The organism is Pseudomonas ovata, assembly GCF_003131185.1.
Taxonomy (GTDB): Bacteria; Pseudomonadota; Gammaproteobacteria; order Pseudomonadales; family Pseudomonadaceae; genus Aquipseudomonas; species Aquipseudomonas ovata.
The window spans coordinates 226,375-282,310 of sequence record NZ_QFFU01000006.1 but is presented as its reverse complement, the minus strand read 5'-3'; the positions used below and the strand labels follow the sequence as shown (position 1 = coordinate 282,310).

Sequence of the window (55,936 nt, the reverse complement as noted above, 5' to 3'; positions counted from 1 at the left end):
CTTCACCGAAGGCGCAGAGGTAGACGTCGACCTGACGGGCGATGTCTTGCGGCACCTGCTCAAGGGTTTCGAGCAGCAGCACCAGGCGCTCGATGCCCATGGCAAAGCCGACACCGGTGGTGGGCTTGCCGCCCATCTGCTCGACCAGGCCATCGTAGCGCCCGCCGGCACAGACAGTGCCCTGGGCGCCGAGCTTGTCGGTGACCCACTCGAACACGGTCTTGCTGTAGTAATCCAGGCCGCGCACCAGCTTGGGGTTGATCACGTACGGAATGCCGGCCGCATCCAGACGCGCCTTGAGGCCATCGAAGTGCAGGCGCGACTCGTCGTCCAGGTAATCGGCCAGCTTCGGCGCGTCGACCAGCAGGGCCTGGGTAGCCTGGTCCTTGGTGTCGAGGATGCGCAGCGGGTTGCTCTTGAGGCGACGCTGGCTGTCTTCGTCCAGCTGTTCGTGACGCGCCGAGAGGTACTCGACCAGTGCATCGCGATAGCGGGCACGGGCCTCGCTGGTGCCCAGGCTGTTGAGCTCGAGCTTGACCGCATCGCGGATGCCCAGTTGGCCCCACAGGCGCCAGGTCAGCACGATCAGTTCGGCATCGATGTCCGGGCCGTCGAGGTTGAAGACTTCGACACCAATCTGGTGGAACTGGCGATAGCGGCCTTTCTGCGGGCGCTCGTGACGAAACATCGGGCCGATGTACCAGAGCTTCTGCACCTGGCCACCGCCGGTGATGCCGTGCTCGAGCACCGCACGCACGCACGCAGCCGTGCCTTCGGGGCGCAGGGTCAGGGAATCACCGTTGCGGTCGGCAAAGGTGTACATCTCTTTTTCGACGATGTCGGTGACTTCGCCGATCGAACGCTTGAACAGCTCGGTGAACTCGACGATCGGCATGCGGATCTGCCGGTAGCCGTAGTTGTCCAGCAAGCGCGAGACCGTGCCTTCGAAATAGCGCCACAGCGGGGTCTGCTCGGGCAGGATGTCATTCATGCCACGAATGGCTTGTAGAGACTTACTCACAAAAAATCCTTAGCAATCTTGGTTAGCCGCGCACGATGACCGAGGCGTCAGCTTGAACTTTTTCGGCCGCTTTCTCGCGAATCAGGCGCTCGAGTTCGCTGACCAGGTTCTCGTTGCCCAGCTTCTGTGCCGGCTTGCCGTCGATGTAGATCAGGTTCGGGGAGCCACCGGTCAGCCCGATGTGGGCTTCCTTGGCTTCACCCGGACCGTTGACCACACAACCGATGACCGCCACGTCCAGCGGCACGAGCAGATCTTCGAGGCGGTTTTCAAGCTCGTTCATGGTCTTGACCACATCGAAGTTCTGCCGCGAGCAGCTCGGGCAGGCGATGAAGTTGATGCCACGCGAACGCAGGTGCAGCGACTTGAGGATGTCGTAGCCGACCTTGACCTCTTCGACCGGATCGGCCGCCAGGGAAATGCGGATAGTATCGCCGATTCCTTCGGCGAGCAGCATACCCAGCCCCACGGCGGATTTCACCGTGCCCGAGCGCAGGCCACCGGCTTCGGTGATGCCCAGGTGCAAGGGCTGGACGATCTGGCGGGCCAGCTGGCGATAGGCTTCGACGGCCATGAACACGTCCGAGGCCTTTACGCTGACCTTGAAGTCCTGGAAGTCCAGGCGATCGAGGTGCTCGACATGGCGCAAGGCTGACTCGACCAGCGCTTCAGGGGTTGGCTCGCCGTATTTTTTCTGCAGGTCCTTTTCCAGGGAGCCGGCGTTGACGCCGATGCGGATCGGGATGCCCCGGTCACGCGCAGCGTCGACCACGGCCCTGACCCGGTCTTCACGACCGATATTGCCCGGGTTGATGCGCAGGCAATCGACGCCAAGCTCGGCCACGCGCAGGGCGATCTTGTAGTCGAAGTGAATGTCGGCAACCAGTGGCACCTTGACCAGTTGCTTGATGCGACCAAACGCTTCGGCGGCATCCATGTCGGGCACCGAGACCCGCACGATGTCGACGCCGGCGGCTTCAAGACGGTTGATCTGGGCGACGGTGGCGGCGACATCGTTGGTGTCGCTGTTGGTCATGCTCTGTACGGCAATCGGAGCATCGCCACCGACCGGCACAGACCCGACCCAGATCTTGCGCGATTCTCGACGTTTAATGGGGGAATGGCCGTGCATGACTTATTGCCCTAGTTTCAGGCGAGCAGTTTCGCCTGTGGTAAATGGAGCCACATCGACAGGCTGTCCGTTATAGCTGACCTCGGCCCCGCGGGCATAGCCCAGGCGCACCGAAAGCGGCGGCTTGCCGCTGACCTCGAGGGTTTCGCCCTTGAGCTTGAGGCCGCTGGCCAGCACCTTGCCGTTGGCATCGGTGACCTGTGCCCAGCAATTGGCGACAAACTTGACACTGACACGGCCAGAGCCCGGCAGGATCGGCGCAATAGGCTCTGAGGTTGCAGCGACCGGCGCCGATGGCGCAGCGATGGCGGGCGCACTGGAGGCCGGTGAGGTGACATTGGTCTGTGCTGCAGGCGCCGCGGGTGCTGGCGTGGCAGGCGCGCTTTCAGTGATGGGTGTCGAAGGCGTCAGCACCAGGGGCGAACTGCTGCCATTGGCGGCTTGCGGCGCAGGCGTTTCAGTCGGCGGCTCGTCCAGCTGGTGAATCTGGGTGGTGCCATCGGCGCTCTCGACCTCGACATGCTCAAGGTTCAGCCCGGCCACGTCCTTGCCACGCAGCGAACCCTGGTCCTGCCACCACAGGAAACCGCCCCCCACCAGCACCAGCAGCAGAATCAGGCTGACGATACGCAGAATGTTATGCGACAGGCGTACCGGCTCTTCGATACGGCCCAAGGCATGCACTTCACTGCCTTTGCCATCCGTGCCGGTGTACTGGTCGAACTGGGCGACCAGTGCTGCCTGGTCCAGCTCCAGCAGCTTGGCGTAGGCGCGGACATAACCGCGGGCGAAGGTGTGCCCGGGCAGCTTGTCGAACGCGCCATTTTCAAGGTGGGCCAGGGAATGGGTGGTGAGGTTGAGCCTTGTGGCCACATCAGGCAGCGACCAGTTCTGGCGCTCACGGGCCTGGCGCAGGGTTTCCCCTGGATTCATACCATTGCCTGTTACAACTTCGGGATGCGCCACTTTCATCATTGCTCCGACAGGTATTGCTGATATTCCGGCGTACCGGGATAGAGTCTTTTCAACTGCAGCCCGTAACTGGCTGCGGTATTGCGATCTTCATGGACCCTGGCCAGGCGTATGCCGAGCAACAGGCTCCGGGCGTTCTGCTCGCTGACCTGGCTGAAGCGCTCATAGTAATCACGCGAGGGCACATATTGCCTGTCTTCGTAGGACAACTCAGCCATTTCCAGCAACGCGCGTGGCTGGACACGGTTCAGACGCAGGGCACGGATGAAAAATTCACGCGCCCGCTCACGCTCGCCCAGCTTCTGCGCCGTCATGCCCAGGCTTTCGAAGACACGCGAGCGCTCAGGATACAGATTGTCGGCCGCCGCTTGTTCAAAACGTGCGTAGGCTTCCTTGTAGCGTTGCTGCTCGTACAGAAAGCTGCCGTAGTTGTTGACGATGCGCGCATCGTCCTTGCTGGCGGCAATTGCCTTGAGGAAGTACTGGTCAGCCAGTTCCGGCTCCATTTCGGTCTGGAACACCAGCGCCAGTGCGGCGTTGGCGTCCGGATCGTTGCGGTCCAGGTCGAGGGCTTTCTTCAGGGGCACCTTGGCGCGCTCGGTCTGGCCTTGCTGAAAATACCCAAGGCCCAGTTGCACATACGCCTTGCGCGCCTGGTCACGTCCCTTGCTGGTGGTCAGCGGGTCGACATCGCCCGATGTCACGCAACCTGTCAGCAAGAAGACGAAACTCAACAGCAACGAAGCGCGCACAGACATAGGGTCCCTCTCGGTCAGGTTCGCATTCGGGTTCAGGAGGCGGCGCTGTGTCCCTGCGCAGCCTCGGCATTGACCTCGCGAACCGCGATGTAGCGTTCGCTGCGTCGCGTGCGGTCCATGACCTGGCCAACCAGTTGCCCGCACGCCGCATCGATGTCTTCACCACGGGTGGTGCGCACGGTCACGTTGTAGCCGGCCTGGTGCAGCATGTCCTGGAAGCGCCGGATGGCGTTGTTGCTCGGCCGCTCGTAGCCGGAATGCGGGAACGGGTTGAACGGGATGAGGTTGATCTTGCAAGGGGTGTCCTTGAGCAACTCGATCATCTCGCTGGCATGCGCCGGCTGGTCGTTGATGTCCTTGAGCAGGGTGTACTCGACGGTCAGCACGCGCTTCTCGCCCAGCGTCGCCATGTAGCGGCGGCAGGACTCGAGCAGCATCTTCAGGGGGTACTTCTTGTTGATCGGCACCAGTTTGTTGCGCAACTCGTCGTTGGGCGCATGCAGCGAGAGGGCCAGGGACACGTCGATGTGCTGGGCCAGCACGTCGATCATCGGCACCACGCCCGAGGTGGACAGGGTCACCCGGCGCTTGGAGATGCCATAGCCCAGGTCGTCCATCATCAGGTGCATGGCGGCCACGACGTTGTCGAAATTCAGCAGCGGCTCACCCATGCCCATCATCACCACGTTGGTGATGGCACGGTCGACGGTTGCCGGGACGCTGCCAAAGGATTTGTTGGCAATCCACACCTGGCCGATGACTTCGGCGGCAGTGAGGTTGCTGTTGAAGCCTTGCTTGCCGGTGGAGCAGAAACTGCAATCCAGGGCACAGCCTGCCTGGGACGAAACGCACAAGGTGCCACGTTTGCCCTGGGGAATGTAGACGGTCTCGACACAGCTGCCGGACGCCACGCGGACCACCCATTTGCGGGTGCCGTCGGTGGAAATGTCTTCGCTGACCACTTCGGGGCCGCGAATCTCGGAGCAGGCCTTGAGCTTTTCGCGCAAGGCCTTGCCGACATTGGTCATGGCGTCGAAATCATCGACGCCAAAGTGGTGAATCCACTTCATGACCTGACCGGCACGGAAGCGTTTCTCCCCGATTGACTCGAAGAATTTTTCCATTTCCGGCTGAGTCAGACCCAGCAGGTTGGTTTTACCAGTCGTCACGATCATGAATTCACCCTTCGCTCGTCGGCCGTGGCTTAGCGAGCGGTTACTTCGGTAGCAGCGAAAAAGTAAGCGATTTCGCGAGCAGCAGCGGCTTCGGAGTCCGAACCGTGAACGGCGTTGGCGTCGATGGACTCGGCGAAATCAGCGCGGATGGTGCCGGCAGCAGCTTCTTTAGGGTTGGTAGCGCCCATCAGCTCACGGTTCAGAGCGATGGCGTTCTCGCCTTCCAGAACCTGAACGACAACAGGACCGGAGGTCATGAAGGCAACCAGGTCAGCGAAGAAACCGCGCTCGCTGTGCTCGGCGTAGAAGCCTTCGGCCTCGGCCTTGGACAGTTGCTTGATTTTCGAAGCGACGATGCGCAGGCCAGCGTCTTCGAAGCGAGTGGTGATCTTGCCGATCACGTTCTTGGCAACGGCGTCAGGCTTGATGATCGAGAAAGTGCGTTGAACAGCCATGGTGAAACTCCAGAAGCAGAAATTAAATCGAAAAATTAAACCCGCGAATTATACGCGGGTTCAAGAGTATTGCCTAACTTGGTTGCGTTACAGAGGCTGACAGGTGTCAGTCGGCCTCTTCGATCCATAACCCCTGGATCGCTTCGAGGACCTTTTCCCCGCCACGATCCGGAATATCGTCGAATTCCGGAAGCGCCATCACCAGATTGCGCAGCTTGACGAAATTCACCATCAGCGGATCGACATCCGGATGCGCTTCGGCCAGCTGGATGGCGATTTCCTGCACATCAACCCATTTCAGAGCCATGATTTTCTTCCCGGATCAGTGCGGCGCTTCGGCAGCGTGGTTGAGCGAGTATTTCGGAATCTCGATGGTCAGGTCTTCATCGCCGACATTGACCTGGCACGCCAGGCGCGACCGGGCTTCAAGACCCCAGGCCTTGTCGAGCATGTCTTCCTCGAGCTCGTCGGCTTCCTCCAGCGAGTCCAGGCCGTTGCGCACGATGCAATGGCACGTGGTGCAGGCTTTCACGCCACCGCAGGCGCTCTCGATCTCGATGTGATGCTCATGGGCAAGCTCCAGGATGTTCGTTCCGGGCGCCACCTCAAAGACTGCTCCTTCCGGACAGTACTTCTCGTGCGGCAGAAAAGTCACCAACGGCATCAGTTATTCCTCGATCTCATTCAGGTTGCGTCCTGCCAGTGCGGCTTTTACCGTCGAATCCAGGCGCCTTGCAGCAAATGCATCGGTCACCTGCGACAGACGCCTTGTCTGTTGCTCGATGGCCAGGCCATCGGTGCCTTGCATCAGCTCACGTAATTCATCCATCTGCAGCTGGATGGCCAGCCGCTCTTCTTCGTCAAGCAGGCGCTCACCGTCGGCCTCCAGCGCGCCCTGCACCGCTTCAAGCAGGCGCTGGGCATCAACCTGTTGCTCGCGCAATACGCGAGCGACCTTGTCCTGGCCGGCGTTCTGGAAGGAGTCCTTGAGCATGCTGGCGATCTCGCCATCGGTCAGGCCGTAGGACGGCTTGACCTGAATGCTGGACTCGACGCCCGAGCCCAGCTCGCGCGCCGCGACACTGAGCAGGCCATCGGCGTCGACCTGGAAGGTCACACGGATCTTGGCAGCACCGGCGACCATGGGCGGAATGCCACGCAACTCGAAGCGCGCCAGGGAGCGGCAATCGCTGATCAGCTCGCGCTCGCCCTGCAGCACATGAATCATCATGGCCGTCTGGCCGTCTTTATAAGTGGTGAATTCCTGGCCACGCGCCACCGGGATCGTGGTGTTGCGGGCGATGACCTTCTCCATCAACCCACCCATGGTCTCCAGCCCCAGCGACAGCGGAATCACGTCCAGCAGCAGCAGCTCGCCGCCGTCGCGCTTGTTGCCGGCCAGGGTATCGGCCTGGATCGCCGCACCAATGGCCACGACCTGGTCAGGGTCGATGTCGGTCAGCGGCTGGCGACCGAACAGCTCGGCCACCGCATCGCGCACACGCGGCACACGGGTCGAGCCACCGACCATGACCACGGCCTTGACGTCATCGATCTCGATATCGGCATCGCGCACGGCGCGGCGACAAGCCTTGAGGCTACGCGCCACCATCGGCTCGATCAGTTCGTTGAAGGCTTCGCGGGTCAGCACGGCACGCCAGTCGCCGTACGCGACCTCGGCGGACGGCGCATCGGTCAGCGCTTCCTTGGCGGCACAGGCGGTCTGCAGCAGATTGCGCTGGGCAGATGGCTCAAGGTCCGAGGACAGGCCGGCACCGCTGATGATCCACTGTGCGATGGCATGGTCGAAATCGTCGCCGCCCAGCGCGGTGTCGCCACCGGTGGCCAGCACTTCGAAGACACCGCCGGTCAGGCGCAGGATCGAGATATCGAATGTGCCGCCACCCAGGTCGTAGATGGCGACCACGCCTTCGGCGTTCTGGTCCAGGCCATAGGCCACGGCCGCCGCTGTCGGCTCATTGAGCAGGCGCAAGACGTTCAGGCCGGCCAGACGCGCAGCATCCTTGGTGGCCTGGCGCTGGGCATCGTCGAAATAGGCCGGTACGGTGATGACCGCGCCCACCAGTTCGCCGCCCAATGTGGCTTCGGCCCGCAGGCGCAGCACCTTGAGGATGTCGGCCGACACCTGCACCGGGCTCTTGGCACCCTGCACGGTGTCGATGAACGGCATGTGCGACTCGCCCTCGACGAACCGGTACGGCAGTTGCTCGCCCAGTTGCTTGACGTCGGCAATGCCGCGCCCCATCAGGCGCTTGACCGAAAGAACCGTGTTGAACGGATCAAGAGAAGCCGCCGCCTTCGCCGCGTGCCCGACTTCGACACGATCGGCGTGGTAGCGCACGGCCGACGGCAGGATGATCTGCCCGCTCTCGTCGGCCAACGGCTCGGAAAGGCCGCTGCGCAAGGCAGCAACCAGCGAATTGGTGGTGCCAAGGTCGATACCGACAGCCAGACGACGCTGATGCGGTTGAGGACTCTGGCCGGGTTCGGCGATCTGCAGTAAGGCCATGCTTTTAGGAATAATCACAGGCGCGCGACCAGGGCCGCACGGGGTTAATCGTCGAGGCGCTCTTCGAGCTGGCGCACTTCTTGGGAAAGCTTGTCGAGGAACTGCATGCGCCGCATCAGGCGTTCGGCCTGTTCACGTTGCGCCGCATCATCCCAACAGGCGGCAAAGCTGTCGTTGAGGGTCTCCTGGGCTGCCTTGAGGCGACGCTTGAACACCGCGACGCCAGCCAGGTCGGCCTCGTCGTGCAGGTCTTCGAGCTCTTCGCGCCATTGCATCTGTTGCAGGAGAAAGTCGGGGTCATGCACCGTGACTTCAAGCGGCACCTCGTCGCCACGCAGTGCCAACAGGTAACGCGCCCGGCGCGGGGCACTCCTGAGGGTCTGGTAGGCGTCGTTGAGGTTGGCCGAGCGCTCCAGCGCCTGGCGCTGCTCCTGCTCGGGCGCATCGGCGAACCGATCCGGGTGCACGCTGCGCGCCAGTTCCCGGTAGCGGCTCCCCAAAAGATCGAGGTCCACGACAAAACCGGGTTTCAGGTCGAACAGTGCGAAATGACAAGGAGTGCCCACGATCATCGGCCTCAGACGTTGAAGCTTTCGCCGCAGCCGCATTCACCGCGCGAATTGGGATTATTGAACTTGAAGCCTTCGTTCAAGCCCTCGCGGACGAAGTCCAGTTCGGTGCCGTCAAGATACACCAGGCTTTTCGGGTCGATGATGACCTTCACGCCATGCGCCTCGACTACCGTGTCGTCAGGGTCCGCCGCGTCGACGAACTCAAGCACATAGGCCAGGCCCGAGCAGCCTGTGGTGCGAACACCCAGGCGAATGCCATCACCCTTGCCGCGCCCTTCGAGGGAGCGACGCACGTGGTTGGCGGCGGCTTCGGTCATGCTGATAGACATCGGGAACTCCTTGGATTTCGCCAGCGTTGCTGAAAGAGCGGTGTGCTTACAACAAGCCTTTCTTTTGCTTGTAGTCGCGCACGGCGGCCTTGATGGCATCTTCGGCCAGTACCGAGCAGTGAATCTTGACGGGCGGCAAGGCCAGTTCTTCTGCCAGCTGGGTGTTCTTGATGGTTTCGGCTTCGTCCAGGGTCTTGCCCTTCATCCACTCGGTGGCGAGGGAGCTGGAGGCAATGGCCGAACCGCAACCGTAGGTCTTGAACTTGGCATCTTCGATGACGCCCTGCTCATTGACCTTGATCTGCAGGCGCATGACGTCGCCGCAGGCCGGAGCACCGACCATGCCGGTGCCGACATCAGGGTCTTCAGCGTCCATCTTGCCGACGTTGCGTGGGTTTTCGTAGTGGTCGATGACCTTTTCGCTGTAAGCCATGATTCTGTTCCTCTCACATCAGGGGAGCCGCTCTGCAGGTCGCGCTTGTTAAAGGCGACCTGTCCGGATGGCGACTTTGAATTAGTGCGCCGCCCACTCGATCTTGGAGATGTCGACACCGTCTTTGTACATGTCCCACAGCGGCGAGAGCGCTCGCAGCTTGGTGACCGCCTCGCGGACTTTCTGCGCGGCGTAATCGATTTCTTCTTCGGTGCTGAAACGGCCGAAGGTGAAGCGGATCGAACTGTGCGCCAACTCGTCGTTGCGGCCCAGGGCGCGCAGCACGTAGGAAGGCTCCAGGGACGCCGAAGTGCAGGCCGAACCGGACGAGACCGCCAGGTCCTTGAGCGCCATGATCAGCGACTCGCCTTCGACATAGTTGAAACTCAGGTTCAGGTTGTGCGGAACACGAGCGGTCTGGCTGCCGTTGACGTACAGCTCTTCGAGGTCTTCGACCTGCTTGAAGAAACGGTCGCTCAGGGCCTTGACGCGCTGGTTCTCGCTGACCATCTCTTCCTTGGCGATGCGGAAGGCTTCACCCATGCCGACGATCTGGTGGGTGGCCAGGGTGCCGGAACGCATGCCGCGCTCGTGACCGCCGCCGTGCATGGCCGCTTCCAGACGCACACGTGGCTTGCGGCTCACGTACAGCGCGCCGATGCCCTTGGGGCCATAGGTCTTGTGCGCCGAGAACGACATCAGGTCGACTTTCAGCTTGGCCAGGTCGATCTCGACCTTGCCGGTGGACTGGGCGCCGTCGACGTGGAACAGCACACCGCGCGAACGGGTCAGCTCGCCAATGGCGGCGATGTCGTTCACGGTGCCGATTTCGTTGTTCACATGCATGATCGACACCAGAATGGTGTCTTCGCGCAGGGCGGCTTCGATCATCTGCGGCGTCACCAGGCCGTCTTCGCCCGGCTCGATGTAGGTGACTTCGAAGCCTTCACGCTCCAGCTGGCGCGTGGTGTCCAGGACCGCCTTGTGCTCGATCTTGGAGGTGATGATGTGCTTGCCCTTGGTGTGGTAGAAATGCGCCACACCCTTGATGGCCAGGTTGTCGGACTCGGTGGCACCGGAGGTCCAGACGATTTCGCGCGGATCGGCGTTGACCAGATCAGCGACCTGACGACGGGCATTCTCGACCGCTTCTTCGGCTTTCCAGCCAAAGACGTGGGAGCGCGACGCAGGGTTGCCGAAATTGCCGTCCATCAGCAGGCAATCCATCATTTTCTGGGCGACACGCGGGTCGACCGGGGTCGTCGCGGAATAATCGAGGTAAATCGGCAACTTCATTGAATATCTCCTTTCAGGCAGGCGCACCGCTCATTCATCTGCGTTCATTCGACGGCGGACGTTTCAATCTTACCCAGGAGCGACACCTTGCTCGTGTTCGAGCAGCGACGCTGATCCTGGCGCTGTGCGACTTCTTGTACCTCACGGCGAGTGACAAGGTCCGCCAGACTGATACCGCTAAGAAACTCGTGAATCTGCTGGCTGAGGTCACACCACAAATGGTGGGTCAGGCAGGTATCCCCGGCATGGCAATCGCCCAGCCCCTGGCAACGGGTGGCGTCAACCGACTCATTGACCGCATCGACGACCTGGGCGACCTGGATGCCGTTCATGTCACGCGACAGCTGATAACCGCCACCGGGACCGCGCACGCTCGACACCAGGTTGCTGCGGCGCAGCTTGGCGAACAGTTGTTCGAGGTAAGACAGGGAAATGCCTTGGCGCTCGGAAATGTCGGCCAGTGACACAGGACCATGTTGCGCGTGCAGAGCCAGATCGAGCATGGCTGTGACAGCGTATCGGCCTTTTGTAGTCAGTCGCATGGCATGTACCGCAGTGATTCAGAATGGGTGCAAGTATGCTATTCCCGAGTATTTGAGTCAACTATAAAACCAACCAAAATAGTCGGGTTTAGCCTCAGGAGCGGGCCGAATCATAGCAAAAATGGCGGCGTATTGACACCGATCAAGCCTGCGCCTTTTCTGGCTGGTCCTTGACGCACTCGAAGACTTCGTCCGGCAACGACGGCAATTCGCAGCCCTTGTAATCACTGCCCAGCTTGTTCAGCGCCCCGCACATGTCTTCCAGGCGAACATCCACTGCCTGCAGGTGATCGAGCATCTTGCCGATGGCCCGCGCAATCGGATCAGGCATGTCCTGGCCGACGCCGTAGGCATCGAACCCGAGCTTTTCGGCCATGGCCTTGCGCCGCGCCTCGACCTCGTCGTCGGACTTGATGATGATCCGCGCCGGAATGCCGACAGCGGTCGCACCGGCCGGCACGGCCTTGGTAACCACGGCATTGGAACCGATCTTGGCCCCCGCCCCGACCGTAAACGGCCCCAGCACCTTGGCACCGCCGCCGACCACCACGCCGTCTTCCAGGGTCGGATGACGCTTGCCGGCATTCCAGCTGGTGCCGCCCAGGGTCACGCCCTGATAGAGCGTGACGTCATTGCCGATTTCGGCGGTTTCGCCGATCACGATGCCCATGCCGTGGTCGATGAAGAAGCGCCGGCCGATCTTCGCGCCCGGGTGGATCTCGACGCCGGTCATCCAGCGACTGAAGTTCGACACCATGCGCGCCGGCAGCTTCCAGTTGCCGCACCAGAGTCGATGCGCCAGGCGGTGCATCCAGATGGCATGCATGCCCGGGTAGCAGGTCAGCACTTCAAAGGCGTTGCGCGCCGCCGGGTCCCGGTGGAAAACGCTCTGGATATCTTCTCGCAACCGCTCGAACATCACTGATCCTTCCGTTTGTAGGGTTCGCCACGCGCCACTTTCTGAGTTTCGGTCAGGATGCCGCGCAAGATGCTCAGCTCCGGCCGCTCTACTTCACCGCGCCCGTACAGGCGGCGCAGCCGGGCCATCAGGTGGCGTGGTTTTTCCGGGTCGAGAAAACCGATGGCCACCAGCGTCTGCTCCAGATGAGCATAAAAGCCTTCCATTTCATCCATGGTCGCCAGTTCGTGCTCACGCGCCACCGGCGCCTTGACCGCCTGCGGTGCCTGCTGCCCCGCCAGCCAGGCCATGCGCACTTCATAGCTGAGCACCTGCACGGCGGCGGCCAGGTTCAGCGAGCTGAAATCCGGATTGGAGGCGATGTGCACATGGTAATGACAGCGTTGCAGTTCATCGTTGGTCAGGCCGGCATGCTCGCGACCGAACACCAGCGCGACTTCAAGCCCCTGCCCCGCCTGCTCGATGACTTTTTCTCCCGACTGGCGCGGGTCGAGCATCGGCCAGGGCAGGCTGCGGTCACGCGCACTGGTGCCCAGCACCAGGCTGCAACCGGTCAGCGCCTCTTCAAGACTCGACACCACCTGGGCGCCGACCAGAATGTCATCAGCCCCCGAGGCGCGCGCATCCGCCTCAGGCGACGGAAATACCCGTGGCTCGACCAGGACCAGGCGCGACAGGCCCATGTTTTTCATGGCACGGGCGGCCCCACCGATATTTCCGGGATGGGTCGTACCGACCAGGACAATACGAATGTTGTGCAACACCGTGGGCGCTCACTGACTCAATCATGGGGCGCAAATCTTACAGAAGCAGCCTGCTTAACGCCATGAAGCCTTGCGACACCCTGTCGCGCCACTGACAGGCAAACCGTCACAACAGCTCATCTGCCGGGCGTGCGGAAGGTCAATACAGGCTGGAAATAATTTGATGCAGCCACTAGAATGCCCGGCTCTCTTTAACAACCCTAGGTGATTTATCCATGCAGCCCATGCTGAATATCGCGCTGCGCGCCGCACGCAACGCCAGCGAATTGATTTTCCGCTCCATCGAGCGCCTGGATACCATCAAGGTCGACGAAAAAGAAGCCAAAGACTACGTCAGCGAAGTCGATCGTGCCGCTGAGCAAAGCATCATTGCCGCCCTGCGCAAAGCCTACCCGACCCACGGCATTCTCGGCGAAGAAAGCGGCCTGCATGCCGGCAGTGGCGAAGGCACCGATTACCTGTGGGTCATCGACCCACTGGACGGCACCACCAACTTCGTACGCGGCATTCCGCACTTTGCCGTGAGCATTGCCTGCAAATACCGTGGTCGCCTGGAACACGCGGTCGTTCTGGACCCGGTTCGCCAGGAAGAATTCACCGCCAGCCGTGGCCGTGGCGCCGCCCTCAATGGCCGCCGCCTGCGCGTCAGCGCGCGCAAGAGCCTGGACGGCGCTCTGCTGGGCACCGGCTTCCCGTTCCGTGACAACCAGATGGACAACCTGGAAAACTACCTGGGCATGTTCCGCAGCCTGGTCGGCCAGACCGCCGGCATCCGCCGCGCCGGCGCCGCCAGCCTGGACCTCGCCTATGTCGCTGCCGGCCGCTTCGATGCGTTCTGGGAATCGGGCCTGTCGGAATGGGACATGGCTGCAGGCGCCTTGCTGATTCAGGAAGCAGGCGGCCTGGTGAGCGACTTCACTGGCGGTCACGATTTCCTTGAAAAGGGTCATATCGTGGCGGGCAACGCCAAGTGCTTCAAGGCCGTGCTGACCTCGATCGCACCGCACCTGCCGGCCTCGATCAAACGCTGATTGCTGCAGGCACAAAAAACCGGCTCATGAGCCGGTTTTTTGTGCCTGGTATGAGCCTGCTTTCCGGCTGGAGCGGATCGCCGCGCGGCCGGCCCTGCAGCCTTACTGCTGGCTGAGGATCAGCTGGCCATTCTTGTCGACCGGGATCTGGTTGCCCGGATCGCGATCCATGCGCACCTGGCCGACCTTCTCACCGACCTTGTATTTCACGTTGTAGCCCACGACCTTGTCGCTGATGTCGTTGACCGTGTTGCAACGGGTCTGGGTCGTGGTGTAGGTGTCGCGGTTCTGCATGCCTTCCTGAACCTTGTTACCCGCGTAGCCACCACCGACGGCACCGGCCACGGTGGCAATCTTCTTGCCGTTACCGCCACCGACCTGGTTGCCCAGCAGGCCACCGGCCACGGCGCCCAGCACACTGCCGACGATCTGATGCTCGTCCTTGACCGGCGCCTTGCGCGTCACGGTCACGTCCTTGCACACTTCGCGCGGCGTCTTGATCTGCTGCTTGATCGGATCGACAGCCAGCACTTCTGCATGCTCGGGACCGCTATTGACCAGACTGTAGGTGGCAAACGCGCCACCCGCAGTCACCGCAACGGCTCCCAACACGGCACCCACCAACAGAGACTTGTTCACGTGAACCTCCTGACCTTCCAAGCGCAATTTCTTGCGATTTACCCAGCCTTGGAGCAATAAAAAAGGCGCGAGTTCAACACTCGCGCCTTTTTTGGTCACGCCCGGCCCTTATGGCAGGTCGTCGACCTTGTCAGAGGTCACCGGCGGAATCAGGTCTTCACTGCTCAGATTGAGCCAGATCAGCACCACGTTGGCGATGTAGATCGACGAGTAGGTACCGGCCAGCACACCCACGAACAGCGCAATGGAGAACCCTTCCAGGTTATCGCCGCCGAACACCCACAGCGCGACGATCGCCAGCAGCGTGGAGATCGAGGTGGCCATGGTGCGCAGCAGGGTCTGGGTGGTCGAGATGTTGATGTTCTCGATCAGGGTCGCCTTGCGCAGCACACGGAAATTTTCCCGCACCCGGTCGAAGACCACGATGGTGTCGTTGAGCGAGTAACCGATGATCGCCAGCACCGCCGCCAGCACCGTCAGGTCGAAGGTGATCTGGAAGAACGACAGGATACCCATGGTGACCACCACGTCGTGGATCAGCGACACGATCGCGCCAACGCCGAACTTCCACTGAAAGCGGAAAGCCAGGTACAACATGATGCCGCCCAGTGCCAGCAACATGGCGATGCCGCCCTGGTCGCGCAGCTCTTCACCGACCTGCGGGCCGACGAACTCGACGCGCTTGACGGTGGCCGGGTTACCGGCATCGGCCTTGAGCAAGGCCTCGGCCACCCGCGTCCCCAGTTGCGGATCGTCACCCGGCATGCGCACCAGCAGGTCGGTGGTGGCGCCGAAGCTCTGCACCACGGCGTCCTGGTAGCCGGCATTGCCCAGTTCCTGACGCACCTTGCCAAGGTCCGCCGGCTGCTCGTAGGTCAGCTCGATGAGCGTACCGCCGGTGAAGTCCAGCCCCAGGTTGAGCCCTTTATGAAACCAGCTGAACAACGCCAGAACAGTCAGGAGCACGGTCAGGGCGAACGCACCGTTGCGCACGCCCATGAAATTGATCGTACCTAATTTCATGTCAGCCCCTTAAACCCACAGCTTCTTGAAGTCACGCCCGCCAAAGATCAGGTTGATCATTGCGCGAGTCACCATGATGGCCGTGAACATGGAGGTAAAGATGCCGAGCGACAGGGTCACGGCAAAGCCTTTCACGGGGCCGGTGCCCATCGCGAAAAGAATGCCGCCGACCAGCAGCGTCGTCAGGTTGGCATCAAGGATCGCACTGTAGGCGCGGTCGAAACCTTCGTGAATGGCACGCTGCACACTCATGCCATTGGCCAGTTCTTCGCGAATCCGCGAGAAGATCAGCACGTTGGCGTCCACCGCCATGCCCATGGTCAACACGATACCGGCGATGCCCGGCAGGGTCAGCGTAGCCCCCAGCAGCGACATCAGCGCCAGCAGCGCGACCATGTTGAAGGCCAGCGCCACCGTGGCGATCAGACCGAAGAAGCGGTAGATGGCCATGATGAACAGCGACACGAACAGCATGCCCCACAACGACGCGTTGATGCCCTTGTCGATGTTGTCGGCACCCAGGCTCGGACCAATGGTGCGCTCTTCAGCGAAGTACATCGGCGCGGCCAGGCCACCGGCGCGCAGCAGCAGCGCCAGCTCGGACGATTCGCCCTGCCCGTTCAGGCCGGTGATGCGGAACTGGCTGCCCAGCGGCGACTGGATGGTCGCCAGGCTGATGATCTTCTTGTCTTCCTTGAAGGTCTGCAGCGGCACTTCTTTCTCGACGCCGTCGACCGTCTGCTTGACGTAGGTGGTCACCGGACGCTGTTCAATGAAGATCACCGCCATGCTGCGACCCACGTTGCTGCGAGTGGCGCGGCTCATCAACTCGCCGCCATGGCCATCGAGGTTGATGTTCACCTGTGGACGGCCATGCTCGTCATAGCTGGCCTGGGCATCGGTCACCTGGTCGCCGGTGATGATCAGGCCACGCTCCACGGCAGCCGCCGGACGGCCGCCTTCACGGAACTCGAACATCTCGGTGGTGGCCTTGGAGTCATCCGGGCCTGCACCCAGACGGAATTCCAGGTTGGCGGTCTTGCCGAGGATACGCTTGGCTTCGGCAGTGTCCTGCACGCCCGGCAGCTCGACCACGATGCGGTTGGCACCCTGGCGCTGGACCAGCGGCTCGGCCACACCCAGCTCGTTGACCCGGTTACGCACCGTGGTCAGGTTCTGCTTGATGGAGTATTCGCGAATTTCGGCGAGCTTGGCCGGGGTCAGTGCCAGGCGCAGCGTGACAATGCCATTGAGCTCGGCGGGGGTGATTTCGAAATCGGTGAAGCTCTTGCGGACCAGCGCACGGGCCTGCTCACGCTCGGCGTCGTCGTTGAAGCCCAGTTGAATCACGTTGCCCTGCTGCGGGAGGCTGCGATAACGCACTTTCTCTTTGCGCAGCAAGGTCTTGACCTCGCCTTCGTAGACTTTCAGGCGTGCATCAATGGCCTTGTCCATGTCGACTTCGAGCAGAAAGTGCACGCCGCCGGACAGGTCCAGACCCAGCTTCATCGGGCTTGCACCCAGATTACTCAGCCAGGCCGGTGTCGTACGGGCCAGGTTCAGTGCCACGACATAGTCGTCGCCCAACGCCTTGCGCACGACGTCCTTGGCCGGCAACTGGTCTTCCTGCTTGCTCAGACGCAGCAAACCGCCCTTGCCATTCTCAGCCAGAGAAGAACCCTTGACCGCAAGACCGGCATCGGTCAGTGCCTTGGCGGCACGGTCGACATCGGCCTGGTTGACTTGCAACGCCGTGCTCGCGCCGCTGATCTGGATGGCCGGATCGTCAGGGTAGAGATTGGGTGCGGAATAAATGAAACCGATCACCAGCACCGCCAGGATCAGTATGTATTTCCACAGAGGGTATTTGTTCAGCATCACGCCGCCCGCTTAAAACGCGGGGCGCCTTGCGCGCCCCGTCGATGGTAGATACGAAACTCAGAGGGCTTTCAGAGTGCCCTTTGGCAGAGTGGCCACAATGGAGCCCTTCTGGATTTTCAGCTCAACGGTATCGGACACTTCAATCACCACAAAGTCGTCTGTCACTTTGTTGATTTTTCCGGCGATACCGCCCGCGGTCACGACTTCGTCGCCTTTTTGCAGGTTGCCCAGCAGGTTTTTCTGCTCTTTGGCGCGCTTGGCCTGTGGACGCCAGATCATCAGGTAGAAGATGACCAGGAAGCCGACCAGGAAGATCCACTCGAAACCGGAACCTGCAGGGCCGGAAGCGGCCGGTGCTGCAGCGTCCGCGAAGGCGGGGGAGATGAAAAAGCTCATTTAGCGCTCCATTTGCATAATTAGTATGTAAAGCCGGAAAAACTCGTTGTGTTTCAACCCAGAGGCGGCACGGGAAGACCGCGCTTGGCATAGAAGGCATCGACGAAGTCGGCCAATTTACCCTGTTGGATAGCCTCGCGCAAACCAGCCATCAGCCGCTGGTAATGCCGCAAGTTATGGATGGTATTGAGCATGCTGCCCAGCATTTCGCCGCACTTGTCCAGGTGATGCAGGTAAGCGCGCGAGAAGTTCTGGCAGGTGTAGCAGTCACAGGTGGCATCCAGTGGCGAATCATCATGACGATGGAACGCGTTACGGATCTTCAGTACACCGGTGTCGATGAACAGATGACCGTTGCGGGCATTACGGGTCGGCATCACGCAGTCGAACATGTCGACGCCGCGGCGCACACCTTCGACCAGATCTTCGGGCTTGCCTACACCCATCAGGTAACGAGGTTTGTCTGCTGGCATCATGCCGGGCAGATAATCGAGCACCTTGATCATCTCATCCTTGGGCTCGCCCACCGACAGCCCGCCAATGGCCAGGCCGTCGAAGTCCAGCTCGTTCAGGCCGTCCAGCGAGCGCTTGCGCAGGTTTTCGTGCATGCCGCCCTGGACGATGCCGAACAATGCCGCATCGCTCTCGCCATGGGCGACCTTGGAGCGCTTGGCCCAGCGCAGCGACAGCTCCATCGACACCCGCGCCACGTCTTCGCTGGCCGGATACGGCGTGCACTCGTCGAAGATCATCACGATGTCCGAGCCCAGGTCACGCTGGACCTGCATCGACTCTTCGGGCCCCATGAACACCTTGGCGCCATCGACCGGCGAAGCGAAGGTCACGCCCTCCTCCTTGATCTTGCGCATCGCGCCCAGGCTGAACACCTGGAAACCGCCGGAGTCGGTGAGGATCGGACCTTTCCACTGCATGAAATCGTGCAGGTCGCCGTGGGCCTTGATCACCTCGGTGCCAGGGCGCAGCCACAGGTGGAAGGTATTGCCCAGGATGATCTGCGCACCGATGGCCTCGATGTCACGCGGCAGCATGCCCTTGACCGTGCCATAGGTGCCCACCGGCATGAATGCCGGGGTTTCGACCACGCCACGCGGGAAGGTCAGCCGACCACGACGGGCCTTGCCGTCGGTGGCCAGCAACTCGAAAGACATACGACAGGTGCGACTCATGGATGATCCTCTGATGCCGATTCCCGGGGCCCCGTAGGCGCGGGATTGCGGGTGATGAACATGGCATCACCGTAACTGAAGAAGCGGTAGCCCTGCTCGATGGCCGCCGCGTAGGCCGCCATGGTCTCGGGGTAACCGGCAAACGCCGAAACCAGCATCAACAGCGTGGATTCAGGCAAATGAAAGTTGGTGACCAGGGCATCGACCACATGAAAGGGTCGCCCAGGATAGATGAAGATATCGGTATCGCCGCTGAACGGTTTGAGGATGCCATCGCGTGCGGCACTTTCCAGTGAGCGCACGCTGGTGGTGCCCACCGCGATCACCCGCCCGTCCCGCGCCCGGCACGCCGCCACGGCATCGACCACGTCCTGGCCGACTTCCAGCCACTCCGTGTGCATGTGGTGGTCTTCGATGCGCTCGACCCGCACCGGCTGGAAAGTCCCGGCGCCCACGTGCAAGGTCACGAACGCGGTCTCGACACCCTTGGCGGCAATCGCCTCCAGCAGCGGCTGGTCGAAATGCAGCCCGGCCGTCGGCGCGGCCACCGCACCGGCACGCTCGGCGTACACCGTCTGGTAGCGCTCGCGGTCCGCGCCCTCATCGGGGCGGTCTATATAAGGAGGCAACGGCATGTGCCCGACGCGATCAAGCAAGGCCAGCACCGGTTCGGCAAACGCCAGCTCGAACAGCGTGTCGTGGCGCGCGACCATGGTCGCCTCGCCACCGCCGTCGATGACGATGGCCGAACCCGGCTTGGGCGACTTGCTCGAACGCACGTGCGCCAGCACCCGATGGCTGTCCAGCACACGCTCGACCAGAATCTCCAGCTTGCCGCCGGAGGCCTTCTGGCCAAACAACCGCGCCGGGATCACCCGGGTATTGTTGAACACCATCAAGTCGCCAGGGCACAGATGCTCGAGCAAATCGGTGAATTGACGATGCGCCAGCGCGCCGCTCGGGCCGTCCAGCGTCAACAGCCGGCTGCCACGCCGCTCGGCCAGGGGATGACGCGCAATCAGGGCGTCGGGAAGATCGAAGGTAAAGTCAGCAACACGCATGATGGGGTGGGGTCGTCCAGCAGGGGCGCGAAGTTTAGCCGGTTTGCCTCGATTAGTAAAAAAGCCTCAAAAATCAGGGTTGACCGGCTGTCAGACCATCCCTATAATTCGCGGCCATTGAGCCCTGATGGCGGAATTGGTAGACGCGGCGGATTCAAAATCCGTTTTCGAAAGGAGTGGGAGTTCGAGTCTCCCTCGGGGCACCAACACAACGAAGAAAGTCCTTGATTATAAAGGACTTTTTTTTCGTCTGGCGTAAATCTGGCGTAATGCACGGAGTCGCTTTATGAAACATGGACAGTCCCTAGATTTAAGCCGATGCCCACACTGCAATATCGCCAAGCCAAACATGATCCGTGCGGGAGGCACCACGACTCGTAATGATCGCAACGAAAACCCTCGCGATTGGGTGAAGTATGAATGCGCGACTTGCGGAGGCGTGGTAATGGCTGTTGCCCCATCCTCTCAAAGCCATAACGTACAACATGAAATCACCCAATTTTGGCCTCAAGCTCAGCAGGTTCACGAAACAGTTCCCGAAAGAGCCAAAGCATTTTTGGAGCAGGCAATAGCGAGCATCCATGCACCAGCAGGCGCGGTGATGCTAACTGCGTCAGCTGTAGACGCAATGCTGAAAGAGAAAGGCCTCATCAAAGGCAATCTTAATGGTCGGATCAATGATGCTGCAGCGCAGCATTTGATTACGCCAGAGATGGCAGCCTGGGCCCACGAGATCCGACTGGATGCGAATGACCAACGCCACGCAGATGAGACAGCCGACTTACCTGACGAAGAGGCGGCGACCAAGGTCATCGAATTTGCCACCGCATTAGCTCAATTTCTCTTTGTACTCCCAGCTCGCGTTGCCCGAGGTAGAGCAAAAAAATAGCTTCAGCTTCCCAAGCTGATAACGAGGGTTCGATTCCCTTCACCCGCTCCATATTTTTCAAGGGTTGCAGCCTAGCAGCCTTATCGTTGGTGTCTGTTAAGGTGTCTGTTTCGCACTTTAACCTGTAGTCAACAGACATCCAGTGGCAAGATCTTGCCAAGCCTCCCCTCTAAAATCTCATGTCAAGCACGGCAGCGCATATTTTCACCTGCTTGCACGCTTGCTTCGAAACAAGACGCCTTGCTTCGCTACACCTTGGTTTCTCCCTGACCTACGGCGTTCTGCCGACACAATCCAAACCCCAGCGACACCAGCATCAATCCGTGCGTGCGCAAGCTCAATCCCCAGCCAGGCCATTGTCCAATTCCGCCCATAGCGTTCTTAGGGAACGGCACAACATGCCAACCTCATTTGTGCGGAGTAGCAGGCGGATGCGCAAGGTGTCTCAGAAGGGCTAAACGCGCGTCTTGAGCACCTTAGGAACCCCTTCTAGGAACAGTGATTGGTACAAAAAGTGGTACGAGCTTTCAACCATCCGAAGCCATCCATTAGCCGACTCCAATACAAAGCAGCCATTGTTTTATGACTGCTATCGGCCGATTCTGTTGAAAAAGTAGCTCCCTTGTCCGACCTGCGGCAAAATCTTTGCATTGGCCAGCAGGGAAGCACGCAGCATGATGGGACAGTTATCGAGTGGGCAGGAACGACTGTTTTACTCGTTCAATCTTGAAGATCACATTCCCGGCAATCACCTTCTGCGCAGCATTGATCAGTGCCTCGATCTGAGCGACCTCCGCCATTACCTTGCCGACTTCTACAGCCCGATTGGGCGTCCATCGATTGATCCCGAACTGATGATCCGCATGCTGATCGTGGGCTATTGCTACGGCATTCGCTCAGAGCGGCGGTTGTGCGAAGAGACTCATTTGAACCTCGCGTATCGCTGGTTCTGCCGGTTGAGCCTTGAAGATGAAGTCCCTAACCACTCGACCTTTTCCAAAAATCGACACGGCCGTTTTCGGGACAGTGATCTGTTTCGCTGGCTGTTCAATGAAGTGCTGCGTCGCTGCATGGACGCCGGCCTGGTCAAGGGCGAAGGCTTTGCCGTGGACGCCAGCATCATCAAAGCGGATGCCAGCCGGCAGCGCGGCGTACCGGGAGATGGACCGGTTAATTGGAGCGATCCATCCCTGAGCACTCGCGCTGTGCGTGAGTATCTTGAGGCACTCGATGAAGAGGCTCTGGCCGAAACGCTACCGAAGCGCCTGTCGCTGACGGATCCTCAGGCCCGTTGGACCGCTGCTCCAGGCGGCCCAGCTTTCTACGCTTACTCCACAAATTATCTGATCGATACCGAGCACGGCGTGATCATGGATGTGGAACCCACACCGGCTCATCGAACCGCAGAAGTCGAGAGCACCAAGACGATGATCGAACGGGTCGAAGCGCAATTCGACATCAAGCCGGAACGCCTTATTGGCGATACCGCTTACGGTACCGCGCCGATGCTGGCCTGGATGGTGGAGGAAAAAGACATCGAGCCGCATGTGCCGGTGTGGGACAAAACCGAGCGCAAGAGCGACAGCTTTTCGAGTAACGATTTCCACTGGAATGAAGAGGCTGAGGAATACCGGTGCCCGGCCGGCAACCCATTGCGCAGCGAATGGCGAGCCTTCAAGAATGAGCGTTCACACGTCACCAAAGCCAACACCATCATCTTCCGATCCCGGCAGACCGACTGCGCTACGTGCCCGATGAAAGCCAAGTGCTGCCCGAACACTGCGTTCCGCAAGATCGCTCGCAGCGTCCATGAAGCCGCTCGCGATGTGGCTCGGCGCATTGCAGCAACGCCGGAGTACGTGCGCTCTCGCCACGAACGTAAAAAGGTCGAAATGTTGTTCGCCCACCTCAAGCGCATCCTGAAATTGGATCGCCTGCGGCTACGTGGCATGAGTGGCGCGACGGATGAATTCACGCTGGCCGCTGCGGTGCAGAACCTGCGACGGCTGGCCAAATTTTCATCTCAAGGGCCACCAGTCACGGGATAGGTGCGCCTGCACCAAGCAAAAAACCTCAAACTAACCCAATAACAGAGCAGCAAAGGTCACCGAAGGGCCGAAAAACCACTCAATGTGGTGAGTAGGTTCTCCGGTGGTGCCCGTGCCTGAGTTCAGGTGATCTGAAAATCCGACTTTTTCAACAGAATCGGCCAATAGCCGCCATTCGTGATCCGAATCAATCCACCAAAGCGTCTCGGAATGCCGTCACCAATCACTGCGACATCTCCTGGCTACGCGCTGGCACCGCCTTGTCGAAAGGCTCGTTTAGCCCTTTGAGCTTCGCATCTAGTGCATGACCGTTTCCTCCCTAAAAACAAAACCGGCGGCGCGATCGCTGGCGCACCACAGATCGTCGGCACTCACGACCCAACGGATGCGGGCTAAGAGTTTGAACGTCTGCACCTTCACCGCTGGTGGCAGGTCCAGTGCAACCGATGTCTCATGCGCACGCCCATTTCCTTACATTGAAGATGGCTGCCGCGATTCCAATTGGCAGGGAGATGGTAGGCCAGCACCGACCGACATGGTTTCCAACCTCGCAAGAAAAGGCCCCAAAATCAAGGCCTAGTGCGGGGGGAGACTGAACGTAAATGGCGATTGCTCTCACCGATCCGCAAGGGCCCTAATTGGCGACTTTCGCCCATTAGCAAATGGCAGAGACCGGCCCACTCGGATCGCTGATAACGGATGGCATCGTCAAAAAATTCTGAATGAATCGCATTTTCTTTGAAATCCACGAATATCTTAAATCGATTTCGATCCTCCCTGGACCATAGACACAATGCTTCCCGCTTCGTAACCTATAGCGCGGGCATGTGAAAGTGGTCGTGGTTTGAGTGTATAGCCGATGAATGACCTTTTATAAGCTTTCAACCAAATTAGAAAAATATTTGCAAATCGCTATAGCTTAACCTATTTATTAATCATGGCAGGGTAGATAATATGGAAATTGAAAGTCAAAGCACATTTGAACGCTGCCTGCGCGAAGGCATAAACATTTTTACAGGGGCGGGATTTTCTCTATTGTCGAAGGATAAAAGTGGACGCACCTTGCCCATTGGTGACGAGTTAAGAATGGAACTATTAGCTCAATTCCCCACTGCACCTAAAGCGCTTCAATTGCCTCAGCTATGCACATTTTTACTTAGATCAAAAAAAGAAGAACTGGAAAAATACATTAGATCTCGATTTGATATCGGAGAGTATAGTGATAAATATAAAAACCTAGAGCATGTAAATTTAAAGTATGTGTTCACCACAAATGTGGACAGCTTGCTTGAGTCTCTATTTGATGGAAGTCCAAATAAATATCTGAATGATGCGAGACTAAATGGTGTCAGTCTTAACGACAAGGCGGCGGTAGACTATATTCATCTACACGGAAGCGTATTGACTGATGAGTCGCCTTTAATATTTGGTGACTTGGATATCGCAAGCGCTTTTGCCAACGATCCAAATCGCTGGAACTTCTTCCGTAATCTCATGAACAGACACCCCACTTTATTTTGGGGTTACGCATTAAGGGATGCGGGAACTCTCCAGGTTTTCGCTGACTCTCTTGAAGACAGCAACAAAAAAAATTCGTGGATAATTGTGCACCCCGAGTACACCACGGATGATGAGATCCAGTACTACAAGTCTTTAGATCTCAAAATAATTACCGCAGATACGGAAAGCTTTCTCGATTATCTCAGCAAATTTAAAGATACGGGCAATACTTCTAAAACCGAATACGAAAACCCATTTCCAGAATACGCTATCCCAAGCAACGCTCAAGTAAAACATCGAGCAATCCAAGACTTCTACCAAGGCGCCACGCCGAACTGGAGTGATATTTACTCTCCGCGTGTTATAAAGCTCCGACATTATTCCGTTATCGAAGAGCACACGAATCGGGGAAGAAATGTTTTAATTACTGGAGGCCCCGCTACGGGTAAAACTACCCTCCTTATGCAATTCGCAGCTTTTCATAGCTTTAACGGCATTAAAATATTACTCTCCAATATTTCACTTCCAAAAGCTAAAAATATTTCTGCTAAAATCTCCGACACCCCGACCCTTTTGCTTGTAGACAACTTACAAAGTTCGATCGAAGCGCTAAACTTCCTTTCCACCAGAAAGAACATAAAACTAGTTATCGCAGAAAGAGACTATGCTTATCTCTCAGCATCAAGTTCAAATTTCCTACGAAAAAATATTGAAATAATAGACATAACCTCCCTCGACGAAAAAGATGCTCAGGCTGTAATCTCAAAAATTCCAGAAGATATAAAATCCCGAAGAAAATACGTACTCCGCGATGGCGACTCTTTATTTGAACTCATTGAGCGAAACTGTCGCACCCCTTCGATCAAGGAAAGATTCAATAATGTAATTGACGAGTTAAGAAAAAAAGATGACAACCTTGTTCAGTTGTTTTTGCTGGCGTGCTACCTGCACACATGCCGCAGCGTAACTTCAATGGATGTTCTCTATAGCTTTTTTGATAAAGGCCATAACGACCATAGACAACTATATGAGCTTTTAGGAATTCTCAGCAGTAGCATATCTGAATACGCCGGAGAGTTTGCCGAAAATGATCAGGATTACTTTATGATCCGATCAAATTTATTGGCCGACCATATTTCCACAATTGCTCCCGCGAAAGACCTGGCAAGAATGTTAAAAGCATTCCACAACAATGTCCCTCGCTTTTGCGTACCTAATTTTGACTCGTTCAAACGACGCGCCTACGATGCTCGTCTTTATGAAAAAGCTTTCCCAAACATCAAAGATGGTGAAGAGATTTATGATGCAATTTATCGCAAGCACGACTCCCCGTTCAACTTGCAACAGAAATCATTATATTTGAGTAGACGCGGAGAGCATCAACGAGCCTTCAGTGTTATAGACGAAGCAATTTCAAAAGGAGGCAGTCGGAATTGGTCGATCAAAAACTCTTATGCAATCATAAAATTTAAAGCAAACATAGGGCGCGAAGATAGTGCCGACGTCAGAAAAGCACTCAACGAAAGCATGGAAGCGTTGGAACAGTGCCATTCCGCTGACGTGAGAAAAGTATTTCATGCAATGTCTTACACAGACCATTCGTTACAATATTGGAAGAGGTACAGAGATGATATTTCCATCTCCTATCTTGAAAAATCCAAGTCATGGCTGAGTGAAGAAGCTGATGCGGAGAATCGAATTGGAAATGTATCAAGGCTTCTGAAACAGGTAAATATTGCGCTATCCACCGCCAGGTAGGTTGACAGCCAACAACTTGGGCGGTGATTTTTAGCTTAAATTGCCGCCCATGCTCTCTTCGGAATTAACCGTTATACGATAGATGAGATTTTCTATTGACGGCACAATCGATAATTCTAGTCAGTGAGCGCACTGAACACCCAAGTCAACCGTCTCGGCCCGTGGTGAAAGCCACATATCTGCGGATTACTGCGAGGGGCATAGTATTCGATAGCCCATGGTGCCTAGCCGAGCCTATGCTTTCGGCCGTGAGCTGCCCTCCACGAAGACAGCTATGGGTCGACAGCAGCCTTTCATAAACGGCAGTTTTTGGCCGGGGGTCTGCCCAATCCACTCCCCCGGCCCTCCCTGCCTTTAATCAGAAACATCAGCCAGCGCTTAGGCTTAGCGCGCCTCAAGCTGGATACTCAAAAAAGCCCACCCAACGCCGCTGGCTCCCAGTTCATGATCACCAGTTCACCACTCACACCTGCCTGGCTGGCTGGTTCGCTGGTTGCTGGTCGTGTAACGGACGTCCAAGGTCTCGAAGTGAAACCCCTCGAACACCTGCCGGATGTCAGGATGGTCATTAATGCTGACCATGACCTTACCTATGCACCGCCGCATGAAGTCGGCCATAGCGTGGTACTGGTCAAACCCAAAGTCCACACCATACCCAGCGGTCTGCCAATACGGCGGATCCATATAAAGGAAGGAATGCGCTCGGTCGTAGCGTTCGGCGCATTCCAGCCAAGGCAGGCTTTCGACGTAGGTGCCGGCGAGCCGCTGCCAGGCCGCAGACAGGTTCTCTTCGATCCGTAACAGGTTGATGGCCGGCCCCGTTGTGGCGGTACCGAACGTCTGCCCACTGACCTTGCCACCGAACGCATGCTGCTGCAGGTAGAAGAATCGGGCGGCACGCTGGATGTCGGTCAAGGTCTCGGGCCGAGTCATCTTCTGCCATTCGAAGATCTGCCGGGATGAAAGCGCCCATTTGAACTGGCGGATAAACTCTTCAAGGTGATTTTGGACAACGCGATAGAGCGTCACCAAGTCACCGTTGATGTCATTCAAGACCTCAACGGGGGCCTTGGCTGGACTTGCAGGAAGGGACTGCGGGTTCGGTGACCGACACCGGATGTTGACGCATCCAGTGTCGGCCGCTCCTTTACTACGAATTTCTTTCAGCATTGCGGTGGCCAACAAGCCATGGCCTGTCGACCGCGAAGAAAAGTCAGGTCATCAGTCGAGCGCGCCATAGGCCTGCTCGCACGTCAGCCCCCTGCTCCGCCCTTGATCAGCATATTCCGCCAGATCTCCCGCTCTTTCGTCAGCGCGCTTGAGCACGTCGGCAAGCACCAGGACGGCGCGGCTTGCTGCCGAGCTTGCAGCGACAGTGCAGGAATGGCTGCCGGTTTGACTGGCGAGACGGCGGGCAAGGTCGTCGGCGGTGTCGCGCAGGCTGCCAGCAGTAGCGCGAGCGGCAGCAGCATCAGCCAGCGCCTGATCAATGAGTTGTTGTCCATCCTGAATCGCCTTGTTGATTGAGTGTTGTCGGGCCTGTTCTTTCTCACGCTCGCCCACCTGGGCCAGTGCCCACGCTTGCTGATCGCCAGCATCGCGTGCATTCCAGCGGGATTGCCACTCGGCGTTCTTGACGGTGCGCCCCTGGTCATACGCCAGGTACAGGCCGCCGCCGATCAGCCCGAGGACCAGCAGCACGCCGGCCAGCATGAGCCAGAGCCGGCCGGTGCCGGCAGGCATCAGCGCGATCACTTCAACACCTTGAGGGCGGTGTCATACAGCGCCTTGCGTGCCGTGGCTCCGTGCGGCACACGCCCCACTTTGCCGGTGTTGATCAGGCTGCCGATGTCCTGAAAGCGACCGGCGTCGGCCAGCTCATTGAGGCCGTGTTGATTCCACCACCAGGCGGAACACAGCGCCGCTTGCTCCGGTTGCTCCAGCAATTGCGGCTCCTGCTCCAGCGGCAGTTTCAGGTCGGCACCGGTCGTGCGGTAGTTCGACCGGCCAGTGATCTGCAACAGGCCACGGCCACGGAACCGCCAGCCATCACCGGGCTGGATGTTGCCCATTCGCGAGCCGTAGACCACGGCCGCGATTCGTTCCGGTTGTCGGGCGTACTGCGCCGCTGTGTTCTTGTCAAAGCGGGTGGGCCACGTTGCCACGAGGCCCGCCGCGCTGTAATTGAGGTTTTCGATCAGCCGGCGCAACTGCCCGGACTCGTGCCCGGCCTGGGCGATGAACGCCGCGATGCGCAGGCGGTTATCGATCTTGAAGCGGGGCATGGCCCGGTTGAGTGCCGGCACAAAGATGCCGACGACGGGCCGGCAGCTCGGCAGGATCTGCAGCAGTTGCTGTTCGGTAATGGGCATAGGCTTTCTCCAGACGCAAAAAACCCGCAATCGCGGGTTGTGGATAGATTCGTTAAATCTGATTGAGGGTTACAGCTGCACCACCTTGAGGGGTTTTTCTTCCTTCTTTTTGCTGCCTTTCGCTTTGGCCTTGCCGTCCTTGCCGCCGTTGCATTCAACCGTGGTCGACCAGCCGCCTTGGGTAAACACCTGCTCCACGCTGTCGACCAGGTACTGGCCGTCCAGTCCGATCTTGAACCCACGAGCGTCGATCACGCGCTCGGCAAACAGGTCGGTGCGACCGGGCATTTCCAGACGCACCGTGGCGGTGCTGCGATTGAACGCGGCCAGACGAGCCTTGGCCGCCGCCGTGGCAGCGGTTTCGTTCGGGTAGATATGCCGGTCGGTGTGTACCGGCGGTAGGCCGTCCGGGGCCTCGGTATTGCTCAGTTCGACCACCTTCAGGTCGCCGGTTTTCTTGTCCTTGTGCTGGGTCTTCACCGCCTTTTGCGTGGATCGATCACCGAGTTTGAAGTCGTAGCGAGTGACATCCGTTTTGGCCAGCACCACCACACCCAACACTTTGCCGGTAGTGCTCAGTTCAGACTGTCGAGGCATGACCAGCAGCTTGCCGTCGGCCACCTTTGCAGTGCAGTCGTGAAGCTTGGCAAGGCGCGTGATGAAGTTGAAGTCCGACTCACCGCGCTGATCGATACGCTCGACCTTGGTCTGAACCGGGCACACTGGCTCCCAGCCATTGCGCTTTGCAATTTCAGTGACGATCTGCGCCAGGGGCACACCTTCCCAACTGCCGGATCGCGTGGTCTTGCCGCTGCCACGCATGTCGGCGGCCTTGCCGCTGATCGTCATCGTATCGGGCGGGCCGGATACCTTGACCTGATCGACCGTGTACGAGCCCATGCGCGTGAGCGGATGGCCTTCATAGCCCATCAGCACTTCGACCTTGCTGCCGCGCTGGGGCAGCGCCACGGCCTGATCCCGGTCATCGATGCGCAATTCGAACTCGTCCGACTCCATGCCGGGCTTGTCCGATATGCGCAGCATCAACAGCCGGTCGTTGATCAGCACAGTGATGTCATTGCCGTCGGCAATGATCCGATACGTCGGTTTCATAGGGCTCCAGAAATGAGAAAGCCCCGCACAGGACGGGGCTCGTTACGCGTAACGCGGGTCAGCCGAACAGTTGCAGCAGCTCCACCGCCGGCGCCGACAGATCCGGCAGGTGAATCACAAGGCCGGCGCGATACGGCTGCGCCTGCCGGGCCAGATCCGGGTTGGCCTCCAGCACCGCTTCCACGGTGCCGTTGAGGTGCCCGTAATGCTGCTGACAGATGACATCGAGCAGATCCCCGTCAGATGTTCTGCAGGTCGTTGCCATAGCTTACAAACTCCAGAGAAAAGCCTTGTTTGCGGGGAATCCCGCCGGCCAGCAGGTTGCTCTGTTCTTCATCGACACTGAGCAAACACCAGTCGCCCAGCACTTCGCCGTAACCTGTCACCAGGTTGAGCGGCTGCAGGTTGCGCCCGATGCTGCGCAGGGTGTTAAGCTGACCAATGCCGCCTTTGTAGCCGGGAAAGATCACGCCTTTGATGCTGATCTTTTCTTCGCCTAGTCCGACCGCCTGTTGCGCAACACTGCGCCGCAAACGCTCCTGACCCGCCCACTTGAACGACGTCTGCCGACGCAGTTCGTCGAACGCTGCCGTGTCCAGGTTGAAGTAGTACGGCTGCACATTGGGGTGATGCGACTGGATGATCAGCAGGTGCGGGAAAGGCGTCACCGCCTGCGGTTGCGGGGTGGCCTCGGCGGCAAAGCTGGTGGTCGGAACCACCGTGGCCAGCGTGGGGCTGACCTGCCCCGTTACCCGCCCCACTTCCGAGGTCACCCGCGCAGCCTGCTCCTTAAACGCACCCAGGCGCTCTTGAACCTGTCCGGCTGCCGAAACGGCCGAGCTGTAGGTGGACGCCACCTGACCCACTTTCGACTGAGCCAGGCCAATGGCCCGCGTTACGCGCCCCAGCTTGCCGCCGATCAGCGGCCCCACGAACGGTATGTTCTCCAGTTCCGAGGCGGCACCGGTGATGTCACTCACCGCCCCGGTGAGCGGGGCAAGCATGCCATCCATGCTCTTCCGCCCCGCCTCGCCTGCTGCGACCAGCCATTTCAGCGATGATTGCAATTGCTCCATGTACGCCATGAGCGCTCCTTAGACGTGCGGTTGATCGTATAGCTGGGTCGAGGCCTGACGGCTTGCGACTTCGCGCTGGAACGCCTCCCAGTGCCGCTGCAGGTGCGGCAACAGATCTCGGGCCAACTGCGCCGGATCTTTCACATCGCCATCCACCCGAACGGGCATGTTTGGCGAGAATGTGAATGACTGATCGACCTTCGCGCCTGCAGCAACCGGCGGCGCTGCAGCCTTGGCCATTTCTTGCGCCGGCGGCGGAGGTGGCGCGGCCTTGGCCAGCTCGCGCACCACGTCACCCGGCGTAATGGGCGGAGTACGATCGGCAGGTTTCGCCGGCACTTCGACCGGCGCCGGGGCGCGTACTGCATCGCCCAGTGCCGGCGGTTTGACCTCGGGCTTGGGTGGCGTCGTTACGCGCAACGCATCACCCGGTGCCGGCACAGGTGGCGGCATGGCCTTGGCCAGCTCGCGCACCGCTTCACTCGACATCATGAGCGGCACCGGCGGACGTACCGCATCCCCCAGAGCCGGCGGCTTGACCTCGGGCACTGGGGGTACCGTTACGCGTAACGCATCGCCCAGCACCAGGGGAGGCGCCTGGACAACAGGCTTTATCGGTGCCGCCGGCTCGACCGCCACCGGAGGCCTTACCGCATCGCCCAACGCCGGTGCAGGTGGCGGCACTGGCTCCGGCTGTTCGGGGGCAGAGCCGAACAAGTCGCCCAGCCACTTGCCCACCGACGACTCGTCTTCCTTGGCTTCGCCGCCGTCCTTGTCCTTGACTTCATCCTCCGGCGCGTCGTCACCAAACAGCGTCTTGCCCAGCCAGCTACCGCCGAACTCGCCGCCCATGCTGCCGAGCATGGCACCCACCGCACCCCCGACCGCTGTACCGATCACCGGCACGACGGAACCGATGGCCGCGCCGGCAGCAGCGCCGGCCAGCGTACCCGCCAGGCTGCCGGCGGCCGCGCCGTAGCCTTCGGCTTTCTCGTCATTGGTTTCGGCGGTCATTGCGACGTTTACCGCCGACATGCCGGCATCCACCAGCGAACCGCCCGGCAAGCGTTTGGCCAGGTCACCGACCTTGCCCACCGCGCCCATCATCCGACCAATGCGGCCAATCTCCGGTGCCGGGGGTGGTGCCGGCGGAATCGGCGGCACAGGTGGTACATGTGGCACCGGCGGACGCGCACCAGGTCGTGACCCGGAACGCGCCCCCTGGCCACCCTCGCCGCCGTCATTGCCGCCACGTCGACCACGACCACCACGACCCCGGCGACCGCGACCGCGCCGGCCGCCGGCATCAGCCTGAGCGCCGCCACCGGCAGCACCCGGCCCGCCAATTTCTGAGGCGTTCACGACGAACACCTTCTGCAGCTCGACGGCGCCGCCTTCGCCATCACCGCCGTCGTCGCCACCCTCATCGTCGTTGCTGGCATTCTGGAAAATATCCAGCAGCTTGAGGCCGGTGCCCACCAGGCCGCCGGGCGCCTCGTCTTCACCGTCGCCGCCTTCGACCTCTGCATCACCCTCAGCGGCTCCAGGGCCGCCCATGCGCAGCGTTTTGATGCCTGTTTCTACCAGCCCCAGCACTTTGCCGCGCATGCCTTCCTCGGGCGCCTCAGCACCTTCGGCGGCCTCGCCTTCACCGGCACCCTTTTTGCGAATGGTCTTGACGCCGGTATCGAGCAGATCCAGCAACTTGCCACGCACGTCGGGCGGGTCTTGCTTGTCAGCCTTGCCCTTGCCGTCCTTGTCCTCGTCACCTTGGGCCGCGGTGCCCGGGGTGTCCTTTCCTGATGCGCTGTCGCCATCGTCCTTGTCGGCGCCGGCATCGTCGTCAGCATCAGCGGCGGCGGCTTTCTTGCCGAACGCACCGAGCCCCAAAGCCAGCAGACCCAGCACTTTGGCACGCTTGCCGCCTTTCTTGTCGTCGTCGCCATCCTTGCCACCCGTCTTTCCAGCCGCCTTGCCGGCACCCTTGCCATCGCCCTTGTCGTCGTCGGCATTCGTGACGAATACCTTCTGGACCTTGTTCGGGTCGCCGGCACCGAGCCCACCAACTTTGCCCCGGGCGATGTTGAGCAGACCCTTGCCAACAGTGAAGGCGCTGAACGCGGTCTTGAGCCCGACGAATGCGGCACCGATGGCCACGGCACCGGCGATGACCGATTGCGAGCCATCAGACAGGCGCGTGAACTCCTGCGCCACTTTCGTGATGCCCTGAGCCACTTGGTCGGTAATCGGGCGGATGGCATCGCCAATGCTGCGCATCGAGTCGTTGAGCGCCTGCCCGGTCTCGGCCCAGCGCTGATTCGACGTCTCGCGCCGTTCGGACAGGTTCTTGTCAAGAATGCCTTTCGAGTTGCCCGACGATGATTTGAGGTCGTTGTACAGAGCCTTGTTCTGCGTGTACGCCTGCAGCGCGGCCTTGACCTGCATGTCAGCAAAGATGTCGCCCGTTTTGAGCGAGTCATTCAGTGCAGTGAGCATGGCCTTGGCTTTGGCCGGATCCGTCTCCTTGTTGATCTTGGCCGTGGCGTCGGCCATTTCCTTGGCTTTTTTCGGGTCGGTCGCCGCAACGTATTTCTGTGCCAGGGCAAAGCTGGCCTCCAGCGTTGACTGACCCTTTTGCAAGCCGGTCTGCATCGACTTTTCATAGTCGATACCGGCCTTCTTGTACGCATCGACGGTGTCCGAGGCACCGATTTTGCCCATCCAGTTTTTCAGATTGTTCGCGGCTTCGTCGCTGCTGCCGGCAGACTTCATCTGCACCTGCAGGATCGCCCCGAGCTGGGTCACCGCATCCATGCCGGTAATGCCCATGCCGCCCATGTTGGCCAGCAATTCAGGGAACCACTTCGCCATGTCGGCCGCTTCAAAACTGCCAGCCTGGCCTTGGTAAGCAATCGCTTCCAGGGCTTGCTGCATGACTTTGGGGTCGCTGATCTTGGCGTTCTGCCCCAAGGCGTTGATCATCTTCGCCGTGTCAGTGCCGGTAGACCCTTGGCCGATGGCGAATTTCGCCGCCACCGGCGCGTACTCCAGCGCCTTTTTCACATCCATGCCGGCGCCGACCAACTGGTTGACCAGGTCGGCCACGTCGTTGCGCGCCATGCCGGTGTCACGCGAAGTCTGCACGACGGTCTGTGCCATCTGCGCTTCTTCGGGCTTGCCGGCCATCCCGGCCTTGATCGCAATGTCCCGAATCACTGCCTGATAGTCACCGCTGATCTTGGTCGGCACCGCGACCATTCCAGCCCCGGCCACCGCCTGGCCGATGTTCGACCTCATCGACTCCTTGCCGGCCTGCACCTGCTGGTGGCCTTTAAGCTGCAGATCGGCCGACTTCGCTTCCTTCCCGAGCCGGCGGTACTCCTGACCCAGCTTGCCGACCTGAATACCTTGCTTGCGCAGGGAGTCCAGGTTTGTGTCGAGTTTGCGCAACAGACCATCGGCCGATGCCACACCGCTGTCGTGTGCGCGCTTCCACTCATCACGCAGCTTCATCGTCTCGCCAATGATGTTTTTCAACACCTTGGCCTTGCTGCCTTTGGCCTCCAGCTTCTGGATACGGCCCTCGACCGCGTTGAACGCGGATCCGAGCGACGATGCCACAGCACCGCCGATTACAAGCGCCAGTGCCATTTTTGCCATGTGCTATTCCCCCGTGCGTGGCTCAGTCCGTGAGCCACCAGACCATGTCCGACCAGGGCATGTCCGTTATGTCAGTGGCCGAAAATCTCAGCTCCCGGGCCAGTCTTTTGGACAGACTTTTCTGGATCGAGGGATCAAAGCCCGTCGTCTTGCACCATACGAAAATAACCCGCCTGCAGGCGGGTGTAGTCCTTAAGGCGCAAGCCGTCCAGGTCATTGCAGCCAACCTCGGCCAGCGAGGCGAACAGGCTGATTTCGCGCTGTTCAGCATCGCCGCCGGCGGTTGCTTGCGCAGTACGAACGTCACGCACGGTCGGCGCACGAAACACGATGCGCTCATGAGGAATGCCGTTCAGATCTGTCTTTTTACTCAGCGTGACGGTAACCCCATCAAGCGTTACGTCCAGATAGTCAGGCTTGGGCTGTTCCTCCTGCACCAGGAAGAAATAGCCCGCCTGCACACGGGAATAGTCCTTGATGTGCAGGCTTTCCAACTCCTTGCTGTTGACGCCGGCCAGCGCCGCAAACAGATTCATTTCCGCCTGTTCTTCATCATCAGCGCCCTTGTTGGCCTGGCGAGAATCGATCACCAGCGGTTCGCGCAGCATGATGCGGCCCTGCGTGACGCCACCCAACTCGACCGGCTTGCTCAGCGTGACAAACACGCCGGCAGGGGTCGGCTCCAGGTATTTCGGCAATGGTTTGCTCATGACAGATGTCCTTGTTATTGCGAGCGAGGGGGGAAGAAAGAGGGGGCTTTACAGACCCAGGGCCTGCCGCTGGGCGGCGAGCTGGTCGACGCCGTTGATCACACGCTTCATGCCGAGCGGATCGATCTCGTACATGACGGCGCCGTCGATTTCCAACTTGTAATAGGTCAAGGCCACGGCATGCTTGACCTCGGCCTTGTCGCCGGCCTTCCAGTCGCCCATGTCGACCTCTTTGAGCAGACCACGCAGGGTGACAATGACGGGCTTGACCACGCCCTTGAGACCCTTGAAGGCGCCACGGAACACCCAGTTACCGGCGGTCCCGTCAGCCAGGCCAAAGAACTTCAGCGACTCCTTGCGCACGCCGGTAGTCGTGAAATTGGCCTCTTGCTTCTCCATGCCCATGTCCAGCTCGATAGCGGCATCCATACCACCGGCGCGGTGTTCCTCGGTCTTGATGGTCAGCTTGGGCAGGGTCAGGCTGGGGACGTCTCCTTGAAAGCTCACGCCATCCGCGAACAGGTTCATATTTGCCAGGGTTTCGGGAATCAGTGCCATTGCGTGCGCTCCTTAAGCGGCGATGTCGAGGACTTCGTTCAGCCACTGGTTCGTGACTTCGAAGCGGAAGATCGGGTTTTCTGCAGGCGGCACGTCCGTGAAACGGATATTCCAGTACACCTTGCCCTGCTCCAGCGAGCTGGCCGTGTTCAAGACAGGGTCCGCGTAAACCTCGAAATTGATGATCGCGCCCTGATTCTTGAGGTCGCGCATGAACGCTTCCAGGCCATCGGTCACATCCTTGATGTAGGTCGCGGTAATGCCTTGGTCGACGGCCCATTGATGCCCGGCCTGCACGGCATCCATGATGATGTCCAGGGTGCGCACGCGAGTGACGAACGACCATTTCGCATCACTCGACAGCGTGCGGTTGCCCCACAGGCGGTAGCCGCCGGCCCGGATAATCGTGGCCACCAAGGCGTTGTTCAGCAGGTTGGCCCGGCAGGTTTCATCGCCGGCCAGGTAATCAACCGAACGAGTGGTGCCGGTGATACCGACGAACTCCTTGTTCGACGGCGAGGCCCAGAAACCGTACTCGGCATCCGTCCAGGCCCAGAGCCCCGCCGTCCAGGCCGAGGCGGGCCCGTCAAGGGTGTCGTTCGCGGCGGTGTCCCAATACTGCACCCCCGGGTCGACCATCAGCAGGCGCTTGGAACCGAACTTGGCCGCATAGGCAATAGCCGCTTCATCAGTGGTGCCAGGGCCGTCGATGATGCCGATACCGCGCAGCTTGGCAGCCAGGGAATCCATCGTCGTAGCGACCGCCTGAGTGGCGCTGTGCTTGGGCGCGATCAACAGACGGGGCTGCGCGTTAAAGCGGCTTTTGCCATCGAGCAGGGCTTGCAAGCCGGTACGCTTGCCGTTGGCCAGTACGCCGCCGATGATGGCCGAGGTCTGCTGCGCCGGGTCGGCCACCTTGGCCACGCCACACGCGACGATCACGGCCTTGGCGCGGGTGTAGATCGCCTTGCAGGCCTTGGCCATAGCTGATTCAGCGCCGAATGCTGCAATGGCTTCGCGCTCGTTCGTGATCAGCACAAGCTCATTTGCCGTTGCTGTCGGCGTGCTGGTCGCGCCCGGACCCGGGGTGAACGTGTCCACCAGGCCAATGATAGAAGACGACGGCAACGCGATGGTACGAGCCCCGGTGTCGACGAGCGCCGTGGTAATGCCGTGATAGAAACTCATGGATGAACTCCAGAAAGCACAAGGGCCGCCCCATGGCGACCCTGTAGAAACGACAACGCCCCGGAATCGGGGCGCTTATGTGTTGCCGACAGGCTTACAGGTCTTGAGCGGCGTTGCCGACGCCTGCGATACGGGCCGTGATTTGGGCGGCGGCGGTATCGGTAATGAATTCGACACCGTCGTGATTGATCGCCAGAGCAATGTCGCGCTTGGCTTTGAGGCGAATGGCACGAACACCATTGATCGCATCACGGAAGGCCGTGGCAGCGGTCAGAATGCTGTCTGCCGCTTCTTGGGCTGTTACCCCGGACGCGACCACCAACGCCTCAACAGAGCCCGGGGCATCGCCCTCATAGCCCGCCGCTGCGAACGCCTGCGCTTCGGACGCCGCAATATCGTATTCAACGGCGCGGGAACACTCGCCCAGCACCAAAATACGCGCTGCATCGGCGGCCTTGTCGACCTGCTGCTGACCGACCGCCACAGCTACTTCCAGGGGCAGGCCCTGAAAGTCGAAGCCCACATAGGAGCGGCCCTGAAACGTGATACTGATGTCTTTGATTTGCATAAACCGGCCTTGATAGTGAGGGTTAGAAAGTGGTCAGGTTGGTCAGCACGTTGCTTTGCGCATTCGATTGCGCACCGGCGGCAAGCCCGAAGACATAACGCCCGGCGAAGCCCGAAGGGAACGTGGTGTTGTAGACCTCCAGCAGCAACGCCGAGGTCGGTGAATAGGCCAGCAACGCCGTGGCACCGGACGCATCAACGATTTCGCAATCCAGCAGCTTGACCTGCACCAGCGGCGATTGCCCGCTGACACTCCCCCGGAAAAAGGTGTTGGGCCCGCCCAAAGGTGGGTTGGTCAAGCCGGTGACAGTCGGGAAGTTGAGACTCACATCCTTGAAGGTCACGGCAGAGCCGGCCAGCATCAACAGCGCCGCCATCCAGTTGGTGTTACTGGTGCTGTTGAAATAGTTACGCACCATCAGCTTTCGTTTCGTACCCGGCACAGAGGACGTGATAAACAGCGAAATACCGTCCAGCGAGGTGTCAGTGTCGAAGATGTAATCCGACAGCAATACAGCCTGACACGACCCACCATAGGGGGTGCTGGCCACAGCCTTGTCGATGGTTTTGAACGGGGTGGCCAACTTGCCATTGTTGGCGTCAGAGCCTGCGACATTGTCGACGTAATAGACTTTCTTGTTGTTCGGGATCGCCAACAGCGCTTCGGTCACGGCGGCGTCGATACTGGCCTTTCGAGAGTTGAAGTAAGCGATCAAGCTGTTAGCGGCCGATGTCAGTTCGGCGATGCCAGATTCCAGACTCATGTGATAAACCTCAGAGTGTTTTTACGAAAAGGGTTTGCAGGGCGATAAGCCCTGCAGCATTTACAGCGATGGCGGCCAACAGGCCGTCGCGGTCGGCGTCCTGCCGCAACTCGCCCGCCTTCATCCGGTCGGTGAGACTTGCAATTTGCTGGCCTTCGACTTGATGCAACCGGGCATGCTCGCCCAGCGTGTCCTGCTGCCGTACACCGCGCAGTAACTCGTGAAACAGTGCGGTCGCCAGCGCCGCGCCCTGCTCGGCCAGATCGGCCTTGTCCGTGTCTTGTCGCCCTTCGGCCAGGCGCATGCGCTCTGTCAAAGACTCAAGCTGGCCATTGGCAGCGAAGTGCTGCCGGGCATGGCTGTTCAGCAGTTCCTGCTGTCGCAATCCGCGCAGTTGCTCGGCCAGCATGGCGGTGGCCTGCGCCGCCAGCGGCCCGGCAAGGCTCAAGCTCAAGCCGGCCCCACTGCTGACAATGGTCACGCTGTCCGCCGGCAACGCGGACAACGACAGGTCGTAAGCCAGCAGGATGCTTGCGTTCGCCGCCTTGTACGTCAGGGCCTCGGTCGGGTGCGACCAGACAGCGAGCAGCGTGCCGTCGGTCAACTTGAAACCAATTTCCCGAACCCAGAACGCGTGCGGCCCATCGGCCAGCGCAGTGATATGCAGCATCGTGCTGCTCAGCCGCTCACCGTCAGCGATGGGGTATTCAGCCACTTGCGTGACCAGGCTTTTCTGATCGGCACTGGGCGTATAGCTCGACGTGCCCAGCACGATGCTGCCGATCCGGGCCGAGACGCCGGTGTTGTCGGCGGTAAAGATCGCCGCCAAGCCGGTTTTGGTGATCACAGGTTGTAACGGGGTACTCATAGAACGGCCTCCATCGTGCCACGCACGACTGTCAGGGACCGGGTTGCACAGGCCACTTGCAGCCCGGCCTCGGCGTTGATCGGTTCGCTCTGCAGCTCGACAACCTGTCGAACCACGCCCAGCGATTGAGTGGTGTTGGCGACCTGCAGGCCTTGGGCGAACGTGTCGGCCGGTGGCAACTGCGCTTCAACCGTCTGCCGCATCAGCGCCCGTGACTGGGTGGCATTGGCCAACTGCAGGCCGCCGTCAAAACGCGCGCCCAGTGCGAACGAGTAATGACTGCGCTCGTTCTTCGTCGCATCGATCAGGGCGCGCAGGCGCTCGCCCAGTTGCGGCGAAATGATCGAGCCTTCACCGTCGCGGTTCTCGTTGGCCCAGGCCGTGATATGGAACGTATACGGTGCCGCGTTCGGGATCTGGTGCCACTCCTTGACGTCGGCATTGACCCGCACCGCATTCAATACCCGCCGGATCGCGCCAAGCGTGCCCTTGGTCTTGTGGACCGGGATCGCTTCGCGGATCAGCGCCCGGCGCTGGGCGTCGTCGTTCGCCGCTTCCCAGCCCTCCACGCGCATGGCCCAGCCGAGCCACGGCAGAAAGTTCGGCGGGCAGCGCGCCGAATCGGCAATCCCCCGAATGACCTCGGGGTCAATGCTTTGGTCGCAGGCGACTTCCAGGGCCCGTTCCAGCGGTGTCGAGTTGTCCGGCAGCAGGCTCATGGCGCCACCTGCGCGTTCAACTGAATGGCTGTGCAGTTGGGATACTGCCGCTTGTTACACGTCACCCCGTCCAGCGGCTGCAGCAGCTCGACTTTGCTGATACCCGACACATGCAGCGCGGCATAGATCGCTGACAGCGACAGCTCCCCTTCCAGACGCCGGGCCTCGGCAATGGTCTTGTCGAGGTTGGCCCGGGCTTGCGCCCTGACCACGCTCGGGCTGGGCCCTGCCTCCACCTGCAGGTTGGCCACCACCTTAAAATCAAGCGCCTGGCCGAGCAGGGAACGCGGCCGATCCGTGAGCGGGCGCACCGTTTCCGCTGACAGCGCGGTTTGCACGGCGCCGACCAACTGGGCGCCGGGCATGACGCTGTCAACCCGAGGCAGCACGGCCAGCGATACGTCACCAGGCAGCGGGTTGGCCAGCCCGGCGTCGTAATCGCAGACCAGGACAATGGCCCCTGCAGGCAACTGCGCTCTGAGTGCCGCGTTGACTTCCACCCCGACAAAGGTGGGCGAATCGACCGACACGCCGGCTATCTCGGCCGACGCGCCCAGGGCGTGGTATTCGTAGGCGCCGCGACTGCCGGCAACCGACAGCGCTTCCAGTGACAGCCGCGTCCGATAACGCAACGCCTCGTCACCTTCCATCACGGCGGCGACCGGCGGCACGGCGTTAGGCTTGGCCGCGACCAGCACCAGGCGCTTTACGCCGTAGTCGGCCGCCCGATTGTCAAGATCCGCGCCTTTGGCATAAGCCAGCAAACTGGCCTTGGCCGCCGCGTTGACCCGGGCCCGGCCCAGCATTTGCTGATAGGCCGCGACTTCCAGCAACTTGACCACGGGGTCAGACTCCAGCAGCGCCGTCCACTGATCGCCCATCTGCCCGCGAAAATTGCTCAGCGCCTCCTGATACAGCGTTTCGAACTCCAGGGTTTCGATGACATCGGGCGGGGGTAACAGGGAAAGATCGATCATGCACTTACCTCCAGGACTGCACTGCTGCCCAGGTACTGGCCGGTCAACTGCAGAGTGATCTGGCCATCAAGGACGGCTGTCACCCGCACCCGTTCCAGTTTCAAGCGCGGCTCCCAACGGCCCAAAGCGCGGGCGACTTCGGCCTGTACCGCGCTTTTCCAGCCCTCATTGACCGGCAGGTCGACGTAATCACGCAGCCGGCTACCGTAAAGCGGCCGCATCCGCCGCGACCCGAGGCGGGTTGTCAGGATGTCTTCAACCGACTGGCGCAAATGCTCCACACCGTGCCGCGCCTGGCCATTGCGGCGGTCCAGGCCAATCACGGCTATTCAGCCAGCAACTTGAGTTCAGGGTGGCCGGCGAGGTAGGCCAGCGCCTCGGCGTCATCGGCCGGCACCTCGACGCGGCCGCGCAGCACTTTCAGTTCACGGTTGTTCTGCAGGAACAGCGAGCGCGAGGTGTAGAGCGTGTCGGTGTAGATCACGGTCGCCGGGGCGGCCGGGCTGACTTCGCCGGCGGCGGATTGCTCACCATCGTCGACAGTGGTTTTTTTCACAGTGGCCATAGGGCCCTCCAGAAACGAGAAAGCCCGCACGGGGCGGGCTTGGATGGATGTTCAAATCAGTGCTTGTGATTCGGCGTGTTGCCCTTGGTGTCGATGATCGAGCCCATGCCGAGAATGTCGCCCGTTACGCGTAACGCGCCCTCGATCTGCACCGCCCCCTTGAGGGTGATATTGCCGGCCTCAATCGTTGCGGTGCCCGACTTGGCCGTTATCGCATCGTCGGTCAACACCGCCTCGGTGCTGCCCACCTTGATGTTCACGGTGCCCGTGGGCAGATCGATGGTGTAGCTCTTGGCCTGCCAGTCATAGACCAAAGAACCGCCATCCTCGAACCGCCAGACTTCGACGTGATCGCGGTTGTCAGCCTGTGCACCGGCAGCGCCGTACAAGCCCGGGTTGAACGTACCCTGAGCGGGGTCACCGCTCGGGCTGTTCAACATGCCTTGCTCGCCCACGCTGGGTGCCCGCCAGTGCCGCGACTTGCCAGCGGCCTGTGCATGCCAGCGTACCCAGGCGCTGGTCCAGCTCCCGCCATCGGACACGCGCACCCGGGCGTTCGCCAGATCCACAGCGACAACCCGGCACTCAATCGCCATGCCGGCAATCATCCGGTCGTGCTCCGCTGCTGCGAAGCTCATGGCAGGTCACCTAACTGATCGGCCGGCACATAGTCAGGTTCATGGCCTGGCCCGACATCAGGGTGAATACCCCAGACCAGCGAACCTGGTGGCTGAACTGGCCAAGGCCATTCCTCCTCACCCAGGTAAACCCCCTGCGTCCACTCGACGACCCACACCACATAGCTGTCCAGCTCCGGTCGAGACCAGTCCTGGCCAGCGCGCTCAAACTGGGCGGCTCCTACTTCGAGACCCCAGTGCTGTATGCGCAACAGGATCGCCAACTGGGCCGCGCTCCAGGCCGCCAGCTTCTGGCAGTCTTCTGTTTCAGCACCGATGATGACCCGCGCCTCCAGCCGCAACACCAGCGAAGTCTCGCCGGTACCAAGGTCAGTACCTGGCTCAAACTCAGCAACCTCGATCACGACTGCCGGCAAGTCAATGTGCTTGAGCATGTCGGGCATGGTGCCAACATAGGCCAGACCCGGCAGGTGGTTGTTGATATGTAGCTCTATAGCTGCGTACAGCTCGTCGAGCTGAAAGGGTTGGTCAGCCACGGCCACCTCGCAAATACTTCTGCAGTTCGTAGTTCATTTCTTGGGCCAGCACTTCCTGCAAGCGCGCCTCGGCCTTGCGGGTCCAGGCGTCGAAGTGAGGACGAACCTCTTCCAGCGAAACCTTGGCCTTGGCCAGAGGGAAGCGGCTGCCGTTCTCGCCTACCCAGCCCGAGCTGGGTCCATCACCGCCGGACACTTCGCTGTCCGGGTAATCGCTCGCCCGGAAGTGCTTGCTGGCCGTGCGGATCCAGATGTCAGGCTTACCGCCATACACCTTCTTGAAGAAGGCGCCTTCATACCGGCGCTTGCCAACACTCACACCCGAGCGCGACTGCCGGGGCCGGCCAGTGCGGCTGGCTTCGATGGGCTTGATCCCCATCCACAACTTGCCCTGCCCTTGGCCGCTGCCGGTGAGCGGGAACACCCGCATACGACGCCGCACCGCCGCAATGGCGATGCGTTCCTGCTGGCCGACCGCGCGGCTGATGTGTGTCTGCAACCAGCGCAGGGTCTTGTTGATCGCACGGCGCTGGGCCGCTGCTGCGGCCTTGGGCACCTGAGCGGCGAAGGTCGTGAAGGCTGCCAGATCCGCCTTGCTGGTTTGCAGGGTGATCAGGCCACCGTCAGCCGAGGTCTTGTAAAAGCTGCCTACGCTCATCGCACTTCCCTCAGTACCAGGTTGATCCAACCGGTGCCATCTGGCTCACACCGGGTGATGACATACCGCCCGCCACCGTCTTCCGGCGCAAGCTGGCAAATCAGGTTCTGTCCCTCTGCGATACCCACGACATCCGTGATGCGCACCGAATAGGTGGGCTCGCGCAGACCCGTGCGCAACTGGCCGAGCTTGGGCTGCAACCACGTTACGGTCAGAAACCCTGGCACTGGCCTGCCCTCGATCAGCGCGTCATCGCCCAAGGCATCGAGCAACTGCTGATCCATCGCTGCCACTTGGTCACGAAAGGCCATGTGGGCTCCTTCAGGTCAAAGGACCTTGGCGAAAACGAAGGCATCAGGTTCCAGCAGGCCGGCCAACACAGCGCTCTGCAGCTTCAGCCAGCGAGCACTAGGCTCTTGGGTGACCCAGCTCTTGGGGAAGCGTGCCGCTTCGACCAAGCCGCTTTCGATGGCTTCCAGATCCTGGATCGCGGCATAAAGCATGGCGTTGCGGGTGTTGGTCGCGCCGAGGATCAGGCCACCGGCCGGGACAACCGGCTGTTCATTGCCCTCCTCGTCCAGTTGCCACTCGTCATAGCCGTACAGATCGACACCCGGATCGTTGAGGTAACCCAGATAGGTCACACCGTCGGGCAGTTCCTCGGGCTTGATCATGCCCATGTCCACACGGCGGTTGTTCAGCTTCTTGAGCACCGAGTCGTTATTCAAGAAGGCATCCAGCGCATCACCTCCCAGCACGCCGACGTTGGCCGTCCGGCCAGAGTCCTTGGCAACCATGCGCCGCCATTTGCGGATGTGCGCGATAGGGTCGGAACCGTTCGCGTTCCAGCGCTCGGCGGCAGGGAGCTGGATCTTGTGACTGTCTTCCATCAGGAAGTCGATGGTGTCATCGACGCCTTCACCGATCACACGCACCTGGCCAGTAGTCAGCGCCTTACCGCACATCCATTCTTCACGACGGGTAATTTCTTCATCGAGGTCACGCAGGTCTTTGCCCAGTTGCTCGCCTGCGCGTTCCAGCGGGGTACGCGAGGAAAAGGGTGCATCGCCCGCAGCGCGCTTGAGCAGCAGCTCGGCGTTGGTCTGACGCTTGGGCTGGATGTAGGGCGGCTCATAAGCGTTGGTGCTGTAGCCAGAACGCTGCGAGATGCTGCCCGGCAGGGACGGGTGGACGAACGGCGCCATCTTGCGCTGGCCTTTGACGATGTCGATGGTCACCGTCTTGGTGCCAAAGGTTTCCGGCAGTCGGCCATTGAAAAAAGTGTCCATGAGAAAGCGACGTGGCGTCGGCATTTGCTCGACGGCTTCCAGCATGGTGAGGGTTTCAAAGATGTCCATCGGACGCTCCGTTTAACGAATGAAAATGCTAAGTGGTCGCAAAGCGGCCTTGGCCTCGGCCAGGGTGATCCCTTCGCCCAGGATGAGTCGGTTGCCCAGTACCTGCCCGGTCAGGCGGATAGGCGCCGAGGTCGCGCCGTCAGTGGTGTCGACGTCACGGTCGAGAATCGCTTTAGGATCCTGCGAGCCGTTTTCAGCCGCTGCGGTGCACAGCACGAACTCTTTCGAGTCGGTGATCTGCCCCAGGACGGCACCGCGCACCAGCACTTGGCCGGTGGCAATGACAGCGGTGTCGATGACCACGGGAAAATCACCGGCCGACAGTTCAGCCGGCTGGTAGGTCTTGCGTACGGGGTTGCTCATGGAGCCTCCTGTTAGCGGCGCGCGGCGCCGGCCACGATGGCGTTGACGGCCGTTTTACGCTCAGCCTGGGTTTCGGTACCGGTAGGAGTCGCTCCGGTCACGCCCTGTGCATCGCTCTTGATAGCGCTCAGGGAAATGCCACGATCCTGGGCGGCCTTGAACAGTTGCAGGGCTGTAGCCTCAACCGAAGAGCCGTCATCAATGGCGGCGCTGATTTCTTTCTCGAAACCCTTGCTGGCCAGGGCGTTGATGCCCTTGACCCGTTCGCGCTCTGCCGTGGCCGCTTCGCTGCGGATCGTCGCGAGGTCGGGCTGCTGGGCCTGGGCGATCTCGATAGCGTTCGGATCGGTGCCGGCAGCCAGTGCCGCACGCAGCTCTGCCGTGGTGGTTACGGTGCTCATGGTGGTTTTCCTTGGGAGTGTGATGGCCGGCTTGGCCAGTTCAGTAAGAAGGGATTCAAGCGAGCCCAGTCGGTGGGCCAGTCCCGCCTCAACGGCAGCAGCACCGACGCGCAGACCGCCGAAGTCGCCCATCTCAGGGACTTGCTCGGCCGTCACGCCCAGGTTGCGTGCCACCTTGGCGACGAACACGTCGGCCATGGCGTCGATGGTTTCCCCAACCTTGGCGCGGCCTTCCTCTGTCGCCATGTCGGGTCGCTTGTTGGGTGCGTTGCGGCTGACGATCTGATAGCGCTTGCGACCGCTGGCCGCCTCGTTCTCGACGACGGTCTCGACCACCACGCCGATGCTGCCCGCCAGGGCTGTCTCGTCGATGACGATCTCGGTGGCCGCCGAGGCGATCCAGTAAGCGGCGCTGGCTCCAATGCCGCCGATGTAGGCCACGATTTTCTTGCGATCCCGACCGGCATGGATCAGGTCGGCCAGCTCGTTGATACCCGAGGCCACACCGCCTGGGCTGTCAATGTTGAGGACAATGGCCCTGACCTTCGGGTCGTCCAGCGCCCGCTGGATATCGGTGGCCAGCACCTGAGTGCTGGTTGCGCCGCTGATCTCGGTGAACAGATTGGCATAGCGAAACACCGGCCCAATGACAGGTACGACAGCCACGCCATTGCGCAGGGTGACCCGGCGGGTTTCCTCCAGACGTTCGCTCTTGCGGGTTTCCAGCGCCATGGGATCGCCCATGCGATCCGCGATAGATAGCAAGTTATCCAGGGCATCAGGCAGCATCAGCCAAGGCTGCGCCGCAGCCAGCTCCAAGGCTCTTGGCATGATTATTCCTCTTGAGGGGTGGGCTCGGGCGGGCCTTCCAGCCCACCCTTGGGCAAAGCATGCATACCGGCAGCGCGGCGCTGGGTGACCTCGCGCACACGCTGACGGAACACTTGCTGCCAGGGTTCGCCCGTCATGGCGGCCGTTTCGAGGTCTTCGTTGCTGACCCCGATCTCGATACGCTTGCCGGCGGCATTGGCTTCTTTCAGTTCATCAATGGCCCCACGGGCGGGACCAATCCAGATGCTTTTGCAATAAGCCTTACGCTTGGCCGGTTCGGCATAGCCGGGCAGATCGATCAGCCCACGGGCCACCGCTTCGTCAATGATCAGCTCGCGGCTCGGCTGGCAAAAATCGCAGGCCAGCCACCAGCGCCGCAGGCTGTAGAAACGCCAGGCCTGGAGCATGGCGGCGCGGGCGGCGCTGTAGCTGCTGCTGTAGTGCAGCATCAGTTCATCCAGCGGCAGTTCCAGCGCCGCACCGATCTCTTTCACCACCGCCGTGAAGAACGGGTCGAACTGGGCATTGGGCCGGGCTGGGTTGGCGATCACCGGTTCTTCACCGGTGCCCAGATCCACGATTGCGCCCTCGCCCAGGGCCAACTCACCGTCGGCACTGGTATCCCCCGACTCGCCTTCGTTGGCCAGTGCGGTCATCGGTAGGTTGCCTGCAGGGAAGTCAGACGTCTTCTTGATGAACACCGTGAACATGGCCGAGATCACAGCGGCCATCAGTTCAGCGCTGCTGTAACGCTCAAGCTTTTGCAGGGGTTCCAGCACCGGTGCAAGGTACGGCACACCCCGGCGCTGACCAGGACGCTCTTTGTCGGACATGATGTGCAACACCCGGCGCCGTCCCGTTTCGGCGCCGAACACCGACAGGCGTTGCCACTGCAACGGCTGGCTGGCCAGGTGCTCACCGGGGTACCCGGTGCAAACGTGGTAAGCAACCGGCGCGCCCAGTTGATCGAACTCAACCCCTTCGACCATGTCCACGCGGTCAAGGCCGTTATTGGGGTTGGACACCCGCTCCGATTCGATCAGTTGCAAGCGCGTGCTGAAAACGCAGCCTGAGCGCTCCTGGTCGGGGCTGGCCGCAAACACATCGCCGGCCACCATGGACGACACCAGCACCAGGGCCTGGAGCTGGTAATGGTTGAGTGACGCTTCCGCATCGCACTCCCGAGGGTCATCGGCGTAGATCGACCACAGCCGATCCAACTGGCTGTTAAGGTCGGCAGCATGTTCTTCGGTCAGGCCCAGCGCCTCGTAATCCACCTGGGCGCGACAAGCGAGCCCCGTGCCGACGACATTGGTGCGCAGACGGGTGATGGCGGCACGGGCGATCAAGTGGTTGCGCATCGCGTCCCGCGAGCGGGCCACCAGCATGCGGCGCTCGCTCTTGTTGTAATCGCGTCGAGGACTGCCCAGGCCGGGGATCCAGCTGGCCATGGAACGCAGCACACGCGAAGCACCCCGCCAGCGAGTTTCCACACCGCCACCACCGCCCTGCGCCACCACCTGCTGGCCACCGACCGTGGCCTTGGCCACTTTGATCGCTTCCTGCATGAGTTGCTCGGCAGGGCTCTTACGGAATGGCCACATGATCAAATCCCCATATACGAGATACGGTTGCGACCACGGCCACGAGCGGCCGCTTGTTCGGCGGCCACTTCCTTGGCGTACTGTGCTTCCATCAAGCGCAAGCTGTTCAGCTCGGCCATCTGGACTTCCCGGTCAGCCCGGCGCAAGCGCTGGCCGTTTTTCAGGACGGCCGAGATCGCCGCCCGGACTTCGTCAAGCCGTCGCTGTGCATCTGTCATGTTGAAACCTCAGTTAGCCGACGCGGCTGCGCGTACCCCGGCCGCGTGCAGTTGCACGGCGAGGAACCGGTGCGACCGGCTGGTCGGTGTTGAAAAGGGTTGGCTGCAGCAGCTGCTGCTCCAACTGGTCCCACTCCTGATCACGCAGCAGGTGGGTCTTCAGGCTACGGGCCGCATGCAGGGCGTACACCTCGCAGTCCAGTGCTTCGTTGCGCCGCCCGGCCTTCTTCTGCCAGACCATCTTGCTGGGGTTACGCGCATGCGGTGCCAACACCTCGTTGGTCAACTGCTCGTAATAATCAGCGCGGATCTCGCTGTACCAGTGCATCCGGCCGGGGCCGCTACCCTTGAGGCGCATGCGTCCATCGATCAGGGTCTTGGCCTTGTGTGTACCGACGATGAACACCCGCAGCCCATACTTGGCAGCCTTGGTGTTGTCCTGGCTGGTGTCGCTCGATTGCGCCGGCTTGGTGAAAATCTCCTTGTCGCGGCTGTCAATCGAGGCGCCTTTGATCGCCATGATGTTGAAGCGCTGACGCTCGCGAACGTAGGCATACACGGCATCGTTGGTGTTGCCATCGGAGCTGTCGATGCTGACCGCCGACACCGCAAGGTGGGCCCCCCCCTCGGTGGGGATGGGCCGGGCAATGATCCGGTCCAGCTCCTGCCAGACCGGATCGTGCTGATCAATCGGATTGCCAGGCAACTCGCCCCAGTACAACCGCCAGGACTCTTCGCCCCGGCCCCAGCCAACGATGACCAGGGCCAGTCGGTCACCCTGTACGTCCACACCGACCGTCACCAGCAGCACGCCCTTCGGCGCGACCATTTCGGCATAAGGCTCGGCGCGTTTTTCCAGTTCATCGGTCTTGGGCGCGTTGCTCTTGTACTCGTAGCTTTCGCCCATCGAGCTGTTGGTGAAGGCGATCATCGGGCCGATGTTGCCCTGCGAGGCGGCATGTTCGGCCTGTAGCTTTTTCTCTATCAGCACCTCAAATCGCGAGCCGTAGAAAGTGGCATACAGTTCGTTGAGGATGTAGCCCGCAATCCCACGAAACTCGGCCGTGGCCACCCAACGCCCACGCTTGAGGTTGGCGTTTTTCTGGTTGTCGTCCCAGACCACCGAGCAATGTGGGCACACGTAAAAGGCGCTCTCAGGGCGCCGCTTGCCGTACACCTCATGCAGATAGGTCGGGTCCTCATCGCAATGCAGGTTGTCGAAGCTCAGTGCATGCGACTCGCCGCACTCATGACAAGGCACCATGCCGACGCGCTTATCCGACAGTTCAAGCTCGGCATCAATGGCCGACAGTCCCTTGATCGTGGGGGTGCCGCCGATGATGATCTTCGAACGCCGGAAGGTTTTCAGGCGCTCCTTGGCCAGCTTGATACTGTCCCCCTGCCCCCGCAGGTTGAGGTTGCAGTCGTCAGGTTCTTCGACCGCGACACGCGGCACCGGCGTCGACTTCACACTGGCCGGGCTGTTGGAGCCGACCATCTTCAGGAAGCCGCCCGGAAAGCGCTTGAAGTCCTGCCGTTGCTGCAGCTTGCGGCTGCGCAGATCGACCTTCTTGCGCAACCGGGGCGTGGCCAGAATCATCGGCTCCAGCTTTTCGGCCACGTACTGCTTGGCCGCATCGGCTTTGGGGAACAGCACCAGGATGGGCGAAGGGTCGAGGTCGATCCACTTGCCCAGGGCGTTGCCCAGTACGCCGGACGTCCACGCCACCTGGGCAGACTTACGCCCGACGATCTCGGAAACGTTGGGATCGTCCAGTGCCTCCAGCGGGCCACCCGGCCAGATCAGGTGCGGTGTGATATCGAACCTGTACTTGCCTGGGCGGGCCGATTCTTCCGGGGCCAGCCAACGAAACTTGTCGGCCCAGTCAATGATGCTCATGCGTGGCGGCGGTGCCCACCGGCGGCATGCCTGCTTGATGCCCTTAATCGCCGCCTTCTTCAGCGCTTTCCGGATCGTCCTGTTCGTCAAGATCATCGACTGACTCGGCATCGTCCTCATCATAGTTGGAGAGCCTCCTCAGTATCGTTTCAATGGGGTCGCTGATCAGGTGGATATCCACGTCGATGCCGTAGCGAGCAGACAGATCCGCTGCCAGGGCATCCGGGAATGTGTTGAGCAATTCAACCTTGGCCGAGGTGATCACCGCTTCGAAGCGCTGGATCATGTCGGCCGCCACCACCACCTGCTCCAGATCCTTGGCCAACGCCACTTCTTCGCGGTCGCCCCGGATCCGGTCGAGGCGATCACGGGTCGTTTCCTTCTTGCCGTTGAGCGCGGCCTGCTGCATGAGCCACTGGATCACGGTCTCGGTGTCGTAGCGGTTTTCGTTGCCACGACCCTGGCCGAACTCAAGGACCGGCATTCCGTCGCTCTGCCAGCGGGTCAGGGTCCGTTCATCACGGCCGACCAGCTCGCCCAGTTCAGCCTTGCTGACTACCCTGCCCATACATAACCCTTTGAAAAGACGGACATCCCTGTCAAAAACTCAGCTGCACGAAACCCGAGAGTTCCCGTACCCGTGCAGGGGCCGGCCCCGAGGGAGGACCCAAAAAACCGGTTTTGGCCCTGAGGTCACCCGCCCCCACCCCCTACTGCCCCGGCTCGCCGGGGGGCAGCGGCGCCGAGACGCCCAGGCGTTTTGCGGCCCAGCGTTCATAAAGCCCGATTGCCACGTCGGCGCCGGCCATCGCGGTCAGGCAACCAAATCCACCGGCCGTCCAGATCGACACCCCGGCGGCATACAGCAACATCATCGTCGACAGACCGCAGACCACGCAGGCGCCGGAGCGCAATGCAAGTCGGCGTATCAACGACCAGCCTCGGGCGCCATCCTTATCGGCCCGCCACATCTCACCCGACACCCCGCCGACCAGGGCCAAGATGATCACCAACCAAATCGGCATCTCAGCCAAGGCCTGTTGCTCGTCCGTCATAACAACCTCGAATTGAAAAAAAGAAACCCCGCCGAATGGCAGGGTTTGGAGTGCTGGGTGAACGACCCAAGCTGGATGCACAGCACGTGCCTTGGAACGCCGTTAGGCGGAAATCTCAGATAGTGGCGACTTTGTACCTGCGTTCGGAAAAACCGAAAAGGGGCGTTTAACGGTTGGTCTGAATGTGGCCAGAATCCAACAAGGATACGACCACAATACGACAACGTACCCCGACGAACGGTCAGGGCTTCGGGGCCTGCTTGAGCTGCACACTCAGCTTCCCGGCAATAGCCCGTGCGGGTCCGGCACGCAGGATCAGTATCGTCATGACCTGCTGATGCAACGCTGTGACCCAGTTGCGGTACGTACGGTCAGCACCCTCTGCAATTCCCACCTCCCGCATCTGCTCCCGAACCGTCGCGTGGTCCAGGTACCGCAGCTTGGCAAGTTTTGCGAGCCGAGGCCCACGCATGGCCGCCCCGTTAAAATTGCGCTCAAGCTCGGCCACCGCTGCATCGACTTCGCTAGCAATGCGATCAAGCCCCATACCGTCCTTGAGAATTCGTGATCCAGGCGTACCACTGGGTGGCAGCCCCTTCCATTCCATGATGGTTCCCATTTGGCTGCCTACTCCAGAACTCAGGCCGAGCCGGGCGTGCTGCTCACCCCAATGAACCATCAGGCTCTCGATCTCAGCATTCATGCCCAACCCCCTTCAATTTCGAACCCAACACACTTAAAGGCCAACCCAACACACACCCAACACACTTAAAACCTAACAAAAACAATGAATTAATAATAAATGTGCAGGGTGTGTAGGGTGTGCAGGCTTTTTTAGAGTTCGCATGGATATTTTTTTCTGTTGTTATTGCCGGATGAAATTCGTGCGCACGCGCCTGCGCGCACGACAACCCTACACACCCAACACAGCACCCGGCAGGCCGTGAAAACAGGGCACTTTTGCTGTGCAGACGATGAAACACCAACCCTACACAACCCTGCACACCCAACACACTTTCATGCGAAGTCATGCGGCCACCGCTTTCACATGGTCCCAGTTGTCCACATTCCACCCTGCCAGCCGCGCAGCAGCTCGCCAGGCCGTAACGCACGCCCCAAGATCGGCCGATCCCCATGATGGGGGCAGGGAAGCCTGGTCATCGTCAGGGAAAAAGAAGATGCCGAACCTTCGGGTGTTACGATCCGTGTAGGGAATCCCCCTGTCAGTCTTGGGCACGTCGGCACTGAGGAACTCGGCAAACCGGGTGTGGCTGACTGAGCCCTCTTTGCCTCTGCTGCACCACTCCAGGAACAATGCGTAAAGGTCGCTGGATAAACATGCTCCCCACATGTTCTGGCCGATCTCACCAGTACGCCAAAGGTGCAGGAACGCTTGCCAACCATTGCGACTCAGCGCAACCAAGCGCTGGCGAGCAGCCGTCTTTGGTGGTCGGGTGCGCTGGTCAAAATCGCCCAGATCGACCCTCAACAGCCAGCCATACAACGCTGCCACACCATCGCCATCCAGCTCACGCCCGATGGCTTTCTGCCGCTCGACTGAAAGTGTCTCAAGCGGCCACACCACCAACTGTCGCCGGTCACTGTCACTGATTGGCCATGGCAGAATCTCGTTCGACAAGAACACCGCGTTCATGAAGTTCGACTCCTCCCAACCGTTCACGAACTTCGATTCCATCCGAACAGTCTTGCCGGTGACCAAGTGCTTGATCTTGCCCACCTGGTTGTAACGTTGGTCGCGGGAAACCACCTCCTCAAAGACTGCCCACAACTTACGGCTTTGCCAGACGTTGAAGTTACCCTCCAACTGGGCCTGCCCCACCGTGGCTGCGTACTGTCCATATAGTCGGCCCATGATGTCGGCGAACATCAGGCTCTTCCCGGAGCCTTCCATGGTTGAGTGCATCAGCACTGCGGTATCCATCTTCGACCCAATGTGTTGCAGGGGATAGGCAAGCCAACGCAACAGCCATTGCCACGGCTCATCCTCATGGTTACAAAGAGATTTGATCAACCAGAGAATGTTTTCGCACGCCGCCGGGTTGTCGATGGGTTCGAGCGGCAAGCCCTCAAACGTGTTGATGTAGACCGCTGGATCCTTTGTCAGAGTCGGGTCAAAGACGATGTGATCGACGTCTACCACTCGCCGATCCGGGCTGTTCAGCCACATCTGATAGAAGTCGCCCAGGGCCATCTTCAACGCGCCCTCAGGGATACGGCGCTTTTTCTCTCTGTCCCAGACATCCTTCGTACCGTCGATATAGACATACCGATCAGTCGGAGACATGCCCAGCGCACCACCTTTCTTGCCGGCATTCTTGCGGGCACGCTCAATGTCTTTCACCTGGTCGTCGCCGATCAGCTTGCGATCAGGGTCATCGATCCACGTCTTGTACGCAGCCTTGCCGATCAGCGTCTCGAACGCCGTCTTCTTCATGCGCATGGCCTTGTCGACGTCCCACACTTGAGTGGTGCCCTCGATCAATGCGAAGCGCCGAACGACCTGCGCACTTCCAAACGCCTCCCCCTGCCCCCCGGTTGCAGGTGGCGCCGCTTCGCCGCTTTGGCCAGGCTCGCCGTTGCCACATGGGGTCGGGGGAAGATCACCAAGCGGCGGCGGGTTCGGACTCGATATTGACGAGCTGTTCGAGAGTCCCAACATGCGTGCCGCCTCTTTCACTGCACGCGCCTGGTCGCCATCATGCTCAAGCAGACAGAACACCTCGAACGCATCGTTCTTGTGCCCGTTTGCAAGTGGATCGGCGGCGTGGTGCGAGTAAACACGGCCCTCATCCTTATCCACCGTAATACCCGGCAAGCCGGTGCTTGATCCGGGGTAAAGCCACTTGCTGCCTTTTTGGATATAGCCATTGGCGCGCAGCAGCTCGGTGACGTCATGGCAACGATTGAACTCATCGATCACTGATGGCCGGTTGCCGGCCGGCGGCGAAATACGCTTGGGCTTGGCCGGTGCAGCTTTGGGTTTTGGCGCCCACGGGCACGCTGCACCGCCGTCTCGCTTGACGATGTCCCAGTTATTCCAGAGAGCTAATAGTGCATCTGGCACCACTGGCAGCCCATCAACTGGCGGGGTCCGCCATACATACGGCTTGCCTGTGCCTGGGTGGATCGAGGGGGGCAATACGTCTTGCGTTGCGCCGGCCCGTAGCTCGAAAACGGTCAGCCGCGGATACTGCGCCGCCTCGGCCCGATACAGCTTTTCACGGGCCTTGTCGCCCGACGTAGCAGCCTCTCGTGCCTTACGCATCAAGTCTCTGTGCTTCGAGCCATCCGGGTCGTTTTCATTCGGCCAGGCCAGCGCATGCTGGCTTAGCTCTACACCCTCGGGCGCACGAAACATGATGCGGAATCGTGCCGGGTTACCCACTACTGTCGGGTACACCAGAGCCAGCGCATCAAGATCGATGCCGAATTGGTCATAGAGAACCTTGCGAGTCCACTGCACGTCATCGACATCCAACGAGCAGACCCCGCTGGGCGCATGGACGACACCCATGTTGGATGTTGGGTTTTCCTTCCAGTAAGCCTCGGCGGCAACAGGATCGGTGAAGTAGCCGCCAGGCTTGTTCCAGGCAGCACCTTTCGGCCCCTTCTCACCAGGTGAGATAGGGACCAGAGCCATGTTGAGTTTTTCGATGTAGAAGCGGGCAAACGACGAGATGGGAGAAAACGCATCGATCATCGACGGCGCTCCCGCAGCGATTGGCAATCAATGCAAGTTACGCAGCCAGGCAAGGCAGCGCGACGGCGCTCAGGGATAGGTTCGTCGCAGTCGTCGCAGTAAAAAGCGCTTGCAGCCGTAGAAAGAGCAGGCTGTCGATGCAGCGCAACTGTCCGCAGATACTCAGCATGGTCGTTAGCCTGGTCGATGATGTCAGCCATTTTCACGGACCTCCAATGCTTTAGCTGCGCCGGCCATGATGCCTAACACTTCGCGGATAAGATCGTGCCCAGCCTTCTCCAAGGTCTCAACTTCATGCTCCTCCCACACGTTGTCGGCAGCGCCGTGGTGCATCGTCGCGACAAAGTGCCCAGCTCGCGCAAGCATTTCGCCGACAGCTTTCAAGGCTTCCTGGGTGGCCGGAACTGGTTCTGGCTTATACCAAACAGCCCCCGCTGGCCGCATAAGGGCATCCAACAGACGAGGGTTGTCAGTCAGTCGAATGACATCCTCAAGCTCATCGGCCGACAGCCAACGGCGCTCTTCTTCAAGGTGGAGTTTTTTCTGCAACGCATCGGGGTCAATAACCATGGCAAAAGCAAGAGCAGTTACCCCGCCCTTGTAGTCACGCCCAGCGCGGTAAAGCGCATGACGCAGTGAAAGGACTGGACCCGGGTCCGGCAATAGGTCTGTACGACTCATAACCGTAAATGCTCCTTTTACGGTGTTGCTGATCGGCAGGGCACACCCTATCCTTCAGCCACGACCGAACGTTGTGTTTGCGTGCTGTGGGCACGACGTTTCGTTTGAGCCGGTCAGAAACGCTTGTGGTGAGGGGTTCTGGCCGGTGAAGCTGATAGCGTTAAATCGTTGTCTCTGTCTTGCCGGGTTACCTGTGGAAGGGAAATTCCGGCATGACAGCTTTATGCAACCTTGGAGCCTCGCAAATAAGCCCAGTCGATGTCTGGACGGAGCTCCTCACAAGTAACCTTCCCTTGAGACTCTCGCTCAATGTCCACAGCCAAACCGGCAGCAGCCCGACGGTTGCCGTAGGACACCTGACGAAGCTGACCAACAGTTGTCTTGCAGCGCAAAGCGAAACCATCCGCTGATGGCTTGTCCAAGCTCTTCAAATATTCGTACAGGGTCATATGCACCTCCTATCGAGCAGCGAGATTAGCAAATGCTAATTATCATCGCAATAGCAAACCGTAATTTACTGTTTG

Annotated in this window: 59 protein-coding genes, 1 tRNA gene and 2 pseudogenes (1 of these 62 cut by a window edge); 5 read left to right on the top strand and 57 right to left on the bottom strand. The window is 60.2% G+C overall.

Annotated elements, in window-relative coordinates:
- The 16 genes from hisS to trmJ all read right to left on the bottom strand — a co-directional run.
- Positions 1 to 1,021, bottom strand: partial view of a histidine--tRNA ligase gene (gene hisS / locus DGA31_RS11550; RefSeq protein WP_109512609.1) — the 5' portion only. 269 nt of this gene lie to the left of the window's left edge; the window shows 1,021 of its 1,290 coding nt (coding positions 1-1,021); the start codon lies at positions 1,019 to 1,021; the stop codon falls past the left edge of the window.
- 22 nt (positions 1,022 to 1,043) lie between these two features.
- Positions 1,044 to 2,153 carry a flavodoxin-dependent (E)-4-hydroxy-3-methylbut-2-enyl-diphosphate synthase gene (gene ispG / locus DGA31_RS11545; protein WP_056835444.1) on the bottom strand — a complete coding sequence of 370 codons (1,110 nt, stop codon included), beginning with the start codon at positions 2,151 to 2,153 and terminating at the stop codon, positions 1,044 to 1,046.
- A gap of 3 nt (positions 2,154 to 2,156) precedes the next feature.
- On the bottom strand, positions 2,157 to 3,125 hold the full coding sequence (locus tag DGA31_RS11540; RefSeq protein ID WP_109512608.1) for a RodZ domain-containing protein: 969 nt from the start codon (positions 3,123 to 3,125) through the stop codon (positions 2,157 to 2,159).
- On the bottom strand, positions 3,125 to 3,883 hold the full coding sequence (gene pilW / locus DGA31_RS11535; protein ID WP_056835440.1) for a type IV pilus biogenesis/stability protein PilW: 759 nt from the start codon (positions 3,881 to 3,883) through the stop codon (positions 3,125 to 3,127). Before pilW ends, DGA31_RS11540 begins: the two co-directional genes overlap by 1 nt.
- A gap of 32 nt (positions 3,884 to 3,915) precedes the next feature.
- The gene (gene rlmN, locus DGA31_RS11530) at positions 3,916 to 5,058 is read right to left on the bottom strand and encodes a dual-specificity RNA methyltransferase RlmN (protein ID WP_056835434.1); all 1,143 of its coding nucleotides are present in this window, start codon (positions 5,056 to 5,058) and stop codon (positions 3,916 to 3,918) included.
- 29 nt (positions 5,059 to 5,087) lie between these two features.
- Positions 5,088 to 5,513, bottom strand: coding sequence for a nucleoside-diphosphate kinase (ndk, locus tag DGA31_RS11525; RefSeq protein WP_056835433.1), 426 nt, complete (start codon positions 5,511 to 5,513; stop codon positions 5,088 to 5,090).
- A 106-nt stretch (positions 5,514 to 5,619) separates the two neighbouring features.
- Positions 5,620 to 5,820 carry a Fe-S cluster assembly protein IscX gene (gene iscX / locus DGA31_RS11520; protein WP_109512607.1) on the bottom strand — a complete coding sequence of 67 codons (201 nt, stop codon included), beginning with the start codon at positions 5,818 to 5,820 and terminating at the stop codon, positions 5,620 to 5,622.
- A 15-nt stretch (positions 5,821 to 5,835) separates the two neighbouring features.
- The gene (gene fdx, locus DGA31_RS11515) at positions 5,836 to 6,177 is read right to left on the bottom strand and encodes an ISC system 2Fe-2S type ferredoxin (protein ID WP_056835429.1); all 342 of its coding nucleotides are present in this window, start codon (positions 6,175 to 6,177) and stop codon (positions 5,836 to 5,838) included.
- A 3-nt stretch (positions 6,178 to 6,180) separates the two neighbouring features.
- On the bottom strand, positions 6,181 to 8,043 hold the full coding sequence (gene hscA / locus DGA31_RS11510; RefSeq protein WP_109512606.1) for a Fe-S protein assembly chaperone HscA: 1,863 nt from the start codon (positions 8,041 to 8,043) through the stop codon (positions 6,181 to 6,183).
- Positions 8,044 to 8,087: 44 nt separating this feature from the next.
- Complete coding sequence (gene hscB, locus DGA31_RS11505; RefSeq protein ID WP_109512630.1) at positions 8,088 to 8,609, bottom strand: co-chaperone HscB; 522 nt, start codon at positions 8,607 to 8,609, stop codon at positions 8,088 to 8,090.
- Positions 8,610 to 8,620: 11 nt separating this feature from the next.
- Positions 8,621 to 8,944, bottom strand: coding sequence for an iron-sulfur cluster assembly protein IscA (iscA, locus tag DGA31_RS11500; RefSeq protein ID WP_056835425.1), 324 nt, complete (start codon positions 8,942 to 8,944; stop codon positions 8,621 to 8,623).
- 46 nt (positions 8,945 to 8,990) lie between these two features.
- Positions 8,991 to 9,377 carry a Fe-S cluster assembly scaffold IscU gene (gene iscU, locus DGA31_RS11495; protein ID WP_040261926.1) on the bottom strand — a complete coding sequence of 129 codons (387 nt, stop codon included), beginning with the start codon at positions 9,375 to 9,377 and terminating at the stop codon, positions 8,991 to 8,993.
- Positions 9,378 to 9,458: 81 nt separating this feature from the next.
- Complete coding sequence (locus DGA31_RS11490; protein ID WP_056835424.1) at positions 9,459 to 10,673, bottom strand: IscS subfamily cysteine desulfurase; 1,215 nt, start codon at positions 10,671 to 10,673, stop codon at positions 9,459 to 9,461.
- A 44-nt stretch (positions 10,674 to 10,717) separates the two neighbouring features.
- Positions 10,718 to 11,215: a Fe-S cluster assembly transcriptional regulator IscR gene (gene iscR / locus DGA31_RS11485; protein WP_109512605.1), complete on the bottom strand. Its 498-nt coding sequence runs from the start codon at positions 11,213 to 11,215 to the stop codon at positions 10,718 to 10,720.
- A 142-nt stretch (positions 11,216 to 11,357) separates the two neighbouring features.
- Positions 11,358 to 12,134 (bottom strand): serine O-acetyltransferase, encoded by a 777-nt coding sequence (gene cysE / locus DGA31_RS11480; protein WP_056835420.1) that lies wholly within the window; start codon positions 12,132 to 12,134, stop codon positions 11,358 to 11,360.
- Positions 12,134 to 12,898 (bottom strand): tRNA (cytosine(32)/uridine(32)-2'-O)-methyltransferase TrmJ, encoded by a 765-nt coding sequence (gene trmJ, locus DGA31_RS11475; RefSeq protein WP_109512604.1) that lies wholly within the window; start codon positions 12,896 to 12,898, stop codon positions 12,134 to 12,136. Before trmJ ends, cysE begins: the two co-directional genes overlap by 1 nt.
- Positions 12,899 to 13,113: 215 nt before the next feature.
- Between trmJ and suhB the strand changes: the two genes are divergently transcribed.
- A complete protein-coding gene (gene suhB, locus DGA31_RS11470; protein ID WP_056835415.1) occupies positions 13,114 to 13,929 on the top strand; it encodes a type III secretion system regulator SuhB in 816 nt (271 codons plus the stop codon).
- A gap of 102 nt (positions 13,930 to 14,031) precedes the next feature.
- Here the strand turns inward: suhB and DGA31_RS11465 are convergent, their stop codons facing one another.
- The 6 genes from DGA31_RS11465 to queA form a co-directional block, all read right to left on the bottom strand.
- The gene (locus DGA31_RS11465) at positions 14,032 to 14,568 is read right to left on the bottom strand and encodes a glycine zipper 2TM domain-containing protein (RefSeq protein ID WP_056835413.1); all 537 of its coding nucleotides are present in this window, start codon (positions 14,566 to 14,568) and stop codon (positions 14,032 to 14,034) included.
- A gap of 108 nt (positions 14,569 to 14,676) precedes the next feature.
- Complete coding sequence (gene secF / locus DGA31_RS11460) at positions 14,677 to 15,591, bottom strand: protein translocase subunit SecF (RefSeq protein ID WP_109512603.1); 915 nt, start codon at positions 15,589 to 15,591, stop codon at positions 14,677 to 14,679.
- Between the two features lie 9 nt (positions 15,592 to 15,600).
- Positions 15,601 to 17,469 (bottom strand): protein translocase subunit SecD, encoded by a 1,869-nt coding sequence (gene secD / locus DGA31_RS11455; RefSeq protein ID WP_109512602.1) that lies wholly within the window; start codon positions 17,467 to 17,469, stop codon positions 15,601 to 15,603.
- 60 nt (positions 17,470 to 17,529) lie between these two features.
- Positions 17,530 to 17,868 carry a preprotein translocase subunit YajC gene (yajC, locus tag DGA31_RS11450; protein ID WP_056835407.1) on the bottom strand — a complete coding sequence of 113 codons (339 nt, stop codon included), beginning with the start codon at positions 17,866 to 17,868 and terminating at the stop codon, positions 17,530 to 17,532.
- Positions 17,869 to 17,921: 53 nt separating this feature from the next.
- Complete coding sequence (gene tgt, locus DGA31_RS11445) at positions 17,922 to 19,037, bottom strand: tRNA guanosine(34) transglycosylase Tgt (protein WP_056835405.1); 1,116 nt, start codon at positions 19,035 to 19,037, stop codon at positions 17,922 to 17,924.
- Positions 19,038 to 19,051: 14 nt separating this feature from the next.
- Positions 19,052 to 20,116: a tRNA preQ1(34) S-adenosylmethionine ribosyltransferase-isomerase QueA gene (gene queA, locus DGA31_RS11440; RefSeq protein WP_109512601.1), complete on the bottom strand. Its 1,065-nt coding sequence runs from the start codon at positions 20,114 to 20,116 to the stop codon at positions 19,052 to 19,054.
- A gap of 121 nt (positions 20,117 to 20,237) precedes the next feature.
- Between queA and DGA31_RS11435 the strand changes: the two genes are divergently transcribed.
- The 4 genes from DGA31_RS11435 (at position 20,238) to DGA31_RS11420 (ending at position 26,311) form a co-directional block, all read left to right on the top strand.
- Positions 20,238 to 20,322 (top strand) — tRNA-Leu (locus DGA31_RS11435).
- A 239-nt stretch (positions 20,323 to 20,561) separates the two neighbouring features.
- Positions 20,562 to 21,005 carry a DUF4145 domain-containing protein gene (locus tag DGA31_RS11430; protein ID WP_241509571.1) on the top strand — a complete coding sequence of 148 codons (444 nt, stop codon included), beginning with the start codon at positions 20,562 to 20,564 and terminating at the stop codon, positions 21,003 to 21,005.
- A 674-nt stretch (positions 21,006 to 21,679) separates the two neighbouring features.
- Positions 21,680 to 23,053, top strand: a complete 1,374-nt coding sequence (locus tag DGA31_RS11425) for a transposase (RefSeq protein ID WP_109512599.1) — start codon at positions 21,680 to 21,682, stop codon at positions 23,051 to 23,053.
- Between the two features lie 954 nt (positions 23,054 to 24,007).
- Positions 24,008 to 26,311 carry an SIR2 family protein gene (locus DGA31_RS11420; protein WP_109512598.1) on the top strand — a complete coding sequence of 768 codons (2,304 nt, stop codon included), beginning with the start codon at positions 24,008 to 24,010 and terminating at the stop codon, positions 26,309 to 26,311.
- Positions 26,312 to 26,718: 407 nt separating this feature from the next.
- Here DGA31_RS11420 and DGA31_RS11415 read toward each other — a convergent pair.
- The 35 genes and pseudogenes from DGA31_RS11415 to DGA31_RS11245 all read right to left on the bottom strand — a co-directional run.
- Positions 26,719 to 27,388 (bottom strand): annotated as a pseudogene (locus DGA31_RS11415) (DNA adenine methylase); the annotation flags it as partial.
- A 144-nt stretch (positions 27,389 to 27,532) separates the two neighbouring features.
- Complete coding sequence (locus DGA31_RS11410; protein ID WP_241509570.1) at positions 27,533 to 28,066, bottom strand: DUF2514 family protein; 534 nt, start codon at positions 28,064 to 28,066, stop codon at positions 27,533 to 27,535.
- The gene (locus DGA31_RS11405) at positions 28,063 to 28,683 is read right to left on the bottom strand and encodes a glycoside hydrolase family 19 protein (RefSeq protein WP_109512597.1); all 621 of its coding nucleotides are present in this window, start codon (positions 28,681 to 28,683) and stop codon (positions 28,063 to 28,065) included. The genes DGA31_RS11410 and DGA31_RS11405 overlap by 4 nt, the downstream gene beginning before the upstream one ends.
- Positions 28,684 to 28,752: 69 nt before the next feature.
- The gene (locus DGA31_RS11400) at positions 28,753 to 29,796 is read right to left on the bottom strand and encodes a phage late control D family protein (protein ID WP_109512596.1); all 1,044 of its coding nucleotides are present in this window, start codon (positions 29,794 to 29,796) and stop codon (positions 28,753 to 28,755) included.
- 58 nt (positions 29,797 to 29,854) lie between these two features.
- Positions 29,855 to 30,061, bottom strand: coding sequence for a tail protein X (locus DGA31_RS11395; RefSeq protein WP_109512595.1), 207 nt, complete (start codon positions 30,059 to 30,061; stop codon positions 29,855 to 29,857).
- Positions 30,036 to 30,881 carry a phage tail protein gene (locus tag DGA31_RS11390; RefSeq protein ID WP_109512594.1) on the bottom strand — a complete coding sequence of 282 codons (846 nt, stop codon included), beginning with the start codon at positions 30,879 to 30,881 and terminating at the stop codon, positions 30,036 to 30,038. The genes DGA31_RS11395 and DGA31_RS11390 overlap by 26 nt, the downstream gene beginning before the upstream one ends.
- Positions 30,882 to 30,890: 9 nt before the next feature.
- Positions 30,891 to 34,532: a phage tail tape measure protein gene (locus DGA31_RS11385; RefSeq protein ID WP_109512593.1), complete on the bottom strand. Its 3,642-nt coding sequence runs from the start codon at positions 34,530 to 34,532 to the stop codon at positions 30,891 to 30,893.
- A 134-nt stretch (positions 34,533 to 34,666) separates the two neighbouring features.
- The gene (locus DGA31_RS11375; RefSeq protein ID WP_056835327.1) at positions 34,667 to 34,969 is read right to left on the bottom strand and encodes a phage tail assembly protein; all 303 of its coding nucleotides are present in this window, start codon (positions 34,967 to 34,969) and stop codon (positions 34,667 to 34,669) included.
- 12 nt (positions 34,970 to 34,981) lie between these two features.
- Positions 34,982 to 35,242, bottom strand: a pseudogene (locus tag DGA31_RS30475) (phage tail assembly protein); the annotation flags it as partial.
- Positions 35,243 to 35,290: 48 nt separating this feature from the next.
- Complete coding sequence (locus DGA31_RS11370) at positions 35,291 to 35,800, bottom strand: phage major tail tube protein (RefSeq protein WP_109512590.1); 510 nt, start codon at positions 35,798 to 35,800, stop codon at positions 35,291 to 35,293.
- Between the two features lie 12 nt (positions 35,801 to 35,812).
- Positions 35,813 to 36,988, bottom strand: a complete 1,176-nt coding sequence (locus DGA31_RS11365; RefSeq protein ID WP_109512589.1) for a phage tail sheath subtilisin-like domain-containing protein — start codon at positions 36,986 to 36,988, stop codon at positions 35,813 to 35,815.
- Between the two features lie 94 nt (positions 36,989 to 37,082).
- Positions 37,083 to 37,556, bottom strand: coding sequence for a hypothetical protein (locus tag DGA31_RS11360; protein WP_109512588.1), 474 nt, complete (start codon positions 37,554 to 37,556; stop codon positions 37,083 to 37,085).
- A gap of 22 nt (positions 37,557 to 37,578) precedes the next feature.
- Positions 37,579 to 38,319 (bottom strand): hypothetical protein, encoded by a 741-nt coding sequence (locus DGA31_RS11355; protein WP_109512587.1) that lies wholly within the window; start codon positions 38,317 to 38,319, stop codon positions 37,579 to 37,581.
- Between the two features lie 10 nt (positions 38,320 to 38,329).
- Entirely contained in the window at positions 38,330 to 39,187 is an 858-nt protein-coding gene (locus tag DGA31_RS11350; protein ID WP_109512586.1) for a phage tail-collar fiber domain-containing protein, read from the bottom strand.
- Positions 39,184 to 39,906, bottom strand: coding sequence for a phage tail protein I (locus DGA31_RS11345; protein WP_109512585.1), 723 nt, complete (start codon positions 39,904 to 39,906; stop codon positions 39,184 to 39,186). Before DGA31_RS11345 ends, DGA31_RS11350 begins: the two co-directional genes overlap by 4 nt.
- Positions 39,903 to 40,883, bottom strand: a complete 981-nt coding sequence (locus DGA31_RS11340) for a baseplate assembly protein (RefSeq protein ID WP_109512584.1) — start codon at positions 40,881 to 40,883, stop codon at positions 39,903 to 39,905. The genes DGA31_RS11345 and DGA31_RS11340 overlap by 4 nt, the downstream gene beginning before the upstream one ends.
- Positions 40,880 to 41,206, bottom strand: coding sequence for a GPW/gp25 family protein (locus DGA31_RS11335; protein WP_109512583.1), 327 nt, complete (start codon positions 41,204 to 41,206; stop codon positions 40,880 to 40,882). Before DGA31_RS11335 ends, DGA31_RS11340 begins: the two co-directional genes overlap by 4 nt.
- A 2-nt stretch (positions 41,207 to 41,208) precedes the next feature.
- Positions 41,209 to 41,448, bottom strand: a complete 240-nt coding sequence (locus DGA31_RS11330; RefSeq protein WP_109512582.1) for a hypothetical protein — start codon at positions 41,446 to 41,448, stop codon at positions 41,209 to 41,211.
- A 56-nt stretch (positions 41,449 to 41,504) separates the two neighbouring features.
- Complete coding sequence (locus DGA31_RS11325; RefSeq protein WP_109512581.1) at positions 41,505 to 42,086, bottom strand: phage baseplate assembly protein V; 582 nt, start codon at positions 42,084 to 42,086, stop codon at positions 41,505 to 41,507.
- Positions 42,083 to 42,622, bottom strand: a complete 540-nt coding sequence (locus tag DGA31_RS11320) for a hypothetical protein (protein ID WP_109512628.1) — start codon at positions 42,620 to 42,622, stop codon at positions 42,083 to 42,085. Before DGA31_RS11320 ends, DGA31_RS11325 begins: the two co-directional genes overlap by 4 nt.
- Positions 42,615 to 43,280 (bottom strand): hypothetical protein, encoded by a 666-nt coding sequence (locus DGA31_RS11315; RefSeq protein WP_109512580.1) that lies wholly within the window; start codon positions 43,278 to 43,280, stop codon positions 42,615 to 42,617. Before DGA31_RS11315 ends, DGA31_RS11320 begins: the two co-directional genes overlap by 8 nt.
- Positions 43,277 to 43,591 (bottom strand): head-tail joining protein, encoded by a 315-nt coding sequence (locus DGA31_RS11310; RefSeq protein WP_109512579.1) that lies wholly within the window; start codon positions 43,589 to 43,591, stop codon positions 43,277 to 43,279. Before DGA31_RS11310 ends, DGA31_RS11315 begins: the two co-directional genes overlap by 4 nt.
- A gap of 15 nt (positions 43,592 to 43,606) precedes the next feature.
- Positions 43,607 to 44,638, bottom strand: coding sequence for a major capsid protein (locus DGA31_RS11305; RefSeq protein WP_109512578.1), 1,032 nt, complete (start codon positions 44,636 to 44,638; stop codon positions 43,607 to 43,609).
- Between the two features lie 12 nt (positions 44,639 to 44,650).
- Positions 44,651 to 45,001, bottom strand: coding sequence for a head decoration protein (locus DGA31_RS11300; RefSeq protein ID WP_109512577.1), 351 nt, complete (start codon positions 44,999 to 45,001; stop codon positions 44,651 to 44,653).
- A gap of 11 nt (positions 45,002 to 45,012) precedes the next feature.
- Positions 45,013 to 46,233, bottom strand: a complete 1,221-nt coding sequence (locus DGA31_RS11295) for a S49 family peptidase (protein WP_109512576.1) — start codon at positions 46,231 to 46,233, stop codon at positions 45,013 to 45,015.
- Positions 46,234 to 46,235: 2 nt separating this feature from the next.
- Positions 46,236 to 47,837, bottom strand: a complete 1,602-nt coding sequence (locus DGA31_RS11290; RefSeq protein ID WP_109512575.1) for a phage portal protein — start codon at positions 47,835 to 47,837, stop codon at positions 46,236 to 46,238.
- A gap of 2 nt (positions 47,838 to 47,839) precedes the next feature.
- On the bottom strand, positions 47,840 to 48,055 hold the full coding sequence (locus tag DGA31_RS11285; RefSeq protein ID WP_109512574.1) for a hypothetical protein: 216 nt from the start codon (positions 48,053 to 48,055) through the stop codon (positions 47,840 to 47,842).
- Between the two features lie 13 nt (positions 48,056 to 48,068).
- Positions 48,069 to 49,955 (bottom strand): phage terminase large subunit family protein, encoded by a 1,887-nt coding sequence (locus tag DGA31_RS11280; protein WP_109512573.1) that lies wholly within the window; start codon positions 49,953 to 49,955, stop codon positions 48,069 to 48,071.
- A gap of 43 nt (positions 49,956 to 49,998) precedes the next feature.
- Positions 49,999 to 50,523 (bottom strand): terminase small subunit, encoded by a 525-nt coding sequence (locus DGA31_RS11275; RefSeq protein ID WP_109512572.1) that lies wholly within the window; start codon positions 50,521 to 50,523, stop codon positions 49,999 to 50,001.
- Between the two features lie 142 nt (positions 50,524 to 50,665).
- The gene (locus tag DGA31_RS11270) at positions 50,666 to 51,010 is read right to left on the bottom strand and encodes a phage holin family protein (protein ID WP_056834483.1); all 345 of its coding nucleotides are present in this window, start codon (positions 51,008 to 51,010) and stop codon (positions 50,666 to 50,668) included.
- 241 nt (positions 51,011 to 51,251) lie between these two features.
- A complete protein-coding gene (locus DGA31_RS11265) occupies positions 51,252 to 51,713 on the bottom strand; it encodes a hypothetical protein (protein ID WP_109512571.1) in 462 nt (153 codons plus the stop codon).
- A 324-nt stretch (positions 51,714 to 52,037) separates the two neighbouring features.
- Positions 52,038 to 54,731 carry a DUF5906 domain-containing protein gene (locus DGA31_RS11260; RefSeq protein WP_109512570.1) on the bottom strand — a complete coding sequence of 898 codons (2,694 nt, stop codon included), beginning with the start codon at positions 54,729 to 54,731 and terminating at the stop codon, positions 52,038 to 52,040.
- On the bottom strand, positions 54,728 to 54,931 hold the full coding sequence (locus DGA31_RS11255) for a TraR/DksA family transcriptional regulator (RefSeq protein ID WP_109512569.1): 204 nt from the start codon (positions 54,929 to 54,931) through the stop codon (positions 54,728 to 54,730). Before DGA31_RS11255 ends, DGA31_RS11260 begins: the two co-directional genes overlap by 4 nt.
- On the bottom strand, positions 54,924 to 55,412 hold the full coding sequence (locus DGA31_RS11250) for a phage regulatory CII family protein (RefSeq protein WP_109512568.1): 489 nt from the start codon (positions 55,410 to 55,412) through the stop codon (positions 54,924 to 54,926). The genes DGA31_RS11255 and DGA31_RS11250 overlap by 8 nt, the downstream gene beginning before the upstream one ends.
- A 221-nt stretch (positions 55,413 to 55,633) precedes the next feature.
- The gene (locus tag DGA31_RS11245; protein WP_109512567.1) at positions 55,634 to 55,861 is read right to left on the bottom strand and encodes a transcriptional regulator; all 228 of its coding nucleotides are present in this window, start codon (positions 55,859 to 55,861) and stop codon (positions 55,634 to 55,636) included.
- Positions 55,862 to 55,936 lie beyond the last annotated feature (75 nt).

Coding starts and splice junctions, on each gene's coding strand:
- ispG (WP_056835444.1), bottom strand. CDS start 2,153: ATGCACGGCCATTCCCCCATTAAACGTCGAGAATCGCGCAAGATCTGG.
- DGA31_RS11540 (WP_109512608.1), bottom strand. CDS start 3,125: ATGAAAGTGGCGCATCCCGAAGTTGTAACAGGCAATGGTATGAATCCA.
- pilW (WP_056835440.1), bottom strand. CDS start 3,883: ATGTCTGTGCGCGCTTCGTTGCTGTTGAGTTTCGTCTTCTTGCTGACA.
- rlmN (WP_056835434.1), bottom strand. CDS start 5,058: ATGATCGTGACGACTGGTAAAACCAACCTGCTGGGTCTGACTCAGCCG.
- ndk (WP_056835433.1), bottom strand. CDS start 5,513: ATGGCTGTTCAACGCACTTTCTCGATCATCAAGCCTGACGCCGTTGCC.
- iscX (WP_109512607.1), bottom strand. CDS start 5,820: ATGGCTCTGAAATGGGTTGATGTGCAGGAAATCGCCATCCAGCTGGCC.
- fdx (WP_056835429.1), bottom strand. CDS start 6,177: ATGCCGTTGGTGACTTTTCTGCCGCACGAGAAGTACTGTCCGGAAGGA.
- hscA (WP_109512606.1), bottom strand. CDS start 8,043: ATGGCCTTACTGCAGATCGCCGAACCCGGCCAGAGTCCTCAACCGCAT.
- iscA (WP_056835425.1), bottom strand. CDS start 8,944: ATGTCTATCAGCATGACCGAAGCCGCCGCCAACCACGTGCGTCGCTCC.
- iscU (WP_040261926.1), bottom strand. CDS start 9,377: ATGGCTTACAGCGAAAAGGTCATCGACCACTACGAAAACCCACGCAAC.
- DGA31_RS11490 (WP_056835424.1), bottom strand. CDS start 10,673: ATGAAGTTGCCGATTTACCTCGATTATTCCGCGACGACCCCGGTCGAC.
- iscR (WP_109512605.1), bottom strand. CDS start 11,215: ATGCGACTGACTACAAAAGGCCGATACGCTGTCACAGCCATGCTCGAT.
- cysE (WP_056835420.1), bottom strand. CDS start 12,134: ATGTTCGAGCGGTTGCGAGAAGATATCCAGAGCGTTTTCCACCGGGAC.
- suhB (WP_056835415.1), top strand. CDS start 13,114: ATGCAGCCCATGCTGAATATCGCGCTGCGCGCCGCACGCAACGCCAGC.
- secF (WP_109512603.1), bottom strand. CDS start 15,591: ATGAAATTAGGTACGATCAATTTCATGGGCGTGCGCAACGGTGCGTTC.
- secD (WP_109512602.1), bottom strand. CDS start 17,469: ATGCTGAACAAATACCCTCTGTGGAAATACATACTGATCCTGGCGGTG.
- yajC (WP_056835407.1), bottom strand. CDS start 17,868: ATGAGCTTTTTCATCTCCCCCGCCTTCGCGGACGCTGCAGCACCGGCC.
- tgt (WP_056835405.1), bottom strand. CDS start 19,037: ATGTCTTTCGAGTTGCTGGCCACCGACGGCAAGGCCCGTCGTGGTCGG.
- queA (WP_109512601.1), bottom strand. CDS start 20,116: ATGCGTGTTGCTGACTTTACCTTCGATCTTCCCGACGCCCTGATTGCG.
- DGA31_RS11430 (WP_241509571.1), top strand. CDS start 20,562: ATGGCTGTTGCCCCATCCTCTCAAAGCCATAACGTACAACATGAAATC.
- DGA31_RS11425 (WP_109512599.1), top strand. CDS start 21,680: ATGATGGGACAGTTATCGAGTGGGCAGGAACGACTGTTTTACTCGTTC.
- DGA31_RS11420 (WP_109512598.1), top strand. CDS start 24,008: ATGGAAATTGAAAGTCAAAGCACATTTGAACGCTGCCTGCGCGAAGGC.
- DGA31_RS11405 (WP_109512597.1), bottom strand. CDS start 28,683: ATGCCCATTACCGAACAGCAACTGCTGCAGATCCTGCCGAGCTGCCGG.
- DGA31_RS11400 (WP_109512596.1), bottom strand. CDS start 29,796: ATGAAACCGACGTATCGGATCATTGCCGACGGCAATGACATCACTGTG.
- DGA31_RS11395 (WP_109512595.1), bottom strand. CDS start 30,061: ATGGCAACGACCTGCAGAACATCTGACGGGGATCTGCTCGATGTCATC.
- DGA31_RS11390 (WP_109512594.1), bottom strand. CDS start 30,881: ATGGCGTACATGGAGCAATTGCAATCATCGCTGAAATGGCTGGTCGCA.
- DGA31_RS11385 (WP_109512593.1), bottom strand. CDS start 34,532: ATGGCAAAAATGGCACTGGCGCTTGTAATCGGCGGTGCTGTGGCATCG.
- DGA31_RS11370 (WP_109512590.1), bottom strand. CDS start 35,800: ATGGCACTGATTCCCGAAACCCTGGCAAATATGAACCTGTTCGCGGAT.
- DGA31_RS11365 (WP_109512589.1), bottom strand. CDS start 36,988: ATGAGTTTCTATCACGGCATTACCACGGCGCTCGTCGACACCGGGGCT.
- DGA31_RS11360 (WP_109512588.1), bottom strand. CDS start 37,556: ATGCAAATCAAAGACATCAGTATCACGTTTCAGGGCCGCTCCTATGTG.
- DGA31_RS11355 (WP_109512587.1), bottom strand. CDS start 38,319: ATGAGTCTGGAATCTGGCATCGCCGAACTGACATCGGCCGCTAACAGC.
- DGA31_RS11350 (WP_109512586.1), bottom strand. CDS start 39,187: ATGAGTACCCCGTTACAACCTGTGATCACCAAAACCGGCTTGGCGGCG.
- DGA31_RS11345 (WP_109512585.1), bottom strand. CDS start 39,906: ATGAGCCTGCTGCCGGACAACTCGACACCGCTGGAACGGGCCCTGGAA.
- DGA31_RS11340 (WP_109512584.1), bottom strand. CDS start 40,883: ATGATCGATCTTTCCCTGTTACCCCCGCCCGATGTCATCGAAACCCTG.
- DGA31_RS11330 (WP_109512582.1), bottom strand. CDS start 41,448: ATGGCCACTGTGAAAAAAACCACTGTCGACGATGGTGAGCAATCCGCC.
- DGA31_RS11325 (WP_109512581.1), bottom strand. CDS start 42,086: ATGAGCTTCGCAGCAGCGGAGCACGACCGGATGATTGCCGGCATGGCG.
- DGA31_RS11315 (WP_109512580.1), bottom strand. CDS start 43,280: ATGAGCGTAGGCAGCTTTTACAAGACCTCGGCTGACGGTGGCCTGATC.
- DGA31_RS11310 (WP_109512579.1), bottom strand. CDS start 43,591: ATGGCCTTTCGTGACCAAGTGGCAGCGATGGATCAGCAGTTGCTCGAT.
- DGA31_RS11305 (WP_109512578.1), bottom strand. CDS start 44,638: ATGGACATCTTTGAAACCCTCACCATGCTGGAAGCCGTCGAGCAAATG.
- DGA31_RS11300 (WP_109512577.1), bottom strand. CDS start 45,001: ATGAGCAACCCCGTACGCAAGACCTACCAGCCGGCTGAACTGTCGGCC.
- DGA31_RS11295 (WP_109512576.1), bottom strand. CDS start 46,233: ATGCCAAGAGCCTTGGAGCTGGCTGCGGCGCAGCCTTGGCTGATGCTG.
- DGA31_RS11290 (WP_109512575.1), bottom strand. CDS start 47,837: ATGTGGCCATTCCGTAAGAGCCCTGCCGAGCAACTCATGCAGGAAGCG.
- DGA31_RS11285 (WP_109512574.1), bottom strand. CDS start 48,055: ATGACAGATGCACAGCGACGGCTTGACGAAGTCCGGGCGGCGATCTCG.
- DGA31_RS11280 (WP_109512573.1), bottom strand. CDS start 49,955: ATGAGCATCATTGACTGGGCCGACAAGTTTCGTTGGCTGGCCCCGGAA.
- DGA31_RS11275 (WP_109512572.1), bottom strand. CDS start 50,523: ATGGGCAGGGTAGTCAGCAAGGCTGAACTGGGCGAGCTGGTCGGCCGT.
- DGA31_RS11270 (WP_056834483.1), bottom strand. CDS start 51,010: ATGACGGACGAGCAACAGGCCTTGGCTGAGATGCCGATTTGGTTGGTG.
- DGA31_RS11265 (WP_109512571.1), bottom strand. CDS start 51,713: ATGAATGCTGAGATCGAGAGCCTGATGGTTCATTGGGGTGAGCAGCAC.
- DGA31_RS11260 (WP_109512570.1), bottom strand. CDS start 54,731: ATGATCGATGCGTTTTCTCCCATCTCGTCGTTTGCCCGCTTCTACATC.
- DGA31_RS11255 (WP_109512569.1), bottom strand. CDS start 54,931: ATGGCTGACATCATCGACCAGGCTAACGACCATGCTGAGTATCTGCGG.
- DGA31_RS11250 (WP_109512568.1), bottom strand. CDS start 55,412: ATGAGTCGTACAGACCTATTGCCGGACCCGGGTCCAGTCCTTTCACTG.
- DGA31_RS11245 (WP_109512567.1), bottom strand. CDS start 55,861: ATGACCCTGTACGAATATTTGAAGAGCTTGGACAAGCCATCAGCGGAT.